This window comes from Stutzerimonas sp. FeSN7, from assembly GCF_030263795.1.
Taxonomy (GTDB): Bacteria; Pseudomonadota; Gammaproteobacteria; order Pseudomonadales; family Pseudomonadaceae; genus Stutzerimonas; species Stutzerimonas stutzeri.
In genome coordinates this window covers 2,762,501-2,818,461 of sequence record NZ_JARPMN010000001.1, presented here as the reverse complement: position 1 = coordinate 2,818,461, position 55,961 = coordinate 2,762,501, and the positions used below count along the sequence as shown (strand labels likewise).

Here is a 55,961-nt window from a genome sequence, read left to right as displayed (position 1 = left end):
GCCGCGAACGACGTGCAGCTACTCTCTGAAGTTGGAGCCTTTCCGCCGTCCTTGGCAGCCGAGATGATACGGGCTAAATGCCATTACGCTGGCGATATTTTTGTGAGCTGTTTCGTACGGATCGGTATTCGCGTGTCGCTACGACCGCTCGGATCAGGATGAAGATGCCGAGGGCTCTGAACCGGTTCTGTTGAAGGCAAGTTGGACCGTATGCGGCGCGGGTTCTTCCAGCTGGGGCTGGTCAGTGCACCGGCGTCGGCCGGGAGTTTCGGTCGTGTCGCCGTCTCGTTGGTGCCCGTCTGATCGCAAGGCCGTGGAAGGCGCGACTAGTAACGCATCTTCAGCTCGATCCGCGCGGGCTCGTCGGCGGTCACCTCGAAGGCGCTGTCCTCGTAGGACGGTGGGCCCATCACCTTGGGGTTGTTCGATAGCCCGTAGCCTTCGACCGGAATCATGCCGAAGCGCAGGTCCAGTCGGCCGTTATCGTTCTCGTCGTGGTAGGCCAGCACCGCGTAGCGGCCGGGCGGCACATCGTCGAACGTCACGGTTACCGTACCGGCTTCGGCTTTGGCCTTCTGCGCGGCGAAGGCCTGGTCATCCTTGCGGAAGCTCTTGGCATCGGCAAACACCGCCACGGCCACTTGGCCGCGGTCATGCTGCAGCCCGCTGAGCGTGACCTGCAGCTCCTGAGCCTGGGCTGCGGGAATCAGAAGGGCGAGGGCCAGGCCCGTAATCGAAAGTGCTTTCATGCTGTGCTCTTGATAACGAGGGTGCGCGCACTACCGGCGGTTCGACGACGGACGCGCCAGTGCCGTGCGACATCTTCGGCGAACAAGCGAAGCGTTGTCCACGCTCAGCTGTGGGCGCATTTACATGCGGAAAAACTTCTATCGGAGCGATAGGGATTATTCATGGCCGCTCGCAAGCGCTGCTTCGCCTCAGGGCAGCCGCTCTAGCCAGGGTCTTTCAGCCTATCTAGCAATTGTCGGCACGGCAGATCGGCCCCGCTGGCAGCGTGCGGTGCCCTACGCCGAGCGGACCGGGTGCTAGGGTTTCCTGAGCGGTGCCTGGCCGCTAACGACAACCACGTGAGGAATGCAACATGAACGCCGAATCTGGAGAAAATGCCGGGGGCGGCTGCCCACTCGGTCATGGCGCCGGCGCACCGCGCAAACGCCCGAGCAATCGCGATTGGTGGCCTGAAGCACTGAGCCTGACATCGCTCAACCAGCACTCGCCACGCTCCAATCCCTACGGTGGCGATTTCGACTACGCCGCCGAATTCAACTCCCTCGATCTCGATGCGGTGATCGCCGACCTGCACAAGGTGATGACCGATTCGCAGGACTGGTGGCCGGCCGATTTCGGCCATTACGGCGGCCTCTTCATCCGCATGGCCTGGCACAGCGCCGGGACCTACCGCATCACCGACGGCCGCGGCGGCGCGGGCGGCGGGCAGCAACGCTTCGCTCCGCTCAACAGCTGGCCGGACAACGCCTCGCTGGACAAGGCGCGACGCCTGCTCTGGCCGATCAAGCAGAAATACGGACGCAAGTTGTCCTGGGCAGACCTGTTCGTGCTCACCGGCAACGTCGCGCTCGAATCCATGGGTTTCAAGACCTTCGGCTTCGGCGGCGGCCGTGCCGACACCTGGGAGCCGGAAGAGCTCTTCTGGGGGCCTGAGGGCACCTGGCTGGGTGACGAGCGCTACAGCGGCGAACGCCAGCTGCACCCAGGCCTGGGTGCGGTGCAGATGGGCCTGATCTACGTGAATCCGGAGGGCCCTAACGGCAACCCGGACCCGAAGGCCGCGGCCGTCGACATCCGCGAAACCTTCGCCCGCATGGCCATGAACGACTACGAGACCGTGGCGCTGATCGCCGGCGGCCACACCTTTGGCAAGACCCACGGTGCGGGCGATCCCTCATTCATCGGGCCGGAGCCAGAAGGCGCGCTGATCGAAGATCAGGGGCTGGGCTGGCGCAGCAAGTTCCAGACCGGCATCGGACCGGACGCCATTACATCGGGGCTGGAAGTCATCTGGAGCCAGACGCCGGTCAAATGGTCGAACTACTTCTTCGAGAACCTGTTCAATTTCGAATGGGAACTGACCAAGAGCCCGGCCGGTGCGCACCAGTGGGTGGCCAAGGATGCCCCGGAAATCATTCCCGATCCCTTCGACCCGAACAAGAAACGCAAGCCGACGATGCTGACGACCGATCTGTCGTTGCGTTTCGACCCGATCTACGAGCCGATCTCACGCCACTTCCTCGAGAACCCGGACGAATTCGCGGACGCGTTCGCCCGCGCCTGGTTCAAACTGACCCACCGCGACATGGGCCCCATCGCGCGCTATCTCGGCCCGCTGGTGCCGAAGGAGCAGCTGATCTGGCAGGACCCGATTCCCGAGCGCGACCACCCGGTGATCGACGACGCCGACATCGCGTCGCTCAAGCAGAAGATCCTCGGCCTGGGCTTTTCCGTATCGGACCTGGTGTCGGTGGCCTGGGCCTCGGCGGCGACCTACCGCGGTTCGGACAAGCGCGGCGGAGCCAATGGCGCGCGCATTCGCTTCGCTCCGCAGAAGGACTGGGAAATCAACAACCCGCCGTTGCTGGCGCATGTGCTGCAGAAGCTCGGCGAGATACAGAGTGACTTCAACGGCTCGGCCACCGGTGGCAAGAAGGTTTCCATGGCCGACCTGATCGTGCTGGCCGGCTGTGCGGCCATCGAGAAGGCCGCGCAGGATGGCGGCGTGAATGTCGCCGTACCTTTCACCCCAGGGCGGATGGATGCGCTGGAGGAATGGACCGACGCGCAGTCGTTCGAGGCGCTGCGCCCGGTGGCCGACGGCTTCCGCAACTACTACCACGAGTCCCACTTCATGGCGCCCGAGGAAGCGCTGGTGGACAAGGCGCACCTGTTGCGCCTGAGCGCACCTGAGATGACCGTGCTGGTCGGCGGCATGCGCGTGCTGGGCGCCAATGCCGGCGGCAGTCAGGACGGTGTGTTCACCCACCGCGTCGGCGTGTTGTCCAACGACTTCTTCGTCAACCTGCTGGACATGAAGAACGAGTGGACGGCCACCGAGCACAAGAACCGCTTCCAGGGCCTGGACCGCAAGACCCGCCAGCCCACCTGGACGGCGACCCGCGTGGACCTCATCTTCGGCTCGCAATCGGAGCTGCGCGCCCAGGCCGAGGTGTACGGCATGGCCGATGGCAACGAGAAGTTCGTGCGCGACTTCGCCAAGGCTTGGGACAAGGTGATGAACGCCGACCGGATGGACATCGGCAAACCCGCCGATCAGTTCAGCCAGAAACTGTCGGCCTAAGTGCCGCGGCGGCGTCCTGTAGGGCGCCGCCGTTGCTTTCAAGCCTGACCGGCAAGTGCCTGCGCCACAGGTTTGCCGCGCGATTTTCCTGCGGCCCGGCTATGATGCGCGCCCCCAGCGCCTCGCTCAGCAGAGACCAGCATGCCCGGCACCGCCATCTATACCGACCTGTCGGGTTACTACGACCTCATGTGCGCCGATATCGACTACGGCGCCCAGAGCAGTGCCGTCCAGCGGCTGCAGCAATTGTTCGGCAATGGTGGAAGACGGCACCTGGATCTCGCCTGCGGAACCGGGCCGCACGTGCGCCATTTCATCGATGCGGGCTACGACAGCAGCGGGCTGGACATCAATCAGCCGATGCTGGACCGGGCCACGCTGCGTTGCCCGGAGGCGCGCTTCTCGCTGCAGGACATGTGCAGCTTCAGCCTGGATCGGCCGGTCGACCTGATCACCTGCTTCCTGTACTCGATCCATTACAGCGCCGGGCTCGAGCGGCTCGCCGCCTGTATCGCCCATGTGCACGCCGCGCTGGCCGACCAGGGGCTGTTCTGCTTCAACGCCGTGGACAAGCAGCGGATCGACAACCGCTCGTACGTGTCTCACACCGCTCACCATGCCGATGGCCTGTTCGGCTTCAGTTCCGGCTGGTACTACAGCGGTGAGGGCGAGCGGCAATTGCTGCGGTTGCGCATCGAGAAGACGCTGGCCGGAGCCAGTCAGGTCTGGCAGGACGAGCATCCGATGGTGGCGGTGAGCTTCGCTGAACTGATCGCGCTGCTGGAACCGTATTTCGAGGTGCATGTGCTCGAGCACGACTACCAGAAGATCGCTCCGTGGGACACGGCGTCCGGCAACGCCATCTTCGCCTGCGTGAAGCGCTGATCGGCGTGCACGCAGCTAGCGCGCTCAGTGCAACCGCTTGGCCGAGGTGCGCAGCCCGATCAGCTGATCGGCCTGTCGGGCCAGCTCGTCGAGCAGCAGGTCGCGGTGTTTCTCGGCTGCCTTCATGGCGCTCTGACCGTGCTGCTTGACCAGGTAGCTGTAGATTTGCCGGACCTCCCTGGACTGGAAGATGGGCTGCAGATCCTGCACCGCCACCGCACCGTCTGAAGCCTGGCTCCGCGTGTTCATCAGCACCTGCGGGCCGCGCGCTACCAGCGGCATGAAGCCCTGCGCCTCGAAGTACCCGGCCTTGCCCGCCACGCACGCCACCTCCGCGTGGGGATAGCGCGACAGCATCCGTTCGACCATCGCCCGGCCGATGCCCTGCCGGCGCTGCTCCGCGCTCACGGCCAGGTAGACCAGGGCACAGGCTTCGGGGTCGTCCACATACGGCAGGTAAAGCGCGAAGCCGAGCAGCGTCGCCGGATCTTCCGCATCCAGCGCCATGATCAACCCCGGTTTGCCGGGCTGCGCACCGTCCATGCTGTCGAGATAGCGATGCACCTCGAGCCCCACCACGTACTGATACAGCGGGTACAGCAGGTTGCTCGGCGTGAGCGAGACGGCGCTGATGTCGCCGAGGTAGTCCACCACCATCTGCAGCAGCTGGCCTTTCAGCGCTTCCGGCGGCGGGGTTTCCAGATGGGCGAGGGTGAACATGGGGGCTCCGGGGCGGTACGGCAAAGGCGGCATTGTAAGGCCCAGGGGCAGGCAGGGGAGAGGGAAGTCGGTTCCGTATCGCCGCTATGAGCGGGAGGCTCCGCCCGGTCGCGGCGACCGAACGCCGCTTCGCTCGCGTCGTCCGGCCGCCATACAGGCTCGCTAGCTCGCTTCTGCCTGGCGCTGGCTGACGCGGGGGCGTGGCGCGGCGACGGTGCTCTGCAGCTCCGCCACCAGCGCATCCACCTGACGCAGCGCCTCGGCCACCGAATTGGCCAGCAGCTCGCCCCCCACCTCCTGACCCTCGATGGCGATCTGGTGGATGCGGGTGATGCCAATGAACCCCAGTGCGGTCGCCAGGTTCGGCTCCAGATGGTTCATATGCGCCATCGCCCCTCCGGGGCCGAAGCCTACGCCGCCCCGGGCGGTGAGGATGACCGCGTGCCGCTCCCGATCCGCCAACATGGGCACGTAGGGATCAAGCGGGTTGCTCTCGTCCAGCCCGACCGTGCGGTTCAGGCGCACCACCTGATCGATCCAGGCCTTGAGCGCCGCCGGCATGCCGAAGTTGTAGAGCGGCGTGCCGATGACCAGCACATCGGCGGCCAGCAGTTCGTCCACCAGCCTGTCGCTTTCGGCCAGGGCATCCTTCATCCAGGGTTGTTGACGCTCCTCTGGCGTGAAGGCCGACGCGATCCAGTCGTGGCTGACGAAAGAGGGCGGGTTCCGGCCGATGTCCCGGTAGGTCACGCCATCCTGCGGGCGACGCGCCAACCATCGACTGACGAAGCGCTGGCTGAGGTTGCGGCTGTGAGAACCGTGTTCGTCCTTGCCGGCAAGGCCGGGGCGGGCGCTGGCGTCGAGGTGCAGAAGATGTGTCATGGCGATTCTCCTGTGATTGAATTCATCTGTCGTTCGCGGTAAATCCAGCCTAGGGCTAGGCTGTACGAGCGACAAACGACCATTTCTTCCAACTACAGATGAGACAAACTCAGCCATGGCACACCGCCGCTTACCTTCGCTTTCTGCGCTGCGAGCCTTCGAAGCCGCCGCCCGGCACGAGAGCGCCAAACAGGCTGCGGAGGAGCTGTCCGTCACGGCCACGGCGATCAGCCACCAGATTCGCTCGCTGGAGGAGTCGCTCGGCGTGGCGCTGTTTCTGCGTAAACCGCGAAAGCTGGAATTGACCGACCAGGGGCGCGAGCTGCAACAGACGCTGGAAACGGCCTTCGACAGCATCAGCGCCACGGTCGAACGCCTCAATGCGAGGCCCTGCCGCCAGGCGATCACCCTCAGCACCACACCGGCCATCGCGGTGCGCTGGCTGGTGCCCTGGGTCTGCCTGCTACGCGATTCGCATCCGGATATCGATCTGCGCTTCCACACCTCCCATGAACCGGTTGCGCTGGATGGCGTCACGGCGGATATCGCCATCCGCTACGGCGATGGCCGCTGGCCGGGGCTGGTGGCAGAGAAGCTGTTCGACAATACCTTCGTCCCGGTCTGCAGCCCGCACCTCGGCTTGCGGGATGTGGCCGAGCTACCCAAACACCCGTTGATCCATTTCCGTGCGCAAGCCGCCTTGTCCGCTCCAATTCATTGGGCGTCGTGGCAAAAGCTCGCCAACGTGCCGGGGCTGGATGTGAGCGCCGGGCTGGTCTTCTCCGACGAGACCCACGCCATCTCGGCCGCCATCGGTGCGCAGGGCGTGGCGCTGATGAGTCGGCAGTTGATTGAGGACGAACTGAGGGAAGGGCGGCTGGTGCAACCGTTCGGGCCGGAGATGGAGGGCAAGCCGTTTCATCGTAAGCGCTCCATAAACCCCGTCCTGGCGGACGGGTTTGTTTTCAGGAAGCAGAGGCAGAAGCTGGCGAGCAGTTCCACGGCAGCAGCGCTTCGTAGTCTTCGACGCTCTGTGCCGCAGGCAGGTGTTCAAGGATGTGGCGCAGCCAGGCGTAGGGCTCCTGCCCGTTGGCTTTCGCGGTTTCGATCAGGCTGTAGATCTGCGCGCTGGCCGTGGCACCCTTGGGCGTGTCGCTGAACAGCCAATTCTTGCGGCCGATGACGAACGGTCGGATGGCGTTCTCGGCGCGGTTGTTGTCGATCGGTAGATGCCCACCTTCGATGTAGCGCACCAGCCTGCTCCAGTTGCTGGCCAGGTAGTTCACCGCCTTGCCCAAGGCCGTCTGCCCAGCGACCTGCGGCTGGGTTTTGTCCAGCCAGGCCTTGAGTTGGTCGAGCAGCGGCTGGCTGCGTTGCTGGCGGACGGCCAGGCGTTCGCTGTCGTCGACCTCTTTAAGATCGCGCTCGATGCCGTAAAGCTTGTTGATCAGGTTCAGCGCCATGTCGGCACGGCCGGTCTTGCCCTTGGGCTGCACTTTCTGCGCCTCGACGAACTTGCGCCGCGCATGCGCCCAGCAGGCCAACCGCTCGATGCCCTCTTGCACGGCCACGGCGTTGTAGCCGGCGTAGTCGTCGGTCATCAGGTAGCCGCGGTAGCCATCGAGCAGGCGTAGCGGCACCTCCTGCGCACGGCTGGCTGTGTAGTCGAAAAGGATCACCGGCTTGTCCGGCGGCCCACCGCTTTGCACCCACATCCAGGATTGTGCCGAGGGGTCGCGTCCCGGTTCATGCCAGCACCTGCAGACGCGTTTCGTCGCAGTGCAACACGGGGTATTCGAACAGTTTGTCGCGCATCAGGTTGAGCAGCGGTTGCAGTTGCTCGCCACTTTGGATCACCCAACGCGCCAGCGTCTGCCGTGGGATGTCGACGCCGTGGCGGCTGAGCATCCTCTCGAAGCGGTACAGCGGGATGCCGTCGGCGTACTTGGTGGTCAGCAGCATCGCCAATACGCTGGGGCTGGCCAGGCTCTTCTCGATCAGTTGGGCCGGCTTGTCGGCGATGACCGGCGCAGCTTCGCAGGCCTTGCAGGCATAGGTCTTGCGGATGTGGCGGATGACCCGCACCTGCATCGGGATGATCTCCAGCTGCTCGCTGGTCTCCTCGCCGATCACCTGCTTGCAGGCACCGCAGACGCAGGTGCGCTCATGCTCGGGCAGCTCATGGATGACCTCCACACGCGGCAGGTTGGCCGGCAGCGGCTTGCGTTTGCCACGGCGCTTGACCGGCGCAACGACTTCTTCGGCTTCGGCTTCGGCTGGCTCGGCGGCCAGCGCTTCGATCAGCTCTTCGGCCTCGTTGAACATGGCCAACTGCGGTGAGTCGGCATCTTCAGGGCTGCGCTCGGACTTGGGCGAGAACAGCTTGTGGCGCAGCAGGGCGACCTGTTCTTGAAGTTGTTCTATGCGAGCATCTTTCGCAGCCGCCTGTTCACTGGCCAGCAGCAGTAAATGCTTGAGCAGGATTGGGTCGTCAGGAAGGGATTCGGGCACGGCGATCATGGCCGTGGATTATACCAGGCGGCCGCGAAAACTGAGTGCAACACCTGACCTTTCCGGTACGGTGCTGCCCCTATGTCCTATTCCGAACTCAGCGTCGAAGAGCGCGCCATCATTCAACTCAGTCAAGCTCAAGGCTTCAGCCTGCGCGGCATTGCTCGCCTGATTGACAGGTCGCCCTCGACCATCAGCCGAGAGCTGAAGCGCAATCGAGGCAGTAGTGGTGCTTACTCGGCCCGCTGCGCCCAGCAACAGATGAACATTCGGCGCCAGGTTTGTCGCCCCAAGCGCAAGCTTGTGCCGGGCAGCGAGCGCTTCGAACTGGTGGCCCACATGCTGCGTAAGCGTTTGTCTCCCGAGCAGATTGCCGGCAAGCTGCGCAGCATGACCATACCCAACCTCAGAGATGCCTACGTCTGTCGTGAGACGATCTATAACGCGATCTATGCCTTGCCGGTCGGCGAGTTGCGCAAGGAGCTGATCGTCTGCCTGCGCCAAGGCAAGACGACGCGCCGGCCGCGCTCTGGTGGCGTGGATCGGCGCGGCCAGATCCCTGAGATGGTCAGCATTCATGTTCGCCCGCCAGAGATCGAAGACCGGCTGATGCCGGGGCATTGGGAGGGCGACCTGATCAAGGGTAAGGCCAACGCCTCGTCGGTAGGCACGTTGGTGGAGCGCACCAGTGGCTACCTGATGCTGATGAAGATGAACGACGCAACGGCGACCTCGGCGATGGAGGGCTTCAGTGCAGCGCTCGACAGCATGCCGCTGGCGATGCGCAAGAGCATGACCTACGACCAGGGCCGGGAGATGGCGCGGCATGCTGAAATCACCCAGCAGACAGGGGTCGCTATTTACTTCTGCGACCCGCACAGCCCCTGGCAGCGCGGTAGCAACGAAAACATCAACGGCCTGATCCGCCAGTACCTGCCCAAGGGGACTGACTTGTCGGTACACAGTCAAGAGCAATTGAATGCCATCGCCTTGGAGCTGAATATGCGCCCGTAAACGCTTCGATTTCAAGTGCCCGATCGAAGTCATGGGCGAGGTGATGCAGGAAGCCATGGCTATGCGGCATCATGCTCCAGCTTCAAATCAATAACCGTGTTGCACTCAGCTTCTGCAACCGCCCCAGCTCAGGTCACGAAGCGCGGCGTCAGTATCTGGTGCGGGCGGTTACGCCACAGGTCGATGCCGTCGAGCAGCCAGTTCAGTTCGTCGACCGTCAGCTCAATGGCCTCGTCACCGCCATCGGGTTTGGTCTTGAAGCGCTCGGCTTCCAGACGCTTGAGCCACAGGCAGAAGCCATTGCGCTCCCAGTAGAGAATCTTGACCTGGCTGCGGGTGCGATTGAGGAACACGAACAGCACCGGGTTGAACACTTCCACCTTGATGTCCAGCTCGACCAGCGCAGCCAGTCCGTTGATGGATTTGCGGAAGTCGACAGGCTTGGGATACAGATAAACCTTTTGGACCTTGGCGTCGGGACGCATCATGGGATGAACTCCAGAGAAAACAGGAGTTCAGCATCCGCTGATCTGCGGGCTATAGGCAGGTGGGGTTTATGGAGCGCTTACGTTTCATCTCGTGTACCCGGAGAGCCGTCGGGATGATCCGACGGTTCGGGCGGTGAGGGAATGGGTGATGGCCGTGCCGGGTGGGTTGTGTGAGCTGACTGGCTAATTCGCCGCAGCGCAGGGTGGAAAACGGCGAAGCCTTTTCCACGAGCGTTTTCCAGGCTATCTCGCTACTCGCCTGTTATTTTATACGGCAAGTGCCGGAATAGAACGTGCGGAGGGTGTCAGGTGTATATATAAATGGGTAACCGTTCTTCTCAATTTCTTCAATCGCGGACAACCATACATGTAAAGTGTTTACACCTGAAGTGAGTTCGCCATCGTGGCTGATAACGACGTAGGACTGATGGCTGCTTACTTGGTCCTTAACGATTTTCTCTAGTGAGTGGCTGTTATTAAGAGGCTCGCCAAGGATATTGCCCGATATACGGTCGACGTGAAAGATCTTTCCTACCTTGTTTTTATCAAACCATTCTCCGTCGTTGAACATCCCATATCTGTCCATCGACCTGACGTCCTTTATCGTACATTCTAGGCTGGAGAAGTGAGGAGCTGCCAGCGCTGTGGTATTAATCGTAAAGACTGCTGCTATGATGAGGAAAATTTTAATTATAGACTGTTTCATTGTTGATGCTTCTCCATTGCTTTATAGCGTCGTAGTGAATTTAAGGCTACTCGCTCATCTCCAAGTATTTGTTGGTATTCGGATGGAGAATACGGTCCAGTGTCCTTGCCGTTCTTTAAGTTGTGGATCCTGCTCCATTTCGATAACTGTTCCAATGCGGTTGGCTATTAACTGAGAGATATATAGTCCATAGCCCGCGCCTTCCTCCTGGCTTTTGATGGCATCTCTCGCTCGCTTGAAAGGCTGGAAGATCAAATCCCGTTCGTCGTCGCGGATTCTAGGACCGTAAGACCCGACGAGAAAAAGTACATGGTCTTGTTCGTCAGAGAAGAACACATCTACTTTGCCATTTTTTTTGGAGTACTTATGGGCGTTATCTAGAAATGTCTGCACAATCACTGAAATCGCTTCAGGGTTGGCGACTATATTTTTGTAGTTCGTGCCGCTGACCTGAAGGTTTATCCCTTTTTTCTTGAATAGGTCGGTGTAGAGTCGTATGTATTTTAATGTCAGTCCGTGAAAGCGAAAGGAGACTTTTTCGCTCTCGCGCGTAATCCAATCGGGATTTAGGAGGTATTTAGCAACATTGAGCTTTTCCTGTAGAAACTTACTGGCCCAATAGATTGCTTGCTCTTGTTGTGAGGCCTTTTCTAATTTCTGCTCGAAATCGTTACCGGAACAGTTTGTCTCTATTATCACGTTTATATTTTGTGAAATAGTTGCGTTGATTTGCTTGTAGTCATGAACGAAAGATAACCCTCGAAGAATGTCTTCGCGTATTTCGTAAATGAACTCATCCTTGAATGATTCTGTGTTTAGAAATTCTTCGCGGGCTTCGTTTTTTAAGGCTTCCTGGACTTGTTGTTTTTTGCTGGACAATCCCTTCAGAAAGGCAATTTGTTGATTAAGCTGATGTGTGCTTATTGCTTGACTTTTCGATTGTTTCAGATTTTTCGATTTGGCTGGGGAAGACGACGAGTGATCAGGGCAGATAAAGCCAGCGAGAAAGAGATCGTCAATTTTTACGTAATTGAATCCATAAGAACATAACGAAATTTCCGGTGTTGCGAACTGGCATTCCTGGGTTTTGCACGTGTGGCATCTGTCTGGCCACTTCATTATTTGTCCGTCGTTCTTTTTCCCTTCGCTGTGGCTGGGTAGCGCAATTTTGTTCATATTGTCATTACCGCTATGGCAGTTTGGATAACTGCAATGACAAGTTGTGCGTCTTCTTTTGATAGGCCTTTGGTAGAGTTTTTTGTGGGCGTAACATCTCCAATTATCATAGAGCTGCGCGCCGCTTCGATTATGCGCGTTTTTTCAGAAGAGCTCAGGGTGCCTAGGTTTTCGATTTTATTGATGTAGAACTCAGGGTTGAATCGCTGGGCTAAGAGTTCATCAACAGTTCTTTTGAACTCTACGTAGTCCTGGCTCTTTGCTAGTTTTCGATCAGCGAGGTCGAAAAATTGCTGATATTTCAAAGACCAATCTGCATTTGAAAATGCGATGACTATTTGCGCGGGCGACTGGGAGCGGATATGTTTGAGTATTCCAAATCCCTCTTCCTCCGACTCTGCCTGGCCAACTCCTTGAATGTCTAGCAGGATCAAGTCGTAGAAATTGTTTTCGAGCTTCTCAAGGCTCTGAATGTCATCCCACTTTTCGACGGTATACCCGTCTCGCTTGAATAATGGCTCATAAGCGAAGTCATTGTCGTCGATGACAAGTATTCGGGCTCGTTTCTTGATCTCGTCGAGGCTCGGCGGCGTAAAGGTGTTTTTGGAGGTTTTCCTGTTAAACGGCCACATCATTGTGAGTCCTTGCGTAAAAAAGCCCCGATTTAGACGGGGCTTTCTTAAAAAACCAGCGTCCATGCAGGTTTGAATTGTCTACGAGGGGAAAGCCTTAATCCCAGCTCAACGCCCCACCAGTCTGATACTCAATAACCCGCGTCTCGAAGAAGTTCTTCTCCTTCTTCAGGTCCATAATCTCGCTCATCCACGGGAACGGGTTGGTGGTGCCCGGGTACTCTTCCTTCAGGCCAATCTGCGTTAGACGGCGGTTGGCGATGAACTTGAGGTAGTCCTCCATCATTGCGGCGTTCATGCCGAGGACGCCACGGGGCATGGTGTCGCGGGCGTATTCGATTTCCAGCTGGGTGCCCTGGAGGATCATCTGGGTCGCTTCGTCCTTCATTTCGGCGTCCCACAGGTGCGGGTTCTCGATCTTGATCTGGTTGATCATGTCGATGCCGAAGTTCAGGTGCATGGACTCGTCACGCAGGATGTACTGGAACTGCTCGGCGGTGCCGGTCATCTTGTTGCGGCGGCCCATGGAGAGGATCTGGGTGAAGCCGCAATAGAAGAAGATGCCTTCGAGTACGCAGTAGTAGGCGATGAGGTTCTTCAGGAACTGCTTGTCGGTCTCCGGGGTGCCGGTCTGGAAGGTCGGGTCGGAGATGGAGCGGGTGTACTTGAGGCCCCAGCTGGCCTTTTTCGCGACGCTCGGGATCTCGTGGTACATGTTGAAGATCTCGCCTTCATCCATGCCCAGCGACTCGATGCAGTACTGGTAGGCGTGGGTGTGGATCGCCTCTTCGAAGGCCTGGCGCAGGATGTACTGGCGGCACTCGGGGTTGGTGATCAGGCGGTAGGTGGCCAGCACGAGGTTGTTGGCGACCAGGCTGTCGGCGGTGGAGAAGAAGCCGAGGTTGCGCTTGACGATGCGGCGCTCGTCTTCGCTGAGGCCGTCCTTGCTCTTCCACAGGGCAATGTCGGCGTTCATGTTCACTTCCTGCGGCATCCAGTGGTTGGCGCAACCATCCAGATACTTCTGCCAGGCCCAGTCGTACTTGAAGGGGACGAGCTGGTTGAGGTCGGCGCGGGCGTTGATCATGCGCTTCTCGTCGACGCGCACGCGGGCGGCTTCGCCTTCCAGTTCGTTGAGGCCTTCGCGCACGTCCAGCTCGTCCAGCGCGCGCTTGGCGCGGGCGATGGCGTCGGAGTCGTCAGCGGCAACGGCGCGGGCTTCTTCTACGGAACCGGCGGCTTCGTTGTCCAGCTTGGCGGCGGTCTGGCTTGCCGGCTGCGCGGCAGCGGTGGCCGGCGCGGCGGTGGTGGTTTCTTCTTCGTCGAATTCGTCCCAGCTCAGCATGTGCGATTGCTCCTGATCGGGGACCGGGGCTTGGCCGGTCGGATGTATTTGGGTGGCTTTTGGTTTGCACGCAAAAGCGCGGAATTGTTGGTCATTCCTGACCGTGGGAGTGGGGGCAGGGTGGATGCGCAAAGCGGCATCCACCCTACGAATCAGCACCACTCGGTGCGAGGGCGGAGCTGGGCGAGTGAGCGCAAGGCGCCTGTCGAGTCGGAACCCCTGAGCGTACAGTTGTACGTGATGGGGTCCGGCTCGGCAGGCAACGCGGCGATCGCCGTCCAGATGCGTCCGCCTCCCTTTGTTACTGGCAGGCTTCGCAGTCGGGGTTATCGATGGAACACGCCAGCGGCACCGGAGCCGGCTTCGGCTCTGCAGCCGGCGCGGCGCTGGCGGAGTTCGCCGCCTCGCTGCCACCACTGGACACGGCGTTCAGCTTGCCGGTGTTGATGGTGGACTTCTCGGTGCTGGTCGCGGCCAGGGCACGGAGGTAGTAGGTGGTTTTCAGGCCACGGTACCAGGCCATGCGGTAGGTCACGTCGAGCTTCTTGCCCGAGGCGCCGGCGATGTAGAGGTTCAGCGACTGGGCCTGGTCGATCCACTTCTGGCGGCGGCTGGCGGCGTCGACGATCCAGCGGGTCTCCACTTCGAAGGCGGTGGCGTACAGGTCTTTCAGATCCTGCGGGATGCGCTCGATCTGCTGTACGGAGCCGTCGTAGTACTTGAGGTCGTTGACCATCACCGGGTCCCACAGGCCGCGGGCCTTGAGGTCGTGGACCAGGTACGGGTTGATCACGGTGAACTCGCCGGACAGGTTCGATTTGACGTACAGGTTCTGGTACGTCGGCTCGATGGACTGCGACACGCCAACGATGTTGGAGATGGTCGCGGTCGGGGCGATGGCCATGATGTTGGAGTTGCGGATGCCTTTCTTCACGCGCTCGCGGATCGGCGCCCAGTCCAGCGATTCGGACAGGTCGACATCGATGTACTTCTGGCCACGGGCCTCGATGAGGATCTGCTGGGAATCCAGCGGCAGGATGCCCTTGGACCACAGCGAGCCGTCGAAGCTGGAGTAGGCGCCGCGCTCGTCGGCCAGGTCGCAGGAGGCCTGGATGGCGTAGTAGCTGATGGCTTCCATGGACTGGTCGGCGAAGTCGATGGCGGCATCGGAGCCGTAGGCGATGTGCTGCAGGTACAGTGCGTCCTGGAAGCCCATGATGCCCAGACCCACCGGGCGGTGTTTGAAGTTGGCGTTCTGCGCCTGCGGCACGCTGTAGTAGTTGATGTCGATGACGTTATCGAGCATGCGCACAGCGGTGCGCACGGTGCGCTCCAGCTTGGCCGAATCCAGCTTGCCGTCGACGATGTGGTTGACCAGGTTGATCGAGCCCAGGTTGCAGACGGCGATCTCGTCCTTGTTGGTGTTCAGGGTGATCTCGGTGCACAGGTTGGAGCTGTGAACCACGCCGACGTGCTGCTGCGGGCTGCGCAGGTTGCACGGGTCTTTGAAGGTCAGCCACGGGTGGCCGGTCTCGAACAGCATCGAGAGCATTTTGCGCCACAGGTCTTTGGCCTGGATGGTCTTGAACAGCTTGAGCTTGCCGTACTTGGTCAGCTCCTCGTAGTACTCGTAGCGCTCCTCGAAGGCCTTGCCGGTGAGGTCGTGCAGGTCCGGCACGTCGCTCGGGGAGAACAGGGTCCAGGGGCCATCGTCGAACACGCGCTTCATGAACAGGTCGGGAATCCAGTTGGCGGTGTTCATGTCGTGGGTGCGGCGACGGTCGTCGCCGGTGTTCTTGCGCAGTTCGAGGAATTCCTCGATGTCCAGGTGCCAGGTTTCCAGGTACGCGCAGACCGCGCCCTTGCGCTTGCCGCCCTGGTTGACCGCCACGGCGGTGTCATTGACCACCTTGAGGAAGGGCACGACGCCCTGGGACTTGCCGTTGGTGCCCTTGATGTAGGCGCCCAGCGCGCGCACCGGGGTCCAGTCGTTGCCCAGGCCGCCGGCGAATTTGGAGAGCAGGGCGTTGTCGCGGATGGCGTCGTAGATGCCGCCCAGGTCGTCCGGCACGGTGGTCAGGTAGCACGAGGACAGCTGCGGACGCAGGGTGCCGGCGTTGAACAGGGTCGGCGTCGAGGCCATGTAGTCGAAGGACGACAACAGGTTGTAGAACTCGATGGCGCGGGCTTCTTTCTGCTCTTCCTCGATGGCCAGGCCCATGGCGACGCGCATGAAGAAGATCTGCGGCAGCTCGAAGCGGACGTTGTCCTTGTGGATGAAGTAGCGGTCGTACAGGGTCTGCAGGCCGAGGTAAGTGAACTGCTGGTCACGCTCATGGTTGAGCGCGGCGCCCAGCTTGGCCAGGTCGTAGCTCTTGAGCTTGGAATCGAGCAGTTCGAACTCGACGCCTTTCTCGATGTAGGCCGGCAGGGCCTTGGCGTAGAGATCGGCCATCTCGTGGTGAGTGGCGGACTCGGCTACGCCGAGGAAGCCCAGGGCTTCGGCACGCAGGGTGTCCATCAGCAGACGCGCGGTGACCTGGCTGTAGTTCGGCTCACGCTCGACCAGGGTGCGGGCGGTCATCACCAGGGCGGTGTTGACGTCCTTCTCGGCCACGCCGTCGTAGAGGTTCTTCAGGGTTTCGCGCTCGATCAGGGCGCTGTCGACCTCGGCCAGGCCTTCGCAGGCTTCCTTGATGATGGTTTGCAGGCGGCCCATGTCCAGCGGCTGCAGTTCACCGCCGGCGGTGGTGATGCGGATGCTCGGGTGCGGCTGGGCGATGTCGCTGCCGGCGCTGGCCTTGCGCTTGTTGGCCTGGGCTTCACGGTAGATCACGTAGTCACGGGCAACCTTCTGCTCGCCGGCACGCATCAGGGCCAGTTCGACCTGGTCCTGGATTTCTTCGATATGAATGGTGCCGCCGGACGGCATGCGACGCTTGAAAGTGGCGGTGACCTGCTCGGTCAGGCGCGCGACGGTGTCGTGGATGCGCGACGAAGCGGCGGCGGTGCCGCCTTCTACTGCGAGGAAGGCCTTGGTGATGGCGACGGTGATCTTGTCATCGGTATAGGGGACGACAGTGCCGTTGCGCTTGATCACGCGCAGCTGGCCCGGGGCGGTAGCCGCCAGATCCGGTGCATCGGCTGATAGCGGGTTCTCGCGAGTGGATTGGTTTTGCATGGGGGCTCCGGATTCTCTTCTGGTCGCGGTTCTATCTGTCTGCGGGCTCGATTGAGCACGGCGTTGTCTGTTGCATAAGCCATGCCCCGCATGGCGGGCGCATGTGTGTCGCAAGGAAAACGTGACCCTGGCCATTCGCTGGCGGAGTCGGTGTCCGGAAGGATAATCAGGATGGAGGAACTGTCAACACAATATGTTGTGTTTTGTCGTGGCTCCGAGCACAGCTACTAGATCCGGGCTTGAAGTCGTCATGGCGGCCTTGCGGTCTTGCTGTTGCGCTTGACCTGAGGCGCCGAACAATGTTGCAGAACTGATCGGGAGGAGGGCTGCGCGCCCGGCTCGATATTTCTTCACTTGTGTCGTTTCGCGTGCCAGAACCCAACATCTAGGGGCTGAGACGCGCAGAGGCGACAAGATAATGCTGGCTCGGGGCCAATGCAAGACCGCCTCCGGGGATAAGCTGTGGATAAGGTGTGAGCCCTTTGTGGGTTAAAGCACAGCGCCCGGCCACAGCCCGCATGGCTTCGGCGCCTGCGCGAAAGCCGACGAAATACGCACCGCCGGGCGCATTTTCACGGATTGGGCCGACACTAGATGTTGTGTTTGCCCCTGCACGTTTTTTGTGCATCGTGCGCGGGCAGGCGTTAGGTACAATGCGCGCTGTTCGGTTTGTGGCCTGACGCGTAGACAGGGGGCGGGGATGGAACAAGAGACGTGGCGTATTCTCATCGTCGAGGACGATCGGCGACTGGCCGAGCTGACGCAGGAGTATCTGCACGGCAATGGCGGCTTCGAGGTGTCGATCGAGTCGGACGGCGCCTGTGCGGTCGAGCGCATCATCGAGGAGCGTCCGGACCTGGTGGTGCTCGATCTGATGCTGCCCGGCGAAGACGGCCTGTCTATCTGCCGACGGGTGCGCGACCGCTACGATGGGCCGATCCTCATGCTCACCGCGCGGGCCGATGATCTCGATCAGGTGCTGGGGCTGGAAACCGGCGCCGACGATTACGTCTGCAAGCCGGTGCGGCCGCGGCTGCTGCTGGCGCGCATCCGCGCCCTGTTGCGGCGCCGAGAGGCGGAAGTGCCGGCCAGCGCCAAGCGCCTGCAGTTCGGCCCGCTGGTGATCGACAGCGCCCTGCGCGAGGCCTGGTTGCGCGAACACCAGATCGAGCTGACCGGCGCCGAGTTCGATCTGCTCTGGCTGCTCACGTCCAACCCCGGGCGCATCCTCTCCCGTGAAGAAATCTTCGCCCAGTTGCGCGGCATCGAATACGACGGCCAGGACCGCTCCATCGATGTGCGCATTTCGCGTATCCGCCCGAAGATCGGCGATGACCCGGATCACCCCAGGCTGATCAAGACGGTGCGCGGCAAGGGCTATCTGTTCGTTTCCGAAGCGGCTGCGGCGCTGGTGTAGCGCCGTTCTCCATGAATTCGATCTTCCTGCGCATCTACGGCGGCATGCTCGGCGTGCTGGTGCTGGTCGCGCTGCTCGGCGCCGGCGGGCTGCATCTGCTCAACCAGTTTCGCGCCGACGATCACCGCGAGCGCCTGGCCAGCGGCACCTTCCGCCTGATGGCGCACAACATGAGCAGCATGACGCCCGTCGAGCGGCGCCAGGCCGCCAACCTCTGGGGGCGGCTGCTGGGCATTCCGCTGCGGGTACGGACGCTGGACGATGTCAGCCTGGATAGCCGGCTGGAGGCGCGCCTTCTACGCGGGCAGGTGCTGGTCGAGCAGATCCGGCCGCGCAGCACCACGGTATTCAGCCTGGTCAGCGCCCGCGATCGGCTGGTGCTCACCGGCGAGGTGGAGCAGCTGAGCGAGCAGCTGGCGCGCGCCACCATCTATCTGCTGATCGACGAGCTGATCCGCTATCCCGAAGCGGAGCAGCCCAGGCGGCTCGCCGAGCTGAAGCAGGCGCGCGGCTTCGGCTTCGATCTGGAGCTGCTGACCCGCGACAATGCCAACCTCGACGACGATCAGCGCAGACGCCTGGACGAAGGCGATACCGTGATGGCCCTGGCCCGCGGCGGTGATGCCGTGCGCGTGTTCGCCGCCATCGCCGGTACGCGCTGGATCATGCAGCTCGGCCCGCTGCATCAGATGAATCCCTATCCGCCGCAGCTGCTGGTACTGATCGGTGTGCTCGGGCTGTCGCTGATCGGCCTGACGGTCTATCTGCTGGTGCGCCAGCTCGAGCAGCGCCTGAGCGTGCTGGAAAGCGCAGCCACGCGCATCGCGGCGGGCAATCTGGAAACCCGCGTGCCGGATGTCGGCACCGACTCGGTGGGCCGACTGGCGGCGGCCTTCAATGGCATGGCCAAGCATCTGCAGCGCTTGCTGGCAGTACAGCGGGAGATGGTCAGCGCCGTCGCCCACGAGCTGCGCACTCCCGTCGCGCGCCTGCGCTTCGGCCTGGAGATGACCGCCGAGGCCCAGACCGACGAGGCGAGGCAGAAGTACCTGGCCGGCATGGATGGCGACATCGATGACCTCGATGCGCTAGTGGACGAGATGCTGGTGTATTCACGGCTGGAGCGCGGTTCGCCGAACCTGAGTTTCCAGCAGGTGGAGCTGGGGGCGCTGGTCGATCAGGTGATCGGCGAACTGGCCCCCTTGCGCCCGGATATCAGCGTCGATCGCGGCGAGTGCGTGGTCGCCGAAGACGGCAGCGGTTGGGCCGATGCCGAGCCTCAATACCTGCGCCGCGCGCTGAGCAACCTCATCACCAATGCCATGCGCCATGCCGAGCGACAGGTACGGGTCAGCTTCGTCATCAACGGGCAAACGGCGCGGCTGGATGTGGACGACGACGGCCCCGGTGTGCCGGAAGCGGACTGGGAAAAGGTCTTCACGCCATTCCTGCGTCTGGACGACAGCCGCACCCGTGCGTCGGGCGGGCATGGGCTGGGCCTGTCCATCGTGCGACGCATCATCTACTGGCATGGCGGCCGTTCCCAGGTCGGGCACAGCGAGCTCGGTGGCGCGCGTTTCAGTCTGGTCTGGCCGCGACAGCACGTGGATTGAGCTGACGTTCCCACAGCTGTGGCAGGGCGGGCTTCAGCCCGCTGGAAGCTGTGGCGAGGGCGAGGGCTGGTGGGCTGAAGCCCACCCTACGCGAATGCTACGTAGTGCCCGCGCCCCAATCTCCATCAACGAATCCGGCCTTCATCCAGCGTCAGCTCTTCCTTGGCGAAGTCATCCACGTCGATCACCTTGCGGCGCGCCAGCTCGGCCATGCGCAGCTGTTCGGCTTCGGCCGGATCGAGCGCGCCGGCGGTCAGCGCTGCATCGATCGGATGTTCGCCCGGCAACGGTCGCAGCGTGCCGCCTTTCATCGCCCTGGCCAGCTTCTTCGCCGCACCCTGGCTGGCGGCCAGGGCGTCGAAGGCATGCTTCAGCGCGCCCAGAGGCTGCTCGGGGTCCTGCGGGCGATACATGCCGTCGAGGATGCGCTCCAGCGCCGGATCGCCCTCGGGGCGGCCGAGCAGAGCGGCGACTTCGGCATCCAGCGCGTCGGACGGCCCCTTGTGCCGTGCACCGAAGGGGAACACCAGGGCATGCAGCAGGTGCCCGAGAATGCGGTTGGGGAAGTTGGCCAGCACTTCCTGCAGCGCGCTTTCGGCTTTCTCCAGGCAGTCCTCCAGCGCCCAGCGCAGCAGCGGCTCCTGTTCGGCCGGGTGGCCGAGGTCGTGGAACTGCTTGAGCGCAGCCGAGGCGAGGTAGAGATGACTGAGCACGTCGCCCAGGCGCGCGGACAGCCGTTCGCGACGCTTGAGCTCGCCGCCCAGCAGCATCATCGACAGATCGGCCAGCATGGCGAAGGCTGCGGCGATGCGGTTGAGCGCGCGGAAGTAGGGCTGCGTCACGGCGGTGCCGGGCACTCGCCCCATCAGGCCGAAGCTCAGGCCCAGCAGCAGGGTGCTGGCCGTGTTGCTGACGGCGAAGCCGATGTGCTGCATCAGCAGGTCGTCGAACTTGTTCACCGCGGCGTCGCGGTCCGGCTCATGGACCAGCTCCATTTCCCGCAGCACGAACGGATGGCAGCGGATCGCGCCCTGACCGAAGATCATCAGGTTGCGCGAGAGGATATTGGCACCTTCCACGGTGATGGAGATCGGCGCCGACAGCCACATCCGCCCGAGGTAGTTGTTCGGGCCGAGGATGATGCCCTTGCCGCCGTGGATATCCATGGCGTCGGTGATGCAGGCGCGGCCGCGTTCGGTGAGGTGGTACTTGAGAATGGCCGACAGCACCGAGGGCTTTTCGCCCAGGTCGACGGCGTTGGCGGTGAGGATACGTGCCGCGTCCATCAGCCAGGCGTTGCCGCCGATGCGCGCCAGCGGTTCCTGGATGCCTTCGAAGGCGGCGAGCGGCACGTTGAACTGCTCGCGGACCTGTGCATAGCGACCGCTCACGTAGCTGCAGACCTTGGCGGCGCTGGTGCCGGTCGCCGGCAGGGAGATCGAGCGGCCGACCGACAGGCAGTTCATCAGCATCATCCAGCCTTTGCCGATCATGTCGCGGCCGCCGATGATGGCTTCCAGTGGCACGAAGACGTCCTTGCCCCAATTCGGCCCATTCATGAAGGCTGCGCCCAGTGGCAGATGGCGACGGCCGATCTCAACGCCGGGCGTGTCGGTGGGGATCAGTGCCAGGCTGATGCCGAGCTCTTCTTCATCGCCCAGCAGGTGGTCCGGGTCGTAGGTCTTGAAGGCCACGCCGAGCAGCGTCGCCACCGGGCCGAGGGTGATGTAGCGCTTCTCCCAGTTCAGGCGCAGGCCGAGCACTTCCTCGCCTTGCCATTGGCCGCGGCAGATCACGCCGCTGTCGTTCATGGCGCCCGCATCGCTCCCGGCGTAGGGGCCGGTGAGGGCGAAGCAGGGGATGTCGGTGCCGTTGGCCAGGCGTGGCAGGTAGTGGTTGCGTTGCTCCTCGGTGCCGTAGTGCATCAGCAACTCGGCCGGGCCGAGGGAGTTGGGCACCATCACGGTGCTGGCAAGGTCGCCGCTGCGGGTGGCTAGCTTCATCACGATCTGCGAATGGGCATAGGCGGAGAAGCCCTTGCCGCCATATTCCTTGGGGATGATCAGGGCAAAGAAGCCTTCGGCCTTGATGTAGTCCCAGGCGGCGGGCGGCAGGTCCATCCGTTGGGCGATGTCCCATTCGCTGGCCAGCGCACAGAGGGTTTCGGTTGGGCCGTCGAGAAAGGCCTGTTCTTCATTCGTAAGACGGGCCTTCGGATAGCCGAGCAGGGTGTCCCAATCCGGGCGGCCGCTGAACAGCTCGCCATCCCACCAGACGGTGCCGGCGTCGATGGCGTCGCGCTCGGTGGCGGAAATCGGCGGTAGGACTTTCTTGAACCAGTCGAACATAGGGCCGCTGAAATAGCGCAGGCGCACATCGGCGACGAGCAGTGGCACGGCCACGGCGATCAGCACCAGCCAGAGCAGGAGCACCACCACCCCGGAGGTTTCCGCCGCGGTCATGAAGATCAGGTAGGTGGCGACGATCGCCAGTGCCAGCCGGGGCGCTACGCGCAGGTGGGCGAGCACGGCGATGCCGAGCAGGAGTACCAACAGCCAGAGCAGCGTCATGAGTCTTGTCCTTTATGGGTGAAATGCTTCCGTCTTCAGCATAGGCGCTCGCGGCCGAGCGGGCGTGGGACGCGGTGTCGCCGCAGGCCGTCGGCCTGCGGCGGGTGATTCATCAGGTGCTGGGCTGGATCCCGCGCGGTTGGCTTTCGGCATCGCCGGCGGGCTGGTTGGCCGCTTTCTCCTGCGGCACACCGGCCACGCTGACCTCGGGCAGTCGCCCGCCAATGAACTCGACGCTGCGGGTCGGGAAGGCGAACTGCACGTCCATTTCGCGCAGACCTTCGAGCAGAGCCAGGTTGATCGCCTGCTGGGTGTCCATGTACCGGTTGTAGTCCGATACCTGCATGATGTAGACGACTTCGAAGGTCAGCTGGCTGTCGTCGAACCCCAGGAAATGCGCGCGATCGAACTTGGCCACCTCGATGCCCTCGATGATGCGTTTCACCAGGGCGGCGACTTCCTTCACCTTCTCTGTCGGCGTGTTGTAGGTGATGCCGAACTTGAAGACGATCCGCCGCGTGTTCATGCGCTTGTAGTTGTGCACGATCTGGCGCAGCAGGTCGGCGTTGGCGATCACCACCTGCTCGCCGCTCAGGGCGCGGATGCGGGTGGTCTTCAGGCCGATATGCTCAATGTTGCCGGCCACCTCGCCGAACACCACGAAGTCGCCGATCTCGAAGGGCTTGTCCACGCCGATGGACAGCGAGGCGAAGATGTCGCTGAGCAGCGTCTGCACGGCCAGCGCGATGGCGATACCGCCGACGCCGAGGCTGGCGATCATGGCGGTGATGTCGACGCCCAGGTTGGCCAGGATCGACAGCAGCATCATGGTCCAGACCACGATGCGGATCATGATGCCGATGATAGTCGTGGTCACCGGATTACGCGCCTTGCCGTCGCGGGTCAGGCTCTCCATCCACAGGCGCACGCCGGTATCCATCCACAGGGCGATCTGGAACGCCAGGGCGATGAACCAGCCATGGGACATGGTCGATTCCCAGCGTGGCGACAATTCGACCGTCTTCAGGGCGATGAGCAGTGAGAAAGCCAGGATCAGCAGGTTGCTGGTGCGCGAAAGCAGTTCAGCTGCGATGCCGAGAAACTTGGTCTTCGCTCCGGTCGCCAGCTTGCTCAGGCGTCGGGTCACGATGCCTAGAATGGTGCGCAGGACCAGAAAGCTGGCGATGGTGATGCCCAGCACGATGGCCAGGTTGATCCAGAAAGTCTCGTTTAGCAGGGCGTCCCAGTTCATCCAATCCTCCGGTAAGGGTGCGCATGAATGCGGCGAAGACCACGTTTTTCAGTGGTCCTCGCTGCGCAGAAGTTCCCTTGTCGGTGGTCTGCCGAAGGTGGGTGCCTAGTGCGGCGTGAGAGCAGGATCAGTCGGGGCTGAACGCCGGGGCGAGCGTTTCGTAGGCGCCGGCGTTGACGACGCGGCTGTAGCCGAGCCCCTCGAGAACGTCCTGGGCGGCCGAAGAGCGTCGGCCGCTACGGCAATAGACGACGATGGGCGTGTCTTTGGCGGGCGCCAGGGCACCGATGTGTCGGGCCAGGTCCGGCGTCTCGATGCGAACCGCGCCGGGCAGGGCGCCTTCGGCGAACTCGTCCGCGGTTCGAACATCGATCAGCACGGTTTCCGGTTGCTGCAGGAGCTTGAGGGCGGCGGCCTGGTCGATCTCGCCGGCGTTGGCGCCGAAGCCGAGAGCGCCGAGCAGCAGTAGGGTGAGAGCGCGCATTATCGGACTCCTCGCGGCGCGCTGTGGGGCGCGCTCAGCTGAATATGCGGGACAGGTTTGGCAGGATCAGGATCACTGCCGTGGCGATCACGATCAGTGTCGCCTCACGAAATTTCTTCTGCTTGAGCATGACATGGCCTTTTATTCTTTTGTGTAGCGGATTGTCGCCTTGTCGCGATGGCTGAGACGGCACGCGGCCCGCGGTTTCCAGAAAGCTCTCCGCGAAAACGAGACGCGCTGATCATTCGGCCCTGGCGGAAAGATGCAAGCAAGTTCCACACCAGCAATCGGGCTGAAGAAGGGAGCCAAGCGCATCCTCAGGTTGTCTTCCATGAGTAGACAGAACTGGAGGGCTACCGATGAACAAGCCAATGCTATCGCTGTTGGTGCTGCTCAGTGCCGCATCCACCGCCGCCTTCGCCCAGCAGCAGGACATGACGCTGCAGCAGGAGCGTGATCAGATGGGCGCCGATTTGGAGGACAATCGCCAGCAGATCGGCCGGGATATCAACCGAATCCGCGAGTCGGATGCCTCGCAGAATCAGACGCAGGGCATCAATCGCGGCGGCGTGCAGAGCGATGCGATCAATCCGCAGCCGAACGTTCCAGGTACCGCCAACCCGCCGGCCGGGACCGGCTTGCCCAGCGCCCAGGACAATATGCAGCAGCCCAGTGGTGGTGCCGGGACTGCCCCTGCACCCGGCGCAACCCAGACTCCGGGCACGCCAGGTGGTGCCAATGGAAACGCCAGCCCGGGCGGCGTCACCCCGCCGGGTGGATTGGGAACAGATGACGGTAACGGTGCTGCCGGATCCAGCAGTGGCGGTGCGGCGACCGGTGGCCCGACTGGCGGTGCGGCCGGGCAACCTTGATCGGTGCTGACGCTTCCTGATCAGCAGCCGTCCAGGCGTTCCAGCGTCGCCCTGTCCGGCTGACCGTCGAAAAAGGCCTGCAGGGCGTCTTCGAACAAGGTTGGCTGCTGCGCGGTCCGGGCGAACAAGGTCATGCAGGAGTGGAACTTGAGATCGTCCGGGCTGCCCAGAATCCGGTGCGCGCTGGTGGCCCGGTGTTCGAGCATAGCTTGGGTGCAGGCCTGCAGGCGGGGCCCGAGCAAAGGGTGTTGCAGATAGGCGAGGGCTTCGTCCCGCCCGGAAATGGCGTAGCGCTGCGCCATGGCGCTACGGCCCAGCCCATGCAGTTGCGGGAATACGTACCACATCCAGTGCGTCCGTTTTCGCCCGGCGCGCAGCTCCTGCAGCGCCTGTTCGTAGTGGTCGCGCTGGGCATCGACAAAGCGCTGCAGATCAAATGGGTCGTTCATGGGCAAGGCATCCCGTCGTGAAGCAACGCCTTGAACATGCTACAGGTGGCGGGGACTGGCAACGGCTGCTGGACATGCGGCGGGGTGGTCGCCAGTCATTGAGTGCGAGGCAGCCATGACGACAGGCACCCCGAAACGAAAAAGCCCCTGACTTCTTGGAAGTCAGGGGCTTTTCTTCGATCTGGCGGTGAGGGAGGGATTCGAACCCTCGATACGATTTCTCGTATACACACTTTCCAGGCGTGCTCCTTCAACCGCTCGGACACCTCACCGGATCGACGGAGGTTCATGTCCGTCGAGGCGCGCTAATGTAATCGAACGAATGGCCTTTGGCAAAAACTTTTTTAACTTATTCATGCGCTTAACAAATCCGCTTCGCTCGGGTGATGGGCTGCACGTTCCGCTAGACTGAGTTGCAACCTCGGCGTTCGCTTGGGTTATGTTGAAGGCAAGCGAATGGAGCGCGGCTGTCCCATGAGACTGACAAGCGAGTCAGACAACCATCCCGATACCTTGGTGGTGCCTACCCGACGTCGGGTGGCGGTGGCCAACTTGGAACTGGGCATGTTCGTCTGTGAGCTGGACCGTCCATGGAGCGAAACGAATTTCGCCTTTCAGGGATTTCCACTGCTCACGCCCGACGAGATGCGTGCCGTGCGCGAGTGCTGCCTGTATGTGTATGTCGACGATACGCGGCGGGTTCGGTTACAGCACGGCGCACCCGCCGCCGTGGCGCCGCGCGAACGCAAGACCCCGCAGCGGCCGCAGCAGCCACTGGCCAGCGAGATAGAAGAGGCTCGCGCGGCTTATCGGGACGGCTCTGAGCTGATCGAACAGGTTCTCGCCGACGTGCAGCATGGCCGAGTGATCGACACGCGGGCCTGCCATGGCGTGGTCAAGCGCAACCTGGCGAGCATGCTGCGCAATGAAAGCGCGATGCTCTGGCTGATCCGGCTGAAGAGCAAGGACCTGTATACCAGCCTGCACTGCCTGTCCGTTTCGATCATGGCGATGGGATTCGGCAATCACCTCGGCCTGGCGGATGACAAGCTGCAGCTGCTGGGCATGGCCGGACTGCTGCATGACGTTGGCAAGATGCGCATCGATCCCGAGATTCTCAACAAGCCGGGCAAACTCAGCGCCGAGGAATTCGATCTGATCAAGCGCCATCCGGCGTTCGGGCTGGAGGCGCTACAGGCGCAGCCGGGCATACCTCAGGTGGCGCTGCAGGCCGCCTACGGTCATCACGAACGGCTCGATGGCACTGGCTATCCGCTTGGCTCCGGGCCGTCACAGATTCCCTACATGACGCGCATCATCACCATCGTCGATGCGTTCGATGCCATCACCAGTCATCGCGCCTACGATTACGCGCGACCGGTGCAGTCGGCGTTCGAGATCCTGCGCAGCGCCAGTGGCCGGCAATTCGACGAGGAGCTGGTGCGCGAATTCATCCGTTGGCTCGGCGCCTTCCCGGTCGGCACGCTGGTCGAACTGCACACCGGCGAAGTGGCGGTGGTGGTCGAAAAGCACGAGCAGCTGCAGCTGCGCCCGCGGGTCGTGGTGCTGCGCGATGCGGCAAAGCAGCGCTGCACGCCGCGTTATCTGGACCTGGCGCGGATCACCGTGGACGAGGAGGGCACGCCTTATCGCATCTGCGGTGGGCTGCCCGATGGCTCCTTCGGTTTGCATATCGCCGATCCGGAGTTGCAGTCGATTCTGCATCCGCAGGCCCTGGCCGACTTCGAACTGGACGCCTGAGCCCTGGCATCCGACCGCCTGCGCCGCCGTTTCCAGGCGCAAAGCGTGACCGGCCGGTCGGTCATCGTGCTTTACCTGAACCCGGGTGCTGGGTAACGTCTGCGCACTTCAAGAACAAGGAATCTCGTCATGACTGAGCTGGTCTCCTACCAATTCGAAGACGGCGTCGCCACGCTGACGCTCTGCAACGGCAAGGTCAACGCGCTCTCGCCTGCGGTATTCGAGGCGCTCAATGCGGCGCTGGATCGCGCCGAGCAGGACCGGGCCATCGTCATCCTCACCGGCCAGCCCGGCATCCTTTCCGGTGGCTACGACCTCAAGGTCATGACCTCTAGCCCGCAGAATGCCATGGCACTGGTCGCCACCGGCTCGACCTTCTCCCGCCGCATGCTGGCGCATCCATTCCCGATCATCGTCGCCTGCCCGGGGCACGCCATCGCGAAGGGCGCCTTCCTGCTCTTGTCGTCGGATTACCGCATCGGGGTCGAGGGCCCTTTCCATATCGGCCTCAACGAGGTGCAGATCGGCATGACCATGCACCACGCTGGTATCGAGCTGGCACGTGATCGCCTGCGCAAGTCGGCATTCCATCGCTCGGTGATCAATGGCGAGATGTTCGACCCGGCAGGCGCAGTGGATGCCGGCTTCCTCGACAAGGTAGTGCCAGCCGGTGAGCTGCTGGCGGTGGCCAAGGCGGCTGCCGAGCAGCTGAAAAAGATCAACATGGTGGCGCACAAGAACACCAAGCTGAAAGTGCGCAAGGCGCTGCTGGAGACGCTGGACCAGGCGATCGCCCTGGATCAGCAGCACTTCGGCTGACCCGGCAGGCCCACTGCGCGAGAGAATTTCCGTTCGAGTGCGCACGAGGGCCGGCCCTGCGTTTACACTGCGCAAGTGACGCCCCGCCGATGGCGGGGCGTTTTCATTTCTCATTCAGTGTCGCCTCGCAGGAGAGCCCCGATGTCCGCCCCGCACACCCCGGTAGAACGCGCCGATTTCGACCAGGTCATTGTTCCCACTTTCGCCCCCGCCGCCTTCGTGCCGGTGCGTGGTCTGGGCTCGCGAGTATGGGATCAGAGCGGTCGAGAACTGGTGGACTTCGCTGGCGGCATCGCGGTCAACGCCCTGGGCCATGCCCATCCGGCCATGATCGCGGCACTGACGGAGCAGGCTGGCAAGCTCTGGCATATCTCCAACATCTATACCAACGAGCCGGCGCTGCGCCTGGCCAAGAAGCTGGTGGCGGCGACCTTCGCCGACCGCGCCTTCTTCTGCAATTCCGGTGCAGAGGCCAACGAGGCGGCGTTCAAACTGGCCCGTCGCTACGCCCATGATGTGTACGGCCCGCAGAAATTCGAGATCATCTCGGCGCTCAACAGCTTTCACGGCCGCACCCTGTTCACCGTCACGGTGGGCGGGCAGTCGAAGTACTCCGATGGCTTCGGGCCGAAGATCGAAGGCATCACTCACGTGCCTTACAACGACCTCGAAGCGCTGAAGGCGGCGATCTCCGACAAGACCTGTGCCGTGGTGCTCGAACCGATCCAGGGCGAGAGCGGCATCCTGCCGGGCGAGCAGGCGTACCTGGAAGGTGCACGCCAGCTGTGCAACGAGCACAACGCGCTGCTGATCTTCGATGAGGTGCAGACCGGTCTGGGCCGTACCGGTGAGCTGTTCGCCTACATGCACTATGGCGTCACGCCGGACATTCTGACCAACGCCAAGAGCCTGGGTGGCGGCTTCCCGATCGGTGCGATGCTGACCACCAACGAGATCGCCGCCCATTTCAGCGTCGGTACCCACGGCACCACGTACGGCGGCAATCCGCTGGCCTGCGCGGTGGCCGAGACGGTGCTGGATATCGTCAACACGCCGGAGGTGCTGGAGGGCGTCAAGGCCCGCCACGAGCGCTTCAAGGCCCGGCTGTTGCAGATCGGTGAGCGCTACGGCGTGTTCAGCCAGGTCCGCGGCCGTGGCCTGTTGATCGGCTGCGTGCTCTCGGATGCCTGGAAAGGCAAGGCCGGTGCATTCTGGGCCGCGGCGGAGAAGGAGGCGCTGATGGTGCTGCAGGCAGGGCCGGACGTGGTTCGCCTGGCGCCGAGTCTGATCATCGACGAAGCTGACATAGACGAGGGGCTGGATCGTTTCGAGCGCGCCATCGCGACGCTGACCCAGGCCTGATCAATCCTGCGCGGTGCCGAAAAGGGCATCGCGCCTCTACCAAACGAGAGCACACTCAATGAGCGATAGCCTGCAACTGGTTCTGGAAGACGTCGACGGAACCCAACTGGAAACCTCCTGCACCCGCTTCGCGGTCGTCTGGCAGGGGCGCGAGGTATGGATTCAACAGGTCGGCAACGGTCAGCTGATGATCGGCGTGGATGTCGAAGATGGCGATACCGAATACGCCAATCTGGTGCTGCGCCCGCTGGCGACCAACCTGGTCAGCCTGCAGCTGGAAATGGAGCCGGTCGAGGCCGATGACGACGAGCACGTCCACGGCCCCGACTGCAACCATTGACCGCGGCCCGGCATGCTCGCCCTCGGCAAGCTGCTGGAGCTGACCCTCGCCGGCCGTGAGCCCTGCGAGAAGATCCAGCTCACCCCGCATGGGGTGAAGCTGCACTGGCTGGCCGAGGGCGCGCTGCTCGTTTCTCCGCCCGCCAGCACCGACCTTGGCCTCGACCTGCTGATCTCTGCAGGCGTTCATGGCAACGAACTCATCCCCATCCATGTGCTGGATCACCTGATCCGAGCGCTCGCCCGTGGCGAGATCAGGCCCCTTGCACGCCTGTTGCTGCTGTTCGCCAACCCGGCGGCGATGCGGCGGACGCTGCGGCAGGTCGACCATGACCTCAATCGCCTGTTCCGGGGCGCGCATGCCGATGTCTGGGGCAGCGAGGCCATTCGTGCGGTGGAGCTGGAAGCATTGGTCAGCAGCTTCTTCGGTGGTTCCGGGCGCCAGCGCCGGCACTATGATCTGCACTCGGCGATGCGTCCGTCGCGCCTGCCCCAGTTCGCCATCTGTCCCTGGCGCGAAGACCAACAGGCACCCCCCGAGGCGCTGGCCCGGCTGCAGGGGCTGGCCATCAATGGCGTCCTGCTGCAGCGTCAGGCCACGTCCACCTTCACCGCGCTGACTGCCATGCGACATGGCGCCGAGGCCTTCACCCTCGAACTCGCCGAAAGCGGGGTGGAGGCCGTGCACCCTGCCGTGCTGGCGTTCGAAACCGGATTGATCGCAATGATCGAGGGGCGAACGCTGCCGGTCGGTTCCGGGGCCGAGCTGCAGCTGCTGCAGATTTCCCGCGAGATCATCAAGCGCAGCCCGCGGTTCCGGCTGTGTCTGCCGCCGGATATCGAGAACTTCACGCCGCTGCCGTTCGGCAGCTTGCTGGCCGAGGATGAGGCGGCGCGCTGGGTGGTCGACGAACCGGGCGCCCGCATTCTGTTTCCCATGGCCGATGTCGCCGAAGGCCAGCGTGCGGCGCTGATCGTTGTGCCGCTGGAGCGGCTCGAGGCAGGGCAGTGATACCCGCGCCGGGAAATGCGCGGTTGCAATTGGCTGCTCGCGCCCTTATCTAGCTTCACTCCTCCTGCGTTGTGTGCACCTTCTTATGAGTACTGCTCTGTCCATCCGGCAGTTGACCAAGACCTACGGCAACGGCTTCCAGGCCCTCAAGGGCATCGATCTCGATGTCGCCGAAGGCGACTTCTTCGCGTTGCTCGGCCCCAATGGCGCCGGCAAGTCCACCACCATCGGCATCCTTTCGACCTTGGTGAACAAGAGTGGCGGCACGGTTAACGTGTTCGGCCACGACCTGGATCGCGACCCGTCCGGGCTCAAGCGCTGCCTGGGCGTGGTGCCGCAGGAGTTCAACTTCAACCAGTTCGAGAAGGCCTTCGACATTCTGGTCACCCAGGCCGGGTATTACGGCATTCCGGCGAAGATCGCCAAGGAGCGCGCCGAGCGCTACCTCAACCAGTTGGGCCTGTGGGACAAGCGTGACGTGTCCTCGCGCATGCTCTCCGGCGGCATGAAGCGTCGTCTGATGATCGCCCGGGCGCTGATCCATCAGCCGCGCCTGTTGATTCTCGACGAGCCCACCGCCGGCGTGGACATCGAGCTGCGCAGGTCGATGTGGTCGTTCCTCACCGAACTCAACCGCGAGGGGATCACCATCATCCTCACCACCCACTACCTGGAAGAGGCCGAGCAGCTGTGCCGCAACATCGGCATCATCGATCACGGCCAGATCGTCAAGAACACCAGCATGCGCGAGCTGCTCAAGCAGCTGCACGTGGAAACCTTCCTGCTCGATCTCAAGGAGTCGCAACTGGTGGCGCCTGAGCTGGGCAACTATCCGTCGCGGCTGATCGACCATCACACCCTCGAAGTGCAGGTGGAGAAAAGCCAGGGTGTCACCGAGCTGTTCCGTCTGCTCGGCGCCCAAGGCATCGAGGTGCTGAGCCTGCGCAACAAGACCAACCGGCTGGAGGAGCTGTTCGTGTCGCTGGTGGAGAACAACCTAAAGGTGAAGTCATGAGCGGCGAACTGCGTCCCAACCTGGTCGCGCTGCAGACCATCGTGCAGCGCGAGATCCGTCGGTACACGCGCATCTGGCCACAGACGCTGCTGCCCCCGGCGATCACCATGGTGCTGTACTTCGTCATCTTCGGCAGCCTGATCGGCGCGCGGATCGGTGACATGGATGGCTTCAGCTACATGGACTACATCGTGCCGGGGCTGATCATGATGTCGGTGATCACAAACTCCTACAGCAACGTGGTATCGAGCTTCTTCAGCACCAAGTTTCAGCGCTCCATCGAGGAACTGCTGGTCTCGCCGGTGTCGCCGCACGTCATTGTCATCGGTTTCGCCCTGGGCGGGATCACCCGCGGGCTGGCGGTGGCGGTGATCGTCACGCTGCTGTCGATGTTCTTCACTTCGCTGCAGGTGCACCATCTCGGCGTGACGGTGCTGGTCATCACCCTGACCGCGAGCATCTTCGCCCTGGGCGGCTTCATCAACGCCGTGTTCGCGCGCAACTTCGACGATATCTCGATCATCCCGACGTTCGTGCTGACGCCGCTGACCTACCTGGGCGGTGTGTTCTATTCGATCAATCTGCTGTCGCCGTTCTGGCAGACGCTGTCGCTGGCCAACCCGGTGCTGCACATGGTCAATGCCTTCCGCTACGGCATTCTCGGCGTTTCGGATATCCGCATCGGGGTTGCGATCAGCTTCATGCTGGTAGCGGTGGCGGTGCTCTATCTGGTATCCGTGCACCTGCTCAAGAGTGGGCGAGGCATGAGGCAATAACAGTCGCTTCGTCCGCCCGCAGCGTCGATGGCGCTGAAAAGAACGCCGCGAAGCGCTAAACTTCGCGGCGTTTTCCGTTCAGGTTCCCTTCCGATGCAGCATCCCGCCGAACATTCTCCGCTGGGCAAGTCCAGCGACTACGTCGCCACCTACAGCCCGGGGCTGCTGTTCCCGATTCCGCGTGCGCCGAAGTGGGCCGAGCTCGGGCTGACTGCAGAAACGCTGCCCTATCAGGGCGTGGATCTGTGGAATTGCTACGAGCTGTCCTGGCTGCTGCCGTCCGGCAAGCCGGTGGTGGCGATCGGCGAATTCGAGATTCCGGCGGACTCGCCGAACATCATCGAGTCCAAGTCGTTCAAGCTCTACCTCAATTCGCTGAACCAATCGGTGTTCGAATCACGGGACGCGCTGCTGGAAGTGATGACCGGCGATCTGTCGGCCGCTGCCGGCAAGCCGGTCAGGGTGCGCCTGCGCACGCTGGACGAAGTCACCGCCGATGGCGTCGCGACGCTGCCAGGGCGTTGCATCGACGAACTGGATGTCGCCATTCAGGACTATGACCATCCGCGGCCCGAGCTGCTGACCTGCGATGCCGGTCGGGTGGTCGAGGAATCACTGCACAGCCACCTGCTCAAATCCAACTGCCCGGTCACCGGCCAGCCGGACTGGGGCAGTGTGGTGGTGGAGTATCGCGGTGCGGCGCTGCTGCCGGAGAGTCTGCTGGCCTATCTGGTGAGCTTTCGCCAGCACGCCGATTTCCACGAGCAGTGCGTGGAGCGCATCTTCCTGGACCTGCAGCGTCTGCTGCGGCCCGAGAAGCTCACCGTCTACGCGCGCTATGTGCGCCGTGGCGGGCTGGATATCAACCCGTACCGCAGCACCGAGGCGCTGGTGGTGGACAACCGCCGCCTGGTGCGCCAGTGACGCAGCGGGTCGCATGGCGCGACCCGCGAGTGGTTTTCAGATGCCCATATTGGCCAGGGTCTGCATGATGTTGCGCAGGGTCATGGCCATGCCCGGGTGGCTGACCTCGAAGCGTTCGACCGCGAGGTTGACGCCATCCACCAGCGAGTCGTTGTATTCGGTCGTGCCCTCGGTCGCCAGTCGCGCTTCGATATCCTGAGCGATCGCCTGCAACGAAGCGCGCTCCTCATCGGTCAGCGGCGTGTCCTGGGCCAGTTGACTACGCAGTTCTTCGAGCTGCGACTGCAGATCATGTTCCGGCATTTTGCTTCCCTCTCATGGGTTTACGGGCGACGGGTAAAAGCCTCGATACCCGAAGGTTAAACCAGCGGCCTGGCGTTGTCGTGCCTTTGCATCGGTGGGCGGGGGCAGGGCAGGCCGCGTGTCCGGCTGACTGCCGCAAAACGGGTGTTCGCTCTATACTGCGCGGTCTGCGTCGGTGCGCCGCATGCACCAAAAACCTAGGGAGATAAAAGCAATGCCCAAGATCGCAACGGCCTGGATCGCCGTGCTCAAGGCCAGTTTCGTCGCTGCCGCCGCCATGCTTGCGGCAGCCCCTGCGCTGGCCGCCGAAGAAGATCCGTGGGAAGGCGTCAACCGCGCGGTGTTCCGCTTCAACGATACCGTCGACACCTACACGCTCAAGCCTTTGGCCAAGGGCTATCAGAAGGTGACCCCGGAGTTCGTCGAAGACGGCATCGGTAACGTGTTCAGCAATCTCGGCGATGTGATCGTGCTGACCAACGATCTGTTGCAGGGCAAGGTCCGCGATGCCGGTATCGACACCAGTCGCATTCTGTTCAACACCACCTTCGGCGTGCTCGGCTTCTTCGATGTGGCGACCCGCATGGGGCTGCACAAGAACGACGAGGATTTCGGCCAGACCCTGGGCGCCTGGGGGGTGGACAGTGGGCCATATGTGGTGCTGCCGTTGCTGGGGCCGAGCACCGTGCGCGATGCGATCGGCCGCGTGCCCGATGCCTTCCTCGAGCCCTATCCGCACATGAGTCACGTGCCTACGCGCAACGTGACGCGCGGCGTGGATCTAGTGGATACGCGTGCCAGCCTGCTGTCGGCGGAAAAGATGATTCGTGGCGATCGCTACATCTTCGTGCGCAACGCCTACCTGCAGAACCGCGAGTTCCGGGTTAAGGACGGCGAGGTCGAGGACGATTTCTGATATTGGCCGCAGTTACTGCGGCCAATGCCGGAGCGGGGCAGTGGGGTCAGGACATGGAAAGAATGGCCAGGCCCAGGCTCTGACGGCCATCGTCGAGCTGGCTGATGCGCACTACTTCGGTCTGCGCATCCAGCCCCTTGAGCTCGCTGTGCTCGGAAGGGATCAGCACACGCAGCTTGTCGCCCATGCTCAGGTTCGTCCTGGCCAGGATCTGCATGCCGGTGCTGGAAAGGTCGATGCAGACGCCGCTCAGTTTTGTGTCGCCATGTTCCAGCGCGACGGTGGTTTCGATCTGCATCCGGATGAAATCGCGTTTTTCGCTGTAATCGCGGTCTTTCTGGCTCATGGTTCTACCTTTTATATATGGCTAGCGGGATTCTTATAGCGCCCCTCAATTCGACCTGTAAAGGCGCCTGCCGGTCGGCTTGAAACCCCGATCGTATGGGAGTACCGTCTGCGCCTTGAATCGAACCTATGCCCCGCATCACGCCGGGCCAATGTATTCGCCAACCATCCTGGCGACACCGCCTGGTAGGAACATGCATAAACCAAGCGCGACGCTGCTGATCATAGACGACGACGATGTGGTTCGAGCCAGCCTGGCTGCCTATCTGGATGACAGTGGTTTCCGTGTGCTGCAGGCCGCCAATGGGCCGCAGGGTATGGAGCTCTTCGAATCCGAGCAGCCCGACCTCGTGATCTGCGACCTGCGCATGCCGCAGATGGACGGCCTGGAATTGATCCGCCAGATCAGTGAGCGCCAGATCGACCTGCCGGTCATCGTGGTCTCCGGTGCCGGTGTTATGAGCGATGCCGTGGAGGCGTTGCGTTTGGGCGCAGCCGACTATCTGATCAAGCCGCTCGAAGATCTGGCGATGCTCGAACACTCGGTTCGCCGCGCGCTGGATCGCTCTCGTCTGCGCCTGGAGAATCGTCGCTATCGGGAGCAACTGGAGACCGCCAACCGCGACCTGCAGGCCAGCCTGCATCTCTTGCAGGAAGATCAGGACGCCGGGCGCCAGGTTCAGATGAACATGCTGCCGGTAACGCCCTGGAGCGTTGATGGCTTCGATTTTGCCCACCAGATCATCCCCTCGCTGTACCTGTCCGGCGACTTCGTCGACTACTTCCGTGTGGACGAGCGCCGCATCGGCTTCTATCTGGCCGACGTGTCCGGCCACGGTGCGTCGTCGGCATTCGTCACCGTGCTGCTCAAGTTCATGACCACCCGCCTGCTATACGAGTCGCGCCGCGGCGGTACGCTGCGCGAGTTCAAGCCCTCGGAAGTGCTCGACCATATCAACCGCGGGCTGATCAACTGCAAGCTGGGCAAGCACGTGACCATGCTGGGTGGGGTGATCGACCAGGAGCGTGACGTGCTGCACTACAGCATCGGTGGCCATCTGCCGATGCCGGTGCTCTATACGGGCGAGGGCGCCCACTACCTGGAAGGACGCGGTCTGCCGGTCGGCCTGTTCGTCGAAGCGACCTATCAGGATTTCGAGCTGAAGCTGCCGGAGACTTTCAGCCTGACCTTGCTCTCCGATGGCATTCTGGACCTTTTGCCTGGCGAGACACTCAAAGAAAAAGAGTCTGCGTTGCCCGGTCTGATCTCGGACGCCGGTGGCACGCTGGACGGTTTACGTCGAGTCTTCGGGTTGGCCGAACTGGCTGACATGCCCGACGATATCGCCTTGCTGGTGTTGAGCAGGAACCTTGCATGAGTACTGGTAGAATCCAGTTCGCCGAGATGGATGGCACCTTTGTTCTGAAGTTCATTGGTGAGATCCGTTTGACGCTCTGTTCGGCGCTGGATGCGACGATCGAGAAGATCTTCTCGTCGCTGAATTTCTCTTCCATCGTCATCGATCTGACCGAGAGCCGAAGCATCGACAGCACCACGCTGGGCCTGCTGGCCAAGCTGTCGATCCTGTCGCGGCAGAAGGTCGGCATGTTGCCGACCCTGGTCACCACCCATCCGGACATCACTCGACTGCTGCAGTCGATGGGCTTCGATCAGGTGTTCAACATCGTCGACACGCCGCTGCCGTGCCCGGAGTGTCTGGCCGACCTGCCTTCGCAGGACCAGTCCGAGGACGTGGTGAAGGCCAAGGTGCTGGAGGCTCACCGTATCCTGATGAGCCTCAACGAATCCAACCGCGAGGCCTTCCATGACCTCGTCACCGCGCTGGAGCGCTCCTGAGCGGAGCTCAGGCCAGTTCCGCCAGTAGCGCCTCGAGCTTCTCCTGATCCCTTGCGAACTGACGGATGCCTTCGGCGAGTTTTTCGGTCGCCATCGCATCCTCGTTCAGCCCCCAGCGGAAGCTCTTCTCATCCAGGCTGATGCGCGGCTCGGATGCGCGGCCCGGCTCCAGCTTGCGCTCCAGCGTGCCGCTGGCTTCGGCGAGCTGGCCGAGCAGATCCGGGCTGATGGTCAGCCGGTCGCAGCCAGCCAGCGCCTCGATCTGGCCAATGTTGCGGAAGCTCGCGCCCATCACCACCGTCTTGTAGCCGTGCGTCTTGTAGTAGTCGTAGATGCGGCTGACCGACTGCACGCCCGGATCTTCCGCGCCCTGATAGTCGCGGCCTTCATGCTTCTTGTACCAGTCGTAGATGCGGCCGACAAAGGGGGAGATCAGAAACACGCCGGCCTCGGCACAGGCCACCGCCTGGGTGAAGGAGAACAGCAGAGTGAGGTTGGTCTGGATGCCGGCCTTTTCGAGTTGCTCGGCGGCGCGGATGCCTTCCCAGGTGGACGCGATCTTGATCAGCACGCGCTCGCGGCTGATGCCGGCCTGCTCGTACAGACCGATCAGGCGCTCGCCGCGCTGGACCATGGCCTGGGTGTCGAAGGAAAGGCGCGCGTCGACCTCGGTGGAAATGCGTCCGGGGATGAGTTCGAGGATCTGCTTGCCGACAGCGACCGCGAACAGGTCGCAGGCCAGGCCGATATCGCCCTGGCATTGCTTCATCGCGTTGCCGAGATGCTCGGCGTAGCGCGGCATGGCCGCGGCCTTGAGCAGCAGCGACGGATTAGTAGTCGCATCCACGGGCTTCAGGCGGGCAATGGCGTCGATATCGCCGGTATCGGCGACAACGGTGGTGAACTGCTTGAGTTGTTCCAGCTTGGAAGTCATATAAAGGAGGGCTCCGTCCTGTGAGTGGCATGACCTTACCCGAGCCCGTCTGCCCGCTCAACGAGCGCATGGACCCGGATGCGCCTGGCCTTTGATCCGATAGTCTCGGTAGCGTTCCTTGCCGCGGGACTTCAGTGGCCCTCGAGCAATGCCGTCGCCTGATCGAGCAGCGCCAGCGGCTCGTCGGTCTTGTGAATGTCCACCGAAAGCAGCTGACGGAAGCGCCGCGCGCCGGGGAAACCCTGGCCCAGGCCGAGCACGTGGCGGGTGACATGGTGCATGGCGCCACCCTCGGCCAGATGCCGTTCGATGTACGGGCGCATGTTGCGTAGCGCCTGCGCACGGCTGATCACCGGTGCGTTGCTGCCGAACAGGCTGCTGTCGACCTGTGCCAGCAGATAGGGGTTGTGGTAGGCCTCGCGGCCGAGCATCACCCCATCGAAGGTCTGCAGATGCTCGCGGCATTCTTCCAGCGTCTTGATGCCGCCGTTGAGGATGATCTCGAGGTCCGGGAAATCCCGTTTGAGCTGCGCGGCGACGTCGTAGCGCAGCGGTGGCACTTCACGGTTCTGCTTGGGTGACAGCCCTTCGAGAATGGCGATGCGAGCATGCACCGTGAAGCTGCGGCAGCCGGCCTCGCGCACCTGACCGACGAAGTCGCACAACTGGGAATAGCTGTCGCGCCCGTTGATGCCGATGCGGTGCTTGACGGTGACCTCGACGCCCACCGCGTCGCGCATGGCCTTCACGCAGTCGGCGACCAGCTGCGGATGGCCCATCAGGCAGGCGCCGATCATGTTGTTCTGCACCCGATCGCTGGGGCAGCCGACGTTGAGATTCACCTCGTCGTAACCCGCGGCCTCGGCGAGCTTCGCGCACGCCGCCAGATCGCCCGGCACACTGCCACCCAGCTGCAGCGCCAGCGGATGTTCGCTCTCGTCGTAACGCAGAAACCGCGCCGTATCGCCATGCAGCAGCGCGCCGGTCGTCACCATCTCGGTGTAGAGCAGGGCATGCTTGGAAAGCTGGCGCAGGAAGAACCGGCAGTGGCGGTCGGTCCAGTCCATCATCGGTGCGACGGAGAAGCGGCGGGACAGCACCGGTTTTGTGGCGGAGGGCGTTTGGTCGAGAGTCATGCGGACGGGGTCGGGTCTGGATCGCGGCCGCGCATTCTATCAGGCGCACCCTGGCCTGAGCATGGTGGTGGCTGCTGTCCCGATAAGCGAATTCGATGGCGGACGCCGAGCGGTGGGTAACGGGTTGGCGCGTGAGCACGCAACCCGGAAAAAATGCCCCGTTAGCTGGCGTGCGAAAGTGGAGCATCGAGGAGAGGGAGGCTCGGCAATCGGATCAGCCGGACGGCGGTCGTCATGTCAGCCACCGCACCAGGCACAGCGTGATCGAGGGGAAGAGCACCAGTACCACGACGCGCAGGATGTCGGAGATCAGGAAGGGCACCACGCCGCGGAAGGCGTCGCGTAGGGGGACATCCCGGGCCATGCTGCTGATCACGTAGACGTTCATGCCCACCGGCGGGGTGATCATGCCGATCTCCACTACCATCAGTGCGAGGATGCCGAACCAGATGGCCTTCTCGGTCTGATCCAGGCCGTAGAAGTCCAGCCCCATGATCAGCGGGAAGAAGATCGGGATGGTCAGCAGGATCATCGACATGGTGTCCATCACGCAGCCGAGGATCAGGTACAGGATCAGGATACCGGCGAGCACCACGAAGGGCCCCACGCCTGCATTGTTGATCGCCTCGGCCAACGCCACCGGGAGCTGCGACACGGCCAGGAAGGCGTTCATGACATCGGCGCCGAGCAGGATCATGAAGATCATCCCGGTGGTGACCGCGGTGCCGAACAGCACTTCCTTGAACTGGGCCCAGCGCATGCCGCCGAGCGCGACGGCGAAGAGGCCGGTGCCCACGGTTCCAATGGCCGCCGCTTCGGTCGGTGTGAACCAGCCGGCATAGATACCACCAAGTACCAGCAGGAAGATCAGAAACACCGGCCAGACGCCACGCTGCGCGGCCAGCCGCTCGCGCCAGGTCAGCTTCGGTTGCGCGGGGCCGGCGTCCGGGTTCATCCGCACGTAGATGGCGATCGCGATCATGTAGCCGATTGCCGCCAGCACGCCGGGGATGAATGCGGCCATGAACAGCGCGGAGATGTTTTCCTGGGCGAGGATGGCATAGATCACCAGCACCACCGACGGCGGAATCAGGATGCCCAGGGTGCCCCCGGCGGCCAGGCTGCCCACCGCAAGCGGGCCCGAGTAGTTGTATTTCTTCAGCTCCGGCAGCGCGACCTGGCCCATGGTCGCCGCGGTGGCGATGGATGAGCCGCAGACGGCGCCAAAGGCAGCACAGGAACCAACGGCCGACATCGCCAGACCGCCGCGCCAGTGGCCGATCATGGCCGCTGCGGCTCGGAACAGGCCGGTCGCCAGGCCACCGCGGGAGGCGAACTGCCCCATCAGCAGGAAAAGCGGAATGACCGAGAGGTCGTAGACCGTATAGCGCGCATAGGCGACGGTCTTCAGATAGCTGAGCAGCGGGGACCAACCGGAAATCGCCACGTAGCCGCCGACACCGGTGAGCAGCATGGCGATGGCGATCGGGATGCGCACCACCAGCAAAACGAGGAGGAAGGCCAGGAACAGCCCGCCGATTTCGACACTGCTCATGCGGGCTTGCCCTCACCACGAAAGTCCTGCCATGCGGTGTACAACGCCACCACCGCCAATAGCGCGAAGCCCGGTGCGAAGGCGCTCATCGACCACCAGATCGGCACGCCCAGGATGATCGATTCCTCGCCGGTGCCGTAGGCGTCCAGCGTGCCCACCAGTGAACGCCAGGCCAGCAGCGCAGCAGCCAACCCCATAAGCACGCTGCCCAGGCCATCCAGCGCGCTGCGCACGCGAGGCGAGGCGCGTAACGTGAATACATCGACGATGACATTCCCGCGGCGGAGCTGGCACAGCGGCAGAAAGAACACGATGGCGATGCCACAACCCATCTGCACCAGTTCGACGTCACCGAGCAGCGGTTCGTCGAAGAGGGTGCGCATGGCGATGCTGTAGGTCGCCATCAGCGTCATGGCCACCAGCAGCAGGCCGCCGACGAAGGCCAACAGCCGTGACAGCCGATCGAGCACGCGGCCCATCGGATCGGCAGGCACGGTCGCGGCCCGAACGTCAGATTCGCTCATGAACGTCTCCGGAGCAGGGCGCCGGGTGAACTGGCGCCGGGGTCGATCAGCGGGTAGCGGTGTCGCTGTGCTGCTGGATCAGCTGGCGTGCGTGCTCGAGCAGGGCGGCACCATTCGCATAGCCTTTGCCCTCGACTTCCTTGATCCAGTCCTGGTCGAGGCGCTCGGCCACCTTCATCCACTTCTGCTGTTCGTCTTCGGACAGCTGGTGAATCTTGTTGCCGCGGCTTTCGGCCAGACGATGGCCGTTCTGCACGGCGATCTCGTCGAACAGCTGGCCCGCTCGACGCGAGAGCACCGCGCCGCTGCGCTCGTCGATGATCTTGCGCAGGTCTTCGGGCAACCCCTCATAGGTAGCCGGGTTCATGGCGAGGATCATCACCGTGTACATCAGTGCCGGCTTCCCCTCGGCCATTTCCGTGTGGTGGCCGATCAGCTCGTGCAGCTTGAGCGCTGGTACCACGTCCCAGGGCACGATCGCACCGTCGACCACGCCCTTGGACAGGGCCTCGGGAATCTGCGGGACCGGCATGGCGACGGGAGTCCCGCCGAGCAGGGAGATCAGTTTGGTGGAGGTGCGGTTGGCGGCACGGATTTTCTTGCCGCGGAAGTCGGCCATCCTGTTGATGGGTTTCTTGCCGGTATGGATCAGCGCACCGTCCGTGGTATGGGTCGCAAGCAGGTGCATGCCGGTGAATTCCTTTTCGCCGTGCTTGGCGACGAACTCCCACATCGCCTGGCTGGTCGCCTCGGCGGAGCGACTCATGAATGGCTGCTCGAAGACCGAGATGAGCGGGAAGCGCCCGCTGTTGTAACCCGGCAGCGTCCAGACGATATCGGCAACTCCGTCACGCACCTGGTCCACCAGCTGCGGTGGTGTGCCGCCCAGCTGCATCGAGGGATAGAACTGGAACTGGATACGGCCGTCGGAGGCTTCGGTGATCTCGTCCGCCCACGGCTTGAGCAGGTTCGCCTGGGTCAACGAATGGGCGGGAAGAAAATGATGAACCTTGAGCGTCACGACCGCTTCCTGAGCGTAGGCGGACAGGCTCAGACAACTGACGCAGGCAAGTGCCAGCAGGGCCTTGGGCAATTTCGACATGGGGTATTCCCTTTTGTTGTTGTAATTGCGCGTGCAACCGGCTGCCCCGCGGATGTTCCGCTCCGGCAGCCCCGCTACACGCGAGTCGCCGAGACGGTGAACGCCTCCGTATAGAAGCAACCTCGCCGGTTGCATCGCAACCGAGTGGCGCAGTAAACGAGCGAATCTGTTCGATAATCGCCCTTGGTTTGTGTTCCGCTTCGTCGGCACCGTACGGCGCGCGAGCGATCTCAGGCCTGCGTCGGTGAGGGCGCCATGAAGCCCATTCGTGCGACCTTGAGCCGTCGAAGCCAGCTCCAGAAAGCGCAGCCCGAACGTCAGCCATAACGGGAAATAGTCGGCCATCACTCAGCGCTCGCGCGGGCGGTAGGGCTGGTAGAAGTCCGCGCCTCGCCAGGCTGGCGTCGGCGTATCGGTCAGGGGTTTGCCGCGGGTATAGCGTTCTCCTTCGCCATCGCTGACGAGGCGCGCCACGGCAGGGTAGGGGTAGACCGGCCGGTACTCCGGGGTCCGCCCGGTCTTGGCACGCCTGCTCTTCGGCGAGAGCGGCAGGCCGGATCGGCTCGCCTGATACACCTTGATCTCGTCAGAGGCCTGGCCGGATTCGACCCAGCGCATCAGCGGCGTCAGCAGGTCCAGTTCGCTCGGCCCCTGTCCGCCGTGACAGTGGTACATGCCCGGCACCAGGTACATGCGCACGAAGCGCTCGACTTCTGGCTTGCCCAGGTGGCGCTGCAGGGCCTCGTGGTAGGCGATGGTATTGATCGGCGAGATATGATGATCGGACCAGCCATGCCAGAGAATCAGCTTGCCGCCTTTGTCGGCGAAGGCGGAGAGGTCGGGGTCGGTCGCATCGAACAGGGGATGGCGGGCGCGCAGGCGATCGAAGGTCTCGGCGTCGAAGCGCAGCTGCTCCAGCCGATAGCCAGGCTGCGGTGCCTGTTCGAACACCAGATAGCGCAGTGCCTCGAGGGCGATGGTTTCGCTGAACAGCGGGCCATGCGCGCGTTCGGGCACGAACACGCCGCCCCATGCGAGCTCCGAGCCGGGCTGCGGACCGCCGACGGCCAATCGCTCACCGGTACGCTCGTCGCGCGGCCCGTCATATATGCGCCTTGCCGCTTGCACCTGTGCGGCAGTCAGGCACTGGTCGCTGTCCTGGCCAGCGGGGCACTGGATCGTGGCCGGGTCGAATCGACAGATTCGTGGGTCGCTGAGCAGCCCGTCGAGCTGGCCATCCAGGCCGTCACACTGTTCAAGCACGGCTCGGTGCAGAAGAGGCAGCTGTGAGGCGACCAGCACGCTGCGACCATCCGGGGCGCGGTTCACCCGCGCCTGCCAGGCGTGCAGCAGCGAGTTCTGCACCTGGAAATTCATTGCCGGCGCGCCGGCGACGATGCCGTCGAAGTCGTGCGGATAGCGTTGTGCCTCGATCAGGGCTTCGCGCCCGCCGTCCGAGCACCCACTGAAATAGGAATACGCCGGAGCCCGGTCGTAGAAGGTTTTGATCAATGCCTTCGCGGCCCGTGCGGTGAGATGCACACCGCGGTGGGCGAAATCGGCGCGCTGCTGCGGATTGGCACCGAACGTCCCGCCATTGCCCTGATGACCCATGTCGGTACTGGCTACGACGAAGCGGCCGCTTTCGAACGGTACGCAGCCTGCGACTGCGTCCGGTCTCAGAGAAATGCGGCCGCACAACCCGCCGCAGCCGACCTGCAGGTAACGCTGGGTCCAGCCATCCAGCGGCAGTTGCACGCGAAAGCCGATGCTCGGTGCCAGCGTACCTTCGACATTGCATACGGTGACGCCCTGATCAGTGTCCTGTACCGATGCGGACGTGACGCGACTACCGCTTCCGCCGATCGATGCGAGGTCGAGCGTGAGCAACGACGAGCAGGTGCGGCTCGGGCGTACGACCTCCAGCGCAGCCAACCCGTCGTGAGCCGGTTCTGTGACCGCGGATGCGCCGCTGGTGCCACTGCAGAGCAGTGCCAGCAGGGCGATGGGGAAGAGGGAAATCTTCATGCAGGGCACACCTTCTTGTGCTGGGTCGTAGGGCCGCCGATGGTCGGCGTCGCCCAACGACCTATCCGTTTTGTGCGATCTGCACTCAGAGTGCGAAGAGGCGCCGAGCGTTCCGCCGCAATCGTGCCCATATGTGAACGATCGCGCGCTTGTGCAAAAACTGTTCGGTCACCGAACGGCGGGGTGTCCGCCGTTGGTCGAATCTCCTATGCTTCGATCAGTCGATATTCTTGACGCAGATCAATATTCTCGATCTACGCAATACCGACCAAGCCGGCCACTAAGCGCCGCCAACTATAAAAACAACCGAGTGCCGGGTGATGGAACGACTGCTGAATGAAAAAAGCAGGATCTTCGAGCGTGCTGATCCGCATGCGGTGTCGGATTACGTCAATCAGCATGTAGGCGTGCACTGCATTCGTCTGCCTCGTACCGGCACGCCTCAGGCCAGCCTCAGCCACTGCAAGTTCGGCAAGCTCGACCTTTGCCAGATCAGTTATGGCGGCAGCGTTCATGTCACCTCGCCAGCCCTGGAAACCATCTATCACCTGCAACTGCTGCAGCGTGGCCATTGCCTGTGGCGCGGACGGGGCCAGGAGCACTATTTCACCCCCGGTGAGCTGCTGCTGATCAACCCTGACGATCCGGTTGACCTGACCTACTCGGACGACTGCGAAAAGCTGATCGTCAAGCTGCCGGCCTCCTTCCTCGAACAGGCCTGCAGCGAGAACCAATGGCGAGCACCCTCCGGTGGCATACGGTTCAGTGCCAATCGCCATGCGCTCGGCGAAATGGACGGCTTCGACAGCCTGCTCGGGCTGGTCTGCCGCGAGGCGGGCTCAGAGCAGAGCATCCCGCAGATTCAGGAGCAGTACAGCCGGATCATCGCCAGCAAGCTGCTCTGCAGCCTGGCCAGCAATATCCAGCGCGATCCGTTCGGTGACAGCTGCCCGTCGTTCGGTCGGCTGACCGACTACATCGACGAGCATCTGAAACAGGATATCTCCGTTGAACAGCTGGCCGAGCTGGCCAACATGAGCCTGCGCTCGCTGTACCTGCTGTTCGAGCGCAAGGTCGGCACCACGCCCAAGTCCTACATCCGTCAGCGCAAGCTGGAGCAGATCCATGGCCGGCTGAGCGACCCTTCGGCCAGGGTACGCAACATCACCGAGATCGCCATGGACTACGGCTTCATGCATCTGGGGCGCTTCTCGGAAAGCTACAAGAGCACCTTCGGCGAGCTGCCGTCGGACACCCTGCGCCGCCATCACTGATCCGCTTCGGCGGCCGCCAGCCTTTTGGCGGCCGCATCCGCTACGCCCATTCCTCCCTTCGCTGATCGCCCTCAGCGCGTCGCTGCAGGCCGCGGCATCCGTCTGCCTGCGTTTTGCAGAAAACGGATAGAGATGCTGCAGAAAACGGATATTGATGCCGTTCCCCCCGCCGTAGCCTTCATCACGTGGAAACAATAACAATGGAGGCCCCGGCCATGTCCCTGGGAATCGACTACCTTGATTCGCTGCTCGAAGACGACAAAGAGAAGGGCATCTTTCGCTGCAAGCGGGAGATGTTCACCGACCCTCGGTTGTTCGATCTGGAGATGAAGCACATCTTCGAGGGCAACTGGATTTACCTCGCCCACGAGAGCCAGATCCCCGAGAAGAACGACTACTACACCACCCAGATGGGGCGTCAGCCGATCTTCATCGCGCGCAACAAGGAGGGTGAACTCAACGCCTTCATCAACGCCTGCAGCCACCGCGGTGCCATGCTCTGTCGCTTCAAGAGCGGCAACAAGGCGACCTACACCTGTCCGTTCCATGGCTGGACCTTCAACAACTCGGGCAAGCTGCTCAAGGTCAAGGACCCCAAGGAAGCCGGCTACCCCGACAGCTTCAACTGCGACGGCTCCCATGACTTGAAGAAGGTCGCCCGCTTCGAGTCCTACCGCGGCTTCCTCTTCGGCAGCCTGCGCGAGGACGTCGCCCCGCTTGAGGAATTCCTTGGCGAGTCACGCAAGATCATCGACATGGTGGTCGATCAATCGCCGGATGGCATCGAAGTGCTGCGCGGCTCGTCCACCTATGTCTATGAAGGCAACTGGAAGCTGCAGGCCGAGAACGGCGCCGATGGCTACCACGTCACCGCCGTGCACTGGAACTACGCCGCCACCCAGCAGCAGCGCAAGCTCAAGGAAGCCGGCGACGACATCCGTGCGATGAGCGCCGGCGGCTGGGGCAAGAAGGGCGGTGGTTTCTATTCGTTCGAGAACGGCCATCTACTGCTCTGGACTCGCTGGGACAACCCGGAAGATCGCCCGCTGTATGCCCGTCGCGAGGAGATGGTCGCCGAGTTCGGCCAGGCCCGTACCGACTGGATGATCGAGAACTCGCGCAACCTGTGCCTCTACCCGAACCTGTACCTGATGGATCAGTTCGGCTCGCAGCTGCGCATCGCCAAGCCGCTGTCGGTGGACAAGACCGAAGTCACCATCTACTGCATCGCACCCAAGGGCGAGAGTGCCGAAGCGCGGGCGCGGCGCATTCGTCAGTACGAAGACTTCTTCAATGTCAGCGGCATGGCCACGCCGGATGACCTTGAAGAGTTCCGCGCCTGCCAGCAGGGCTTTGCCGGTCGCGCCATGGAATGGAACGACATGTCTCGCGGTGCCAAGCACTGGATCGAGGGAGCGGACGATGGCGCCCGCAGCATCGACCTGCAGCCGATGATGAGCGGTGCGCGCACCGAGGACGAGGGCCTGTTCGTGCTGCAGCACCACTACTGGCAACAGCAGATGATCAAGGCCGTGAAGGCCGAGCAGGAACAGCTGATTCACGTGGGGGGTGCATAAAAATGAGCATCGCCTACGAAACCGCGCGTGACTTCCTCTACCGCGAAGCGCGCTACCTCGACGACAAGGACTGGGACAGCTGGCTGGAACTGTATGCCGCCGACGCCACCTTCTGGATGCCGGCCTGGGACGACGCCGACCAGCTCACCGAAGATCCGCAGCGGGAAATCTCGCTGATCTGGTACGGCAACCGTGGCGGCCTGGAAGACCGTGTGTTCCGCATCCGCACCGAGCGCTCCAGCGCCACGATCCCGGACACACGCACCTCGCACAACATCAGCAACCTGGAGCTGATCGAGCAGGGCGAGGGCTTCTGCAAGCTGCGCTTCAACTGGCACACGATGAGCTTTCGCTACAAGACCGTCGACCACTTCTACGGCACCAGCTTCTACACGCTCGACACCCGTGGCGAGAGCCCGCTGATCAAGCACAAGAAGGTCGTGCTGAAGAATGACTACATCCGCCAGCTGATCGACGTCTATCACCTGTGAGGGCAAGACCATGACTCACCAGATCGCATTGAATTTCGAGGACGGGGTGACCCGCTTCATCGAGGCCAATCTTGGCGAAACCGTCGCCGACGCAGCCTACCGCCAGGGCATCAACATCCCGCTGGACTGCCGCGACGGTGCCTGCGGGGCCTGCAAGTGCCTCGCCGAAGCCGGGAGCTATGACCTCGGCGAGGAATACATCGAGGACGCGCTGAGCGAGGACGAAGCTGCGCAAGGCTATGTGCTGACCTGCCAGATGCGTGCCGAGAGCGACTGCGTGATCCGCGTGCCGGCATCCTCGGATGTCTGCAAGACCACGCAGGCCAGTTACCAGGCGACCATCAGCAACGTGCGCCAGCTGTCGCAGAGCACCATTGCGCTGTCGATCAAGGGCGAGTCGCTGAGCCAGCTGGCCTTCCTGCCTGGGCAGTACGTCAACCTGCAGGTGCCGGGCACCGACCAGACCCGCGCCTACTCGTTCAGCTCGCTGCAGAAGGGCGGTGAGGTCAGCTTCCTGATCCGCAACGTGCCGGGCGGGCTGATGAGCAGCTTCTTGAGCGGCATGGCCAAGGCCGGCGACAGCCTCACCCTGGCCGGCCCGTTGGGCAGCTTCTATCTGCGCGAGATCAAGCGGCCGCTGCTCTTGCTGGCCGGCGGCACGGGCCTGGCGCCTTTCACTGCGATGCTGGAGAAGATCGCCGAGCAGGGCAGCGCGCATCCGCTGCACCTGATCTACGGCGTCTCCAACGATTTCGATCTGGTGGAGATGGACCGACTCGAAGACTTTGCTGCGCGCATTTCGAACTTCACCTACAGCGCCTGCGTGTCCAGCTCCGACAGCCAGTACCCGCACAAGGGCTACGTGACCCAGCACATCGAACCCAAACACCTCAACGATGGCGAGGTGGACATCTACCTGTGCGGTCCGCCGCCCATGGTCGAGTCGGTCAACCAGTTCATTCGTGAGCAAGGCCTGCAGCCAGCCAACTTCTACTACGAGAAGTTTGCCGCCAGCGCCTGATCCACCGGTCGCAGGGTGGGCAACTGCGCCGCATTGCTCACCGAATCCTCGCCATTCCAGAGGTTGGGTAGATGAACACACGATTTCAGAACAAGGTCGCGGTGATCACCGGCGCGGCCCAGGGCATCGGTCGCCGTGTCGCCGAGCGATTCGTCGAGGAAGGTGGCCGGCTGGTGGCCGTGGACCGTTCCGAACTGGTCCATGAACTGGCCGATCAACTGGGGCATGGCGCCGAGGTACTGACCCTGACCGCCGATCTTGAGCAGTTCGCCGACTGCCATCGGTTGATGGATGCCGCGAAAGAGCGTTTCGGCCGTCTCGACATCCTCGTCAACAACGTTGGCGGAACCATCTGGGCCAAGCCCTTCGAGCATTACCAGGAACATGAGATCGAGGCCGAGGTGCGTCGCTCGCTGTTCCCCACGCTGTGGTGCTGCCACGCCGCGCTGCCGCACATGCTGGAGCAGGGCGGCGGGGCCATCGTCAACGTCTCATCGATCGCCACGCGCAGCCTCAACCGCGTGCCCTACGGCGCGGCCAAGGGTGGCGTCAACGCGCTGACCGCGTGCCTGGCCTTCGAGAACGCCCAGCGGGGCATACGCGTCAACGCCACCGCACCCGGCGGTACCGAGGCGCCACCGCGGCGTATTCCACGCAACGCAGCCGAGCAGAGCGAGCAGGAAAAGATCTGGTACCAGCAGATCGTCGATCAGACCGTGGAATCCTCGTTGATGAAGCGCTACGGAACCATCGACGAGCAGGCCGGCGCGATTCTTTTTCTCGCATCCGACGAGGCCTCCTACATCACCGGCGTGACCCTGCCGGTGGGTGGTGGCGATCTCGGTTGAGCAGTACCCGGGCCGGCTCGACCGGTCAAGGCCAAGGCACATCGGCGGCGCGGTGACCCATCGCTGCAGCCGATCCGCGACTAACAAAAACAATAGAGAGTCTTGCCATGCGAAAAGTAGACGTTCACGACATCATCGATAACGCACGCTTCAACCGCTTCCACTGGCTGGTGGTGTGCCTCTGCGCACTGCTGTTGATCTTCGACGGCTACGACCTGTTCATCTACGGCGTGGTGCTGCCGGTGATCATGAAGGAGTGGGGGCTGACCCCGCTGGAAGCGGGCGCGCTGGGCAGTTATGCGCTGTTCGGCATGATGTTCGGCGCACTGGCGTTCGGCACCCTGGCCGACCGCATCGGCCGCAAGAAGGGCATCGCCATCTGTTTCGTGCTGTTCAGCAGCGCCACCGTGCTCAACGGCTTTGCCAGCACTCCTACCGAGTTCGGCATTTTCCGCTTCCTCGCCGGGCTCGGCTGCGGCGGGCTGATGCCCAACGTGGTGGCGCTGATGAACGAGTACGCGCCCAAGCGGCTACGCAGCACGCTGGTGGCCGTCATGTTCAGCGGCTATTCGCTGGGCGGCATGCTGTCGGCCGGCCTCGGGATCTACATGCTGCCTCGCTTCGGCTGGGAAGCGATGTTCTTCGCCGCCGCCGTGCCGCTGCTGCTGTTGCCGGTGATTCTCTGGTACCTGCCCGAGTCGGTCGGCTTCCTGGTGCGCCAGGGCCGAGGTGAGCAGGCGCGGGCGTTGCTGGCCAAGGTCGACCCGGGCCGCCAGCTGAGCGCTGCCGACGAGCTGGTGATGACCGATGTGAAGGGCAAGAGTGCCTCGGTGCTGGAGCTGTTCCGCGAAGGCCGTGGCGTGCGCACCTTCTCCCTGTGGCTGGCGTTCTTCTGTTGCCTGCTGATGGTTTACGCGCTGGGTTCCTGGTTGCCGAAGCTGATGGCCAACGCCGGATACAGCCTCGGTTCGAGCCTGTCGTTCCTGCTCGCGCTGAACTTCGGCGGCATGGCCGGCGCCATCCTCGGCGGCTGGCTGGGCGATCGCTTCAACCTGGCGAAAGTGGTGGTGGTGTTCTTCGCCGTGTCGGTGGCCTCCATCAGCCTGCTGGGGTTCAAGACGCCGATGCCAGCGCTTTACACGCTGATCTTCATCGCCGGTGCCACCGTAATCGGCACGCAGATCCTGCTCTACGCGACCGCCGCGCAGTTCTATGGCTTGTCGATCCGCTCCACCGGTCTCGGCTGGGCCTCGGGCATCGGCCGCAACGGCGCCATCGTCGGCCCGCTGCTTGGCGGTGCGTTGCTGGGCATCAACCTGCCGCTGCAACTGAACTTCATCGCCTTCGCCGTGCCGGGTGTCATCGCCGCCCTGGCCATGGCCGTCTTCGCCATCTCCAGCAAGCGCAGCGGCACGCCCGCGCCGGTGGTGATGACGGCAGCGGCCAAGGCCTGATCACTGAACCTTCAACACGGATATCGCCATGAGCCCCATCCTGATCGAACGCATCCAGACGATCATCGTCGACCTGCCGACCATCCGCCCGCACAAGCTGGCGATGCACACCATGCAGCAACAGACGCTGGTGATCATCCGTGTGCAATGCAGCGACGGCATCGAAGGCATCGGCGAGGCCACCACCATCGGTGGCCTGGCCTACGGCAACGAGAGCCCGGAAAGCATCAAGCAGAACATCGACAGCCACCTCGGCCAGCTGCTGGTGGGCCAGGAGGCCGCCAACATCAACGCCGCCATGCTGCGCCTGGACAAGGCGGCCAAGGGCAACACCTTCGCCAAGTCCGGTGTCGAGAGCGCATTGCTCGATGCTCAGGGCAAGCGTCTTGGTCTACCGGTCAGCGAGCTGCTCGGCGGTCGGGTACGCGACAGTCTGGAAGTGGCCTGGACCCTGGCCAGCGGCAATACCGCTAAGGACATCGAAGAGGCCGAGCGCATGCTCGATATCCGCCGTCATCGCATCTTCAAGCTGAAGATCGGCGCCGGCGAGGTGAATGCCGACCTCAACCATGTCATCGCCATCAAGCAGGCCCTCGGCGAGCGCGCCAGCGTGCGCGTCGACGTCAATCAGGCCTGGGACGAGTCGGTGGCGCTGCGCGCCTGTCGCGTCCTCGGCGACAACGGCATCGACCTGATCGAACAGCCGATCTCGCGGATCAACCGCGGCGGGCAGGTGCGCCTGAATCAGCGCAGCCCGGCACCGATCATGGCCGACGAGTCCATCGAGAGCGTCGAGGATGCCTTCAGCCTGGCGGCCGACGGTGCGGCCAGCATCTTCGCGTTGAAGATCGCCAAGAACGGCGGCCCGCGTGCCGTGCTGCGCACCGCGCAGATCGCCGAAGCGGCAGGTGTCGCGCTGTATGGCGGCACCATGCTCGAAGGCGCCATCGGCACCCTGGCCTCGGCGCACGCCTTCGTCACCCTCAACAGGTTGACCTGGGGCACCGAGCTGTTCGGCCCGCTGCTGCTCACCGAGGAAATCGTCACTCAGGCGCCGGTCTACCGCGACTTCCAGCTGGAAGTGCCGCGCACGCCCGGTCTTGGCCTGACCCTGGATGAAGAGCGCCTGGCGTTCTTCGCCCGTAAGTAAGAGGAGGACCCGAGATGCTCTTCCACGTGAAGATGATCGTGAAACTGCCGGTCGACATGGATCCGGCCCAGGCCGCCAAGCTCAAGGCCGACGAGAAGGAACTGGCGCAGAGCCTGATGCGCGAAGGCAAGTGGCGCCACCTCTGGCGCATCGCCGGACAGTACGCCAACTACAGCGTGTTCGACGTCGCCAGCGTGCAGGAACTGCACGAAACCCTGATGCAGCTGCCGCTATTCCCCTACATGGAGATCGAGGTCAACGCGCTGTGCCGCCACCCGTCCTCGATTCGTGACGACGACCGCTGATCCCGTCCGAACTGGGGTCCGCACCGATCGCTGAACCCGTGCAACGACAATTACAAAACGAGGCCTGAGCCATGACTGTGAAAATCTCCCACACCAACGACGTGCAGCAGTTCTTCAAGGAAGCCAGCGGCTTCAACAACGACGGGGGTAGCAGCCGCCTGAAGACGGTGATCAACCGCGTCCTGGCGGACACCGCAAGGATCATCGAAGACCTGGAAATCACCCAGGACGAGTTCTGGAAGGCGGTGGACTACATCAACCGTCTCGGCGGTCGCCACGAAGCCGGCTTGCTGGTCGCCGGACTCGGACTGGAGCATTACCTCGACCTGCTGCAGGACGCCAAGGACGAACAGGAAGGACTGGTCGGCGGCACCCCGCGCACCATCGAAGGTCCGCTGTACGTCGCCGGCGCGCCAATCGCTCAGGGCATCGCGCGCATGGATGACGGTAGCGAAGACGATGTCGCCACTGTGATGTTCCTGCAAGGCCGTGTTCTCGATCCGACCGGCGAGCCGCTGGCCGGTGCGGTGGTCGATCTCTGGCACGCCAACACCAAGGGCAACTATTCCTACTTCGACAAGAGCCAGTCCGAGTACAACCTGCGCCGGCGGATCGTCACCGACGAGAACGGCTATTACCGCGCGCGCAGCATCGTGCCGTCCGGCTATGGCTGCTCGCCCGACGGGCCGACCCAGGAGGTGCTCGACATGCTCGGTCGTCACGGCCAGCGGCCGGCGCACATTCATTTCTTCATCTCCGCGCCTGGCCATCGTCACCTGACCACGCAGATCAACCTGGCTGGCGACAAATACCTCTGGGACGACTTCGCTTACGCCACGCGCGATGGTCTGGTCGGCGACATCCGCTTCATCGACGATGCCGAAGCCGCACAAGCACGGGGCGTGCAGGGGCGTTTTGCCGAAGTGGATTTCGACTTCCAGCTGCAGAAGGCGCCGGCCCCGCAAGCCGAGCAGCGCAGCAAGCGGCCACGGGCGCTACAGCAGGCCTGACGGTCCCCGCGGTGTCCGGACTCCCGGGCACCGCAGCGGCGCTGCACCGGTAATGCAGCCGCTTCATTCATAACAAGAGTGATCCGGGCGTCCGCCACGGATCGCCAGGCCTGCCTTGCGAGGCGACATGAAAGCTCTGATGAAAGACTTCTCGCTCTCCGCCGTGGTTGCCGGCTTTATCGCGACCGTGATTTCCTACGCCGGTCCGCTGGTGATCATCTTCCAGGCGGCTAAGGCCGCGAATTTGCCGCATGACGTGCTCTCGTCCTGGGTATGGACCATCTCCATCGGTAGCGGCGTGCTCGGCATTCTGCTCAGTGTGCGCTACCGGGTTCCCATCATCATCGCTTGGTCGGCACCGGGCTCGGCGCTGCTGGTAACCATGTTGCCGGATATCACGCTGAACGAGGCGGTCGGCGCCTATATCGCCACCAGCGTGGTGGTGCTGCTGGTAGGACTGTCCGGCGCGTTCGACCGGATCATCAATCGCCTGCCGGCCGCCATCGCCGCGGGCATGCTGGCCGGCATCCTGTTCCGTTTTGGCACCGGGCTGTTCGTCTCGGTCAAGGAACAACCCTGGCTGGTGCTGGCGATGTTCGGCACCTATCTGCTGTTCAAGCGTGCCTTGCCCCGTTACGCCGTGCTCGCCGTGCTGGTGGTCGGTGTGACGATCACCATCGCCTCGGGTGAGTTGCGCAGTGATGCACTGGTCATCGGGCTGGCGACGCCGGTATGGATCGCCCCGGAGTTCAGCTGGCAGGTCATCCTCAATATCGCCTTTCCGCTGGTGATGGTGGCGCTGACTGGACAGTTCGTGCCTGGCATGGCGGTGCTGCGCAACGACGGCTACGAGACGCCGGCCAGTCCGCTGATCAGCAGCAGCGCACTGGGTTCGCTGCTGCTGGCACCGTTCGGCTGTCACGGATTGAACCTGGCGGCGATCACGGCGGCGATCTGCACGGGCCGGGAGTCGCACGAGGATCCGTCCAAGCGTTACATCGCAGGAGTGTCGGGTGGCGTCTTCTACCTGGTGCTGGGCATCTTCGGGGCGACGCTGGTTTCGATCTTCAGCGCATTCCCCGCCGCGTTGATCGCCGCGCTGGCCGGCCTGGCGCTGCTCGCGGCCATCGGTGGGGCATTGAGCGCGGCAATGGCCGTGCCCGCCGACCGTGAGGCGGCCTTGATCACCTTTCTGGTTACCGCATCGGGCATGTCCTTCCTCGGGCTGTCGGCGGCGTTCTGGGGCCTGATCTTCGGTATCGCCGCGCATCTGTTGCTGGGCCTGCGCAAACCAATCCCAGCGGTCGCATCACCCCCGGCTGTTGGCCGCAAGGAACAGCCGGCGCGGTGACCGCCCCGGCAATCGTAACCACTCACCCATGACGAGCTCGTTGCACTCCCCGCCTGCTGCCGGGGGAGCGGCTGCGTGCACCCTGAAAACAACAACAAGAGAGTTAGATGATGCAGAAGGTATCCATTTCCCGACTCACCCTGGCTGCCGGCATGACGTCCATGATTTCTCCGGCGTTTGCCGCAGACGCCGGCTTCATCACGGACGCCACGGCAACATTGCAGGCGCGTAACTACTATTTCAGCCGGGACTTCTCCGACATCGTCGGCCCCAATCAGCAATCGAAGGCGGAGGAGTGGGGGCAGGGGTTTATTCTCAACTTCAGGTCGGGCTACACCCCTGGAGCTGTAGGCTTCGGCGCGGACGCCATCGGGCAGCTGGGAATCAAGCTCGACAGCAGCCGTGATCGCAGTGGTACCGGCCTGCTCCCGGTTGGGAGCGATGGCCGCGCGCCGGATGAGTACAGCCGCATGGGGGTGGCACTCAAGGCAAAGGTGTCGAAGACTGAACTGAAGGTAGGTGAGCTGCAACCCAATCTGCCAGTGCTGACCTTCAGTGATATTCGGCTGCTCCCGCCCACCTATCAGGGCGTCAGCATCGTCTCCAGTGAAGTCAATGGGTTGACCCTGCAGGGCGGTCGTTTGCGCTCGACCAGCCTGCGCAACGAGGCCGGCGATGACCGGATGCGGGCCATGCTGGGCCGAACGCCTCAGGCAGCATTCAGCGATGCGTTCAACTACGCCGGCGGCGATTACGCATTCAACAACAAGCGCACGTCTTTCGGCCTCTGGTATGCGCAGCTCGAGGACATCTATAACCAGCGCTACATCGGCCTGAAGCATAGCGAACCGCTCGGCGACTGGATTCTGGGCGCCAACCTCGGCTACTACGATTCGCAGGCCGACGGCGGCAAGCTGGCCGGCAATGTGGACAACCAGGCTTTCTACTCGCTGCTGTCGGCAAAGCGAGGCGGCCATACCTTCTATATCGGCTATCAGGCCATGTATGGCGACAGCGCTTTTCCCCGCGTCTTCGCGAACGTCTCGCCTCTGGGCAATGAGGTGCCCACCTATGAGTTCGCCGAGCGGGACGAGCGCTCCTGGCAGGCTCGCTACGACTACGATTTTGCCGCGATGGGCTGGCCCGGTCTGGTCGCGACGGTGCGTTATATCACCAGCGATAATGTGAGCACGGGAATGGGGTTCGAAGGTACGGCGCAGGAGCGCGATCTGGACATCGG

Annotated in this window: 50 protein-coding genes, 1 tRNA gene and 3 pseudogenes (1 of these 54 cut by a window edge); 30 read left to right on the top strand and 24 right to left on the bottom strand. The window is 62.9% G+C overall.

From position 1 onward, the window contains the following. Positions 1-326: 326 nt before the first annotated feature. Positions 327-749, bottom strand: a complete 423-nt coding sequence (locus tag P5703_RS13160) for a DUF2141 domain-containing protein (RefSeq protein WP_017245745.1) — start codon at positions 747-749, stop codon at positions 327-329. A gap of 353 nt (positions 750-1,102) precedes the next feature. Between P5703_RS13160 and katG the strand changes: the two genes are divergently transcribed. Continuing rightward, the gene (gene katG, locus P5703_RS13155; RefSeq protein ID WP_125843382.1) at positions 1,103-3,334 is read left to right on the top strand and encodes a catalase/peroxidase HPI; all 2,232 of its coding nucleotides are present in this window, start codon (positions 1,103-1,105) and stop codon (positions 3,332-3,334) included. Positions 3,335-3,475: 141 nt separating this feature from the next. Further along, on the top strand, positions 3,476-4,219 hold the full coding sequence (locus P5703_RS13150) for a class I SAM-dependent DNA methyltransferase (RefSeq protein WP_011912792.1): 744 nt from the start codon (positions 3,476-3,478) through the stop codon (positions 4,217-4,219). Between the two features lie 24 nt (positions 4,220-4,243). Here the strand turns inward: P5703_RS13150 and P5703_RS13145 are convergent, their stop codons facing one another. Both P5703_RS13145 and P5703_RS13140 read right to left on the bottom strand, forming a co-directional pair. Next, on the bottom strand, positions 4,244-4,939 hold the full coding sequence (locus P5703_RS13145) for a GNAT family N-acetyltransferase (RefSeq protein ID WP_279642008.1): 696 nt from the start codon (positions 4,937-4,939) through the stop codon (positions 4,244-4,246). A gap of 162 nt (positions 4,940-5,101) precedes the next feature. After that, positions 5,102-5,821 (bottom strand): FMN-dependent NADH-azoreductase, encoded by a 720-nt coding sequence (locus P5703_RS13140; RefSeq protein WP_279642009.1) that lies wholly within the window; start codon positions 5,819-5,821, stop codon positions 5,102-5,104. Positions 5,822-5,936: 115 nt separating this feature from the next. Between P5703_RS13140 and P5703_RS13135 the strand changes: the two are divergent. Further along, positions 5,937-6,743: pseudogene (locus P5703_RS13135) on the top strand (LysR substrate-binding domain-containing protein); the annotation flags it as partial. Between the two features lie 43 nt (positions 6,744-6,786). Here P5703_RS13135 and P5703_RS24050 read toward each other — a convergent pair. Further along, complete coding sequence (locus tag P5703_RS24050) at positions 6,787-7,284, bottom strand: IS66 family transposase (protein ID WP_502989187.1); 498 nt, start codon at positions 7,282-7,284, stop codon at positions 6,787-6,789. Positions 7,285-7,567: 283 nt separating this feature from the next. Then, the gene (locus P5703_RS24045; protein WP_502989190.1) at positions 7,568-8,332 is read right to left on the bottom strand and encodes a transposase; all 765 of its coding nucleotides are present in this window, start codon (positions 8,330-8,332) and stop codon (positions 7,568-7,570) included. A gap of 81 nt (positions 8,333-8,413) precedes the next feature. On the opposite strand from P5703_RS24045, the pseudogene P5703_RS13125 reads away from it, so the two are divergent. Beyond that, positions 8,414-9,440, top strand: a pseudogene (locus P5703_RS13125) (IS30 family transposase). Between the two features lie 34 nt (positions 9,441-9,474). Here the strand turns inward: P5703_RS13125 and tnpB are convergent. Further along, on the bottom strand, positions 9,475-9,834 hold the full coding sequence (gene tnpB, locus P5703_RS13120) for an IS66 family insertion sequence element accessory protein TnpB (RefSeq protein ID WP_023098947.1): 360 nt from the start codon (positions 9,832-9,834) through the stop codon (positions 9,475-9,477). An 82-nt stretch (positions 9,835-9,916) separates the two neighbouring features. Here tnpB and P5703_RS13115 point away from each other — a divergent pair. Further along, positions 9,917-10,021 (top strand): annotated as a pseudogene (locus P5703_RS13115) (LysR family transcriptional regulator); the annotation flags it as partial. Between the two features lie 75 nt (positions 10,022-10,096). On the opposite strand, the gene P5703_RS13110 reads toward P5703_RS13115, so the two are convergent. The 5 genes from P5703_RS13110 to P5703_RS13090 all read right to left on the bottom strand — a co-directional run bounded on the left by P5703_RS13110 (position 10,097) and on the right by P5703_RS13090 (position 16,874). Then, positions 10,097-10,540, bottom strand: coding sequence for a hypothetical protein (locus P5703_RS13110; RefSeq protein ID WP_234492601.1), 444 nt, complete (start codon positions 10,538-10,540; stop codon positions 10,097-10,099). A 54-nt stretch (positions 10,541-10,594) separates the two neighbouring features. Beyond that, positions 10,595-11,716: an ATP-binding protein gene (locus P5703_RS13105; RefSeq protein ID WP_125862442.1), complete on the bottom strand. Its 1,122-nt coding sequence runs from the start codon at positions 11,714-11,716 to the stop codon at positions 10,595-10,597. Continuing rightward, the gene (locus P5703_RS13100) at positions 11,713-12,351 is read right to left on the bottom strand and encodes a DNA-binding transcriptional response regulator (protein ID WP_234492600.1); all 639 of its coding nucleotides are present in this window, start codon (positions 12,349-12,351) and stop codon (positions 11,713-11,715) included. Before P5703_RS13100 ends, P5703_RS13105 begins: the two co-directional genes overlap by 4 nt. Before the next feature lie 94 nt (positions 12,352-12,445). Next, the gene (locus P5703_RS13095) at positions 12,446-13,693 is read right to left on the bottom strand and encodes a ribonucleotide-diphosphate reductase subunit beta (protein WP_061374396.1); all 1,248 of its coding nucleotides are present in this window, start codon (positions 13,691-13,693) and stop codon (positions 12,446-12,448) included. A gap of 301 nt (positions 13,694-13,994) precedes the next feature. Then, complete coding sequence (locus P5703_RS13090; RefSeq protein WP_279641949.1) at positions 13,995-16,874, bottom strand: ribonucleoside-diphosphate reductase subunit alpha; 2,880 nt, start codon at positions 16,872-16,874, stop codon at positions 13,995-13,997. Between the two features lie 700 nt (positions 16,875-17,574). On the opposite strand from P5703_RS13090, the gene P5703_RS13085 reads away from it, so the two are divergent. Together P5703_RS13085 and P5703_RS13080 are read left to right on the top strand one after the other, a co-directional pair. Then, positions 17,575-18,291 (top strand): winged helix-turn-helix domain-containing protein, encoded by a 717-nt coding sequence (locus P5703_RS13085; protein WP_011912800.1) that lies wholly within the window; start codon positions 17,575-17,577, stop codon positions 18,289-18,291. An 11-nt stretch (positions 18,292-18,302) separates the two neighbouring features. Continuing rightward, positions 18,303-19,904, top strand: coding sequence for an ATP-binding protein (locus tag P5703_RS13080; protein ID WP_020308106.1), 1,602 nt, complete (start codon positions 18,303-18,305; stop codon positions 19,902-19,904). A gap of 125 nt (positions 19,905-20,029) precedes the next feature. Here the strand turns inward: P5703_RS13080 and P5703_RS13075 are convergent, their stop codons facing one another. The 3 genes from P5703_RS13075 to P5703_RS13065 all read right to left on the bottom strand — a co-directional run bounded on the left by P5703_RS13075 (position 20,030) and on the right by P5703_RS13065 (position 24,210). Further along, positions 20,030-22,474: an acyl-CoA dehydrogenase gene (locus P5703_RS13075; protein ID WP_020308105.1), complete on the bottom strand. Its 2,445-nt coding sequence runs from the start codon at positions 22,472-22,474 to the stop codon at positions 20,030-20,032. A gap of 112 nt (positions 22,475-22,586) precedes the next feature. Then, a complete protein-coding gene (locus P5703_RS13070) occupies positions 22,587-23,726 on the bottom strand; it encodes a mechanosensitive ion channel family protein (protein ID WP_285587312.1) in 1,140 nt (379 codons plus the stop codon). A gap of 127 nt (positions 23,727-23,853) precedes the next feature. Next, the gene (locus P5703_RS13065; protein ID WP_019405836.1) at positions 23,854-24,210 is read right to left on the bottom strand and encodes a rhodanese-like domain-containing protein; all 357 of its coding nucleotides are present in this window, start codon (positions 24,208-24,210) and stop codon (positions 23,854-23,856) included. Positions 24,211-24,569: 359 nt separating this feature from the next. Here P5703_RS13065 and P5703_RS13060 point away from each other — a divergent pair, with 359 nt between their 5' ends. Continuing rightward, positions 24,570-25,082: a hypothetical protein gene (locus P5703_RS13060; protein WP_048329495.1), complete on the top strand. Its 513-nt coding sequence runs from the start codon at positions 24,570-24,572 to the stop codon at positions 25,080-25,082. Positions 25,083-25,102: 20 nt separating this feature from the next. Here P5703_RS13060 and P5703_RS13055 read toward each other — a convergent pair whose 3' ends face one another. Further along, positions 25,103-25,531: a DUF1810 domain-containing protein gene (locus P5703_RS13055; protein ID WP_279641951.1), complete on the bottom strand. Its 429-nt coding sequence runs from the start codon at positions 25,529-25,531 to the stop codon at positions 25,103-25,105. 182 nt (positions 25,532-25,713) lie between these two features. Then, positions 25,714-25,803: transfer RNA gene (locus P5703_RS13050), tRNA-Ser, on the bottom strand. A gap of 202 nt (positions 25,804-26,005) precedes the next feature. On the opposite strand from P5703_RS13050, the gene P5703_RS13045 reads away from it, so the two are divergent. The 8 genes from P5703_RS13045 (at position 26,006) to queF (ending at position 33,539) form a co-directional block, all read left to right on the top strand. Continuing rightward, positions 26,006-27,292: an HD-GYP domain-containing protein gene (locus tag P5703_RS13045; protein ID WP_106443447.1), complete on the top strand. Its 1,287-nt coding sequence runs from the start codon at positions 26,006-26,008 to the stop codon at positions 27,290-27,292. A gap of 129 nt (positions 27,293-27,421) precedes the next feature. Continuing rightward, the gene (locus P5703_RS13040) at positions 27,422-28,111 is read left to right on the top strand and encodes a crotonase/enoyl-CoA hydratase family protein (RefSeq protein WP_013982422.1); all 690 of its coding nucleotides are present in this window, start codon (positions 27,422-27,424) and stop codon (positions 28,109-28,111) included. A gap of 141 nt (positions 28,112-28,252) precedes the next feature. Then, positions 28,253-29,473 (top strand): aspartate aminotransferase family protein, encoded by a 1,221-nt coding sequence (locus tag P5703_RS13035; RefSeq protein ID WP_017245727.1) that lies wholly within the window; start codon positions 28,253-28,255, stop codon positions 29,471-29,473. Positions 29,474-29,531: 58 nt separating this feature from the next. Next, positions 29,532-29,813: a hypothetical protein gene (locus tag P5703_RS13030; protein WP_011912811.1), complete on the top strand. Its 282-nt coding sequence runs from the start codon at positions 29,532-29,534 to the stop codon at positions 29,811-29,813. Positions 29,814-29,825: 12 nt separating this feature from the next. Continuing rightward, positions 29,826-30,824, top strand: coding sequence for a succinylglutamate desuccinylase (locus tag P5703_RS13025; protein WP_279641952.1), 999 nt, complete (start codon positions 29,826-29,828; stop codon positions 30,822-30,824). 85 nt (positions 30,825-30,909) lie between these two features. Next, positions 30,910-31,839 (top strand): ABC transporter ATP-binding protein, encoded by a 930-nt coding sequence (locus P5703_RS13020; RefSeq protein WP_013982425.1) that lies wholly within the window; start codon positions 30,910-30,912, stop codon positions 31,837-31,839. Further along, positions 31,836-32,615: an ABC transporter permease gene (locus P5703_RS13015; RefSeq protein ID WP_011912814.1), complete on the top strand. Its 780-nt coding sequence runs from the start codon at positions 31,836-31,838 to the stop codon at positions 32,613-32,615. The genes P5703_RS13020 and P5703_RS13015 overlap by 4 nt, the downstream gene beginning before the upstream one ends. A gap of 93 nt (positions 32,616-32,708) precedes the next feature. Next, the gene (gene queF, locus P5703_RS13010; protein WP_084904100.1) at positions 32,709-33,539 is read left to right on the top strand and encodes an NADPH-dependent 7-cyano-7-deazaguanine reductase QueF; all 831 of its coding nucleotides are present in this window, start codon (positions 32,709-32,711) and stop codon (positions 33,537-33,539) included. Positions 33,540-33,575: 36 nt separating this feature from the next. On the opposite strand, the gene P5703_RS13005 is transcribed toward queF, so the two are convergent. Continuing rightward, positions 33,576-33,842 (bottom strand): DUF4404 family protein, encoded by a 267-nt coding sequence (locus P5703_RS13005; protein ID WP_013982427.1) that lies wholly within the window; start codon positions 33,840-33,842, stop codon positions 33,576-33,578. A gap of 214 nt (positions 33,843-34,056) precedes the next feature. Between P5703_RS13005 and P5703_RS13000 the strand changes: the two genes are divergently transcribed. Further along, positions 34,057-34,758 carry an MlaA family lipoprotein gene (locus P5703_RS13000; protein WP_019405843.1) on the top strand — a complete coding sequence of 234 codons (702 nt, stop codon included), beginning with the start codon at positions 34,057-34,059 and terminating at the stop codon, positions 34,756-34,758. A gap of 46 nt (positions 34,759-34,804) precedes the next feature. Here P5703_RS13000 and P5703_RS12995 read toward each other — a convergent pair whose 3' ends face one another. Beyond that, complete coding sequence (locus P5703_RS12995; protein ID WP_013982429.1) at positions 34,805-35,104, bottom strand: PilZ domain-containing protein; 300 nt, start codon at positions 35,102-35,104, stop codon at positions 34,805-34,807. A gap of 193 nt (positions 35,105-35,297) precedes the next feature. On the opposite strand from P5703_RS12995, the gene rssB reads away from it, so the two are divergent. Together rssB and rssC are read left to right on the top strand one after the other, a co-directional pair. After that, the gene (rssB, locus tag P5703_RS12990; protein ID WP_013982430.1) at positions 35,298-36,482 is read left to right on the top strand and encodes a two-component system response regulator RssB; all 1,185 of its coding nucleotides are present in this window, start codon (positions 35,298-35,300) and stop codon (positions 36,480-36,482) included. Then, the gene (rssC, locus tag P5703_RS12985) at positions 36,479-36,961 is read left to right on the top strand and encodes an anti-sigma factor antagonist RssC (RefSeq protein ID WP_011912820.1); all 483 of its coding nucleotides are present in this window, start codon (positions 36,479-36,481) and stop codon (positions 36,959-36,961) included. Before rssB ends, rssC begins: the two co-directional genes overlap by 4 nt. Positions 36,962-36,968: 7 nt before the next feature. On the opposite strand, the gene tal is transcribed toward rssC, so the two are convergent. From tal to P5703_RS12955, 6 genes are all read right to left on the bottom strand, one after another. After that, positions 36,969-37,895: a transaldolase gene (gene tal, locus P5703_RS12980; RefSeq protein WP_279641953.1), complete on the bottom strand. Its 927-nt coding sequence runs from the start codon at positions 37,893-37,895 to the stop codon at positions 36,969-36,971. Between the two features lie 131 nt (positions 37,896-38,026). Further along, positions 38,027-39,031, bottom strand: coding sequence for a tRNA dihydrouridine(20/20a) synthase DusA (gene dusA, locus P5703_RS12975; protein WP_125853305.1), 1,005 nt, complete (start codon positions 39,029-39,031; stop codon positions 38,027-38,029). 232 nt (positions 39,032-39,263) lie between these two features. Further along, positions 39,264-40,586, bottom strand: coding sequence for a TRAP transporter large permease (locus P5703_RS12970; RefSeq protein WP_095461389.1), 1,323 nt, complete (start codon positions 40,584-40,586; stop codon positions 39,264-39,266). After that, entirely contained in the window at positions 40,583-41,110 is a 528-nt protein-coding gene (locus P5703_RS12965) for a TRAP transporter small permease (RefSeq protein WP_108241684.1), read from the bottom strand. Before P5703_RS12965 ends, P5703_RS12970 begins: the two co-directional genes overlap by 4 nt. Before the next feature lie 46 nt (positions 41,111-41,156). Then, a complete protein-coding gene (locus tag P5703_RS12960) occupies positions 41,157-42,212 on the bottom strand; it encodes a TRAP transporter substrate-binding protein (RefSeq protein WP_125853396.1) in 1,056 nt (351 codons plus the stop codon). A 348-nt stretch (positions 42,213-42,560) separates the two neighbouring features. Continuing rightward, positions 42,561-44,240, bottom strand: a complete 1,680-nt coding sequence (locus P5703_RS12955; RefSeq protein ID WP_279641955.1) for a tannase/feruloyl esterase family alpha/beta hydrolase — start codon at positions 44,238-44,240, stop codon at positions 42,561-42,563. Positions 44,241-44,560: 320 nt separating this feature from the next. Between P5703_RS12955 and P5703_RS12950 the strand changes: the two genes are divergently transcribed. The 11 genes from P5703_RS12950 to P5703_RS12900 all read left to right on the top strand — a co-directional run. Then, on the top strand, positions 44,561-45,514 hold the full coding sequence (locus tag P5703_RS12950; protein ID WP_011912827.1) for an AraC family transcriptional regulator: 954 nt from the start codon (positions 44,561-44,563) through the stop codon (positions 45,512-45,514). 215 nt (positions 45,515-45,729) lie between these two features. Next, positions 45,730-47,091: a benzoate 1,2-dioxygenase large subunit gene (gene benA, locus P5703_RS12945; protein ID WP_049324922.1), complete on the top strand. Its 1,362-nt coding sequence runs from the start codon at positions 45,730-45,732 to the stop codon at positions 47,089-47,091. Between the two features lie 2 nt (positions 47,092-47,093). Next, entirely contained in the window at positions 47,094-47,582 is a 489-nt protein-coding gene (benB, locus tag P5703_RS12940) for a benzoate 1,2-dioxygenase small subunit (protein ID WP_011912829.1), read from the top strand. A 10-nt stretch (positions 47,583-47,592) separates the two neighbouring features. After that, positions 47,593-48,603, top strand: coding sequence for a benzoate 1,2-dioxygenase electron transfer component BenC (benC, locus tag P5703_RS12935; protein ID WP_049324891.1), 1,011 nt, complete (start codon positions 47,593-47,595; stop codon positions 48,601-48,603). Positions 48,604-48,674: 71 nt separating this feature from the next. Next, complete coding sequence (locus P5703_RS12930; RefSeq protein ID WP_020308090.1) at positions 48,675-49,451, top strand: 1,6-dihydroxycyclohexa-2,4-diene-1-carboxylate dehydrogenase; 777 nt, start codon at positions 48,675-48,677, stop codon at positions 49,449-49,451. Positions 49,452-49,558: 107 nt separating this feature from the next. Beyond that, complete coding sequence (locus P5703_RS12925; protein WP_020308089.1) at positions 49,559-50,905, top strand: MFS transporter; 1,347 nt, start codon at positions 49,559-49,561, stop codon at positions 50,903-50,905. Positions 50,906-50,933: 28 nt separating this feature from the next. Continuing rightward, on the top strand, positions 50,934-52,055 hold the full coding sequence (locus P5703_RS12920; RefSeq protein WP_049324889.1) for a muconate cycloisomerase family protein: 1,122 nt from the start codon (positions 50,934-50,936) through the stop codon (positions 52,053-52,055). A gap of 14 nt (positions 52,056-52,069) precedes the next feature. Further along, entirely contained in the window at positions 52,070-52,360 is a 291-nt protein-coding gene (gene catC, locus P5703_RS12915) for a muconolactone Delta-isomerase (RefSeq protein ID WP_017245712.1), read from the top strand. Positions 52,361-52,431: 71 nt separating this feature from the next. Beyond that, entirely contained in the window at positions 52,432-53,370 is a 939-nt protein-coding gene (gene catA / locus P5703_RS12910) for a catechol 1,2-dioxygenase (protein ID WP_017245711.1), read from the top strand. 127 nt (positions 53,371-53,497) lie between these two features. Next, positions 53,498-54,721: a benzoate/H(+) symporter BenE family transporter gene (locus tag P5703_RS12905; RefSeq protein WP_017245710.1), complete on the top strand. Its 1,224-nt coding sequence runs from the start codon at positions 53,498-53,500 to the stop codon at positions 54,719-54,721. Between the two features lie 107 nt (positions 54,722-54,828). Further along, positions 54,829-55,961 carry the 5' portion of an OprD family porin gene (locus P5703_RS12900; RefSeq protein WP_080977635.1) on the top strand. 130 nt of this gene lie beyond the right edge of the window, so 1,133 of the gene's 1,263 nt are visible here — the first part of the coding sequence; it begins with the start codon at positions 54,829-54,831; its stop codon lies off the right edge, out of view.

Bases quoted from the DNA above. Each gene is read 5' to 3' on its own strand.
- P5703_RS13160 (WP_017245745.1), bottom strand. From the start codon at position 749: ATGAAAGCACTTTCGATTACGGGCCTGGCCCTCGCCCTTCTGATTCCC.
- katG (WP_125843382.1), top strand. From the start codon at position 1,103: ATGAACGCCGAATCTGGAGAAAATGCCGGGGGCGGCTGCCCACTCGGT.
- P5703_RS13150 (WP_011912792.1), top strand. From the start codon at position 3,476: ATGCCCGGCACCGCCATCTATACCGACCTGTCGGGTTACTACGACCTC.
- P5703_RS13145 (WP_279642008.1), bottom strand. From the start codon at position 4,939: ATGTTCACCCTCGCCCATCTGGAAACCCCGCCGCCGGAAGCGCTGAAA.
- P5703_RS13140 (WP_279642009.1), bottom strand. From the start codon at position 5,821: ATGACACATCTTCTGCACCTCGACGCCAGCGCCCGCCCCGGCCTTGCC.
- P5703_RS24050 (WP_502989187.1), bottom strand. From the start codon at position 7,284: ATGGCGCTGAACCTGATCAACAAGCTTTACGGCATCGAGCGCGATCTT.
- tnpB (WP_023098947.1), bottom strand. From the start codon at position 9,834: ATGATGCGTCCCGACGCCAAGGTCCAAAAGGTTTATCTGTATCCCAAG.
- P5703_RS13110 (WP_234492601.1), bottom strand. From the start codon at position 10,540: ATGAAACAGTCTATAATTAAAATTTTCCTCATCATAGCAGCAGTCTTT.
- P5703_RS13105 (WP_125862442.1), bottom strand. From the start codon at position 11,716: ATGAACAAAATTGCGCTACCCAGCCACAGCGAAGGGAAAAAGAACGAC.
- P5703_RS13100 (WP_234492600.1), bottom strand. From the start codon at position 12,351: ATGATGTGGCCGTTTAACAGGAAAACCTCCAAAAACACCTTTACGCCG.
- P5703_RS13095 (WP_061374396.1), bottom strand. From the start codon at position 13,693: ATGCTGAGCTGGGACGAATTCGACGAAGAAGAAACCACCACCGCCGCG.
- P5703_RS13090 (WP_279641949.1), bottom strand. From the start codon at position 16,874: ATGCAAAACCAATCCACTCGCGAGAACCCGCTATCAGCCGATGCACCG.
- P5703_RS13085 (WP_011912800.1), top strand. From the start codon at position 17,575: ATGGAACAAGAGACGTGGCGTATTCTCATCGTCGAGGACGATCGGCGA.
- P5703_RS13080 (WP_020308106.1), top strand. From the start codon at position 18,303: ATGAATTCGATCTTCCTGCGCATCTACGGCGGCATGCTCGGCGTGCTG.
- P5703_RS13075 (WP_020308105.1), bottom strand. From the start codon at position 22,474: ATGACGCTGCTCTGGCTGTTGGTACTCCTGCTCGGCATCGCCGTGCTC.
- P5703_RS13070 (WP_285587312.1), bottom strand. From the start codon at position 23,726: ATGAACTGGGACGCCCTGCTAAACGAGACTTTCTGGATCAACCTGGCC.
- P5703_RS13065 (WP_019405836.1), bottom strand. From the start codon at position 24,210: ATGCGCGCTCTCACCCTACTGCTGCTCGGCGCTCTCGGCTTCGGCGCC.
- P5703_RS13060 (WP_048329495.1), top strand. From the start codon at position 24,570: ATGAACAAGCCAATGCTATCGCTGTTGGTGCTGCTCAGTGCCGCATCC.
- P5703_RS13055 (WP_279641951.1), bottom strand. From the start codon at position 25,531: ATGAACGACCCATTTGATCTGCAGCGCTTTGTCGATGCCCAGCGCGAC.
- P5703_RS13045 (WP_106443447.1), top strand. From the start codon at position 26,006: ATGAGACTGACAAGCGAGTCAGACAACCATCCCGATACCTTGGTGGTG.
- P5703_RS13040 (WP_013982422.1), top strand. From the start codon at position 27,422: ATGACTGAGCTGGTCTCCTACCAATTCGAAGACGGCGTCGCCACGCTG.
- P5703_RS13035 (WP_017245727.1), top strand. From the start codon at position 28,253: ATGTCCGCCCCGCACACCCCGGTAGAACGCGCCGATTTCGACCAGGTC.
- P5703_RS13030 (WP_011912811.1), top strand. From the start codon at position 29,532: ATGAGCGATAGCCTGCAACTGGTTCTGGAAGACGTCGACGGAACCCAA.
- P5703_RS13025 (WP_279641952.1), top strand. From the start codon at position 29,826: ATGCTCGCCCTCGGCAAGCTGCTGGAGCTGACCCTCGCCGGCCGTGAG.
- P5703_RS13020 (WP_013982425.1), top strand. From the start codon at position 30,910: ATGAGTACTGCTCTGTCCATCCGGCAGTTGACCAAGACCTACGGCAAC.
- P5703_RS13015 (WP_011912814.1), top strand. From the start codon at position 31,836: ATGAGCGGCGAACTGCGTCCCAACCTGGTCGCGCTGCAGACCATCGTG.
- queF (WP_084904100.1), top strand. From the start codon at position 32,709: ATGCAGCATCCCGCCGAACATTCTCCGCTGGGCAAGTCCAGCGACTAC.
- P5703_RS13005 (WP_013982427.1), bottom strand. From the start codon at position 33,842: ATGCCGGAACATGATCTGCAGTCGCAGCTCGAAGAACTGCGTAGTCAA.
- P5703_RS13000 (WP_019405843.1), top strand. From the start codon at position 34,057: ATGCCCAAGATCGCAACGGCCTGGATCGCCGTGCTCAAGGCCAGTTTC.
- P5703_RS12995 (WP_013982429.1), bottom strand. From the start codon at position 35,104: ATGAGCCAGAAAGACCGCGATTACAGCGAAAAACGCGATTTCATCCGG.
- rssB (WP_013982430.1), top strand. From the start codon at position 35,298: ATGCATAAACCAAGCGCGACGCTGCTGATCATAGACGACGACGATGTG.
- rssC (WP_011912820.1), top strand. From the start codon at position 36,479: ATGAGTACTGGTAGAATCCAGTTCGCCGAGATGGATGGCACCTTTGTT.
- tal (WP_279641953.1), bottom strand. From the start codon at position 37,895: ATGACTTCCAAGCTGGAACAACTCAAGCAGTTCACCACCGTTGTCGCC.
- dusA (WP_125853305.1), bottom strand. From the start codon at position 39,031: ATGACTCTCGACCAAACGCCCTCCGCCACAAAACCGGTGCTGTCCCGC.
- P5703_RS12970 (WP_095461389.1), bottom strand. From the start codon at position 40,586: ATGAGCAGTGTCGAAATCGGCGGGCTGTTCCTGGCCTTCCTCCTCGTT.
- P5703_RS12965 (WP_108241684.1), bottom strand. From the start codon at position 41,110: ATGAGCGAATCTGACGTTCGGGCCGCGACCGTGCCTGCCGATCCGATG.
- P5703_RS12960 (WP_125853396.1), bottom strand. From the start codon at position 42,212: ATGTCGAAATTGCCCAAGGCCCTGCTGGCACTTGCCTGCGTCAGTTGT.
- P5703_RS12955 (WP_279641955.1), bottom strand. From the start codon at position 44,240: ATGAAGATTTCCCTCTTCCCCATCGCCCTGCTGGCACTGCTCTGCAGT.
- P5703_RS12950 (WP_011912827.1), top strand. From the start codon at position 44,561: ATGGAACGACTGCTGAATGAAAAAAGCAGGATCTTCGAGCGTGCTGAT.
- benA (WP_049324922.1), top strand. From the start codon at position 45,730: ATGTCCCTGGGAATCGACTACCTTGATTCGCTGCTCGAAGACGACAAA.
- benB (WP_011912829.1), top strand. From the start codon at position 47,094: ATGAGCATCGCCTACGAAACCGCGCGTGACTTCCTCTACCGCGAAGCG.
- benC (WP_049324891.1), top strand. From the start codon at position 47,593: ATGACTCACCAGATCGCATTGAATTTCGAGGACGGGGTGACCCGCTTC.
- P5703_RS12930 (WP_020308090.1), top strand. From the start codon at position 48,675: ATGAACACACGATTTCAGAACAAGGTCGCGGTGATCACCGGCGCGGCC.
- P5703_RS12925 (WP_020308089.1), top strand. From the start codon at position 49,559: ATGCGAAAAGTAGACGTTCACGACATCATCGATAACGCACGCTTCAAC.
- P5703_RS12920 (WP_049324889.1), top strand. From the start codon at position 50,934: ATGAGCCCCATCCTGATCGAACGCATCCAGACGATCATCGTCGACCTG.
- catC (WP_017245712.1), top strand. From the start codon at position 52,070: ATGCTCTTCCACGTGAAGATGATCGTGAAACTGCCGGTCGACATGGAT.
- catA (WP_017245711.1), top strand. From the start codon at position 52,432: ATGACTGTGAAAATCTCCCACACCAACGACGTGCAGCAGTTCTTCAAG.
- P5703_RS12905 (WP_017245710.1), top strand. From the start codon at position 53,498: ATGAAAGCTCTGATGAAAGACTTCTCGCTCTCCGCCGTGGTTGCCGGC.